Origin of the sequence: Rhodococcus sp. A14 (assembly GCF_011603105.1) — a bacterium.
GTDB lineage: Bacteria > Actinomycetota > Actinomycetes > Mycobacteriales > Mycobacteriaceae > Rhodococcus_F > Rhodococcus_F opacus.
In genome coordinates this window covers 1-57,671 of the sequence record NZ_JAAOQS010000048.1, presented here as the reverse complement: position 1 = coordinate 57,671, position 57,671 = coordinate 1, and the positions used below count along the sequence as shown (strand labels likewise).

Genomic DNA, 57,671 nt, shown 5'->3' with positions numbered 1-57,671 from the left:
CCCTTCGGCCGACGACAGGTCACTGGCGACGGGGGTGCAGCGTCCTGCCGTTCCCGCAGCGTCTGCCTCGGCATTGATGGCTTCGGCCGTCGCGCGGCACTGTTCTTCCTTTCGGCTGGTGATGACAACGTGGGCACCACCCAGTACCAGGCCGCGGGCGATCGTGGCGCCGATCCCTCGTGAGCCACCGGTTACGACGGCGGTCCTCCCGGCGACAGAGAAGAGGGTGTCGGGCGCCGGTCGCACTTCTGAGGTGGTTGCACTTTTCATGCCATCTACGCTAGGTCCGCATTGGCGTTATCTCTTGGGGGGCAGCGCACTTCGCTTGCATCGCGCGCAGCAGACACTCGCAGACCCGGTCGTCGAGCGGGCCCGCGGGCCGCTGATTCAGTCGTTTGCGGATGCCGCAGAACGTGTGTCGGACGGGCGCTCACCGAAGGCCCGCCGGTACGCATTACTGAAGGTGCTGAGGTCGCCGAATCCTGAGGAGTATGCCACCTGAGTCACGCTCTGGTGGCTCCAGCCACGGTCCTGCAGACGCAACCGCGCCAACGCCAGACGCTCCTCTCGGATGAGATCCGACGGTGTTGTCCCAATCCGCTGCAACTGGGCCTGAACGTGCCGGAGCGACCAGCCGAGGCGCGCCGCTGCCACGGCTCCTGTGAGGTTCGGGTCGTGCGCATTCTCTCGAACAAAGCGCCGGATGGCGGTGACCAACCCTTCCTGGACATCGACGGAGGGGGTGGCCGTGTCTGCGTTGTAGGCGAGCGCCACGAGATCGACGATTCGGTCGGCTATCGCATCGAACTGACTCCCGGTGAGCTCGTGCCGTTCCCTGCGCAGACTACTGACCACGTCGACAACGATGCGTCCCAGTCCAGATGTCGCATCGAGGACGGTGCCAGCGTGCGGCAATGTCGGCACCCGCGCCTCGATCCGGTCACGTGGAATCACGAATGCAACAGAGGAGAAGCCATCACCGTGGCGCAGAACAGTCGCGGTGTCCAGCGATGTGAGAGCCATGACCGCCGGTGTGATCGTGGCTTCACGACGATCCTGCTCGAGGATCACTTCGCCCCGGACCGGTAGGAGCAGTTCGTAGGCGCCATGTGGATGTCGACGGATGTCCGCTGCCGTGCGGGAGAGGACCTCCGCTTCTCCCCACCAGCGAACTAGCTGGTACGTGTCCGAATGTTGATGCTGAAGGGTTCCCTGGTAGCTGTCCGCAAGGGAGAAGGCCATCGGACAGTGGATCGACGAGACCTGATCGCGCCACCAATCACCGCGCTCGCGCTGGTCGTGCTCGTTGCTGCGCAACGTATCGACGGAATACAACGTCAGAGCACCTTCTCACACCGGTATGCCGAAACTGCGACTCGTGCCACAGTCGACGCTAGCGCGCGCCGGCGCCCACGCCAACGGCTTGATCATCGCAGAGCCCGCTTGAGGAGCTTTCCTGTCGCGTTCATCGGCAAGGTATCCCTGAATTCCACCAGGCGCGGGTACTTGTAAGCCGCCAACCGTTCCCGTGACCAGCCGATCAGGTCTTCCTCCTTCAACTCCGATCCGGGCTCGCGGATGACGAAGGCTTTCACTTCCTCACCGATTCGCTCATCGGGGATTCCGACGACGGCCACGAGGCTGACCTCTGGATGGCCGATGATCACCTCCTCGAGCTCGCGCGGATAGACGTTGAAGCCTCCCCGCACGATCAAGTCCTTGGCGCGATCGACGATGGAGTAGTAGCCGTCCTCGTCTCGCGTTGCGATATCGCCCGTGCGGAACCAGCCGTCGCGGATCACTTCCTTTGTCGCCTCGGGCCGCCCCAGGTATCCCTTCATCACGTTGTATCCACGTACGGCGAGTTCTCCTGGTTCACCGGCGGGGACCTCGTTCCAGTGATCGTCGATGAGCTTCACCTCTACTCCCCAGATCGGTTTGCCGATCGATCCCGACCGGTTTGGTTGGTCGAGCGGGTTGAACGTGACGGTGGGACTGGTTTCGGAGAGTCCGTAGCCTTCCCGGATCCCGACACCGAAGACGTCCCGGAACCGCTTCAGCACATCGACGGGCATGGCAGCTGCGCCGGAAAGCGCGATTCGCAGGAGACCGGCGAGGTCAACGTCTATTCCGTCAGCGGCCTTGTTGAGCAGAGCCCAGTACATCGTCGGGACACCGGCGAAGACTGTCACCCGGTGCTGCGTGATCAACGCCAGGGCCTCGGCTGCGTCGAATCGTGGCAGCAGGACCAGGGTGGCTCCCATTGCGAAGCCGGCGTTCAGCTGTACGGTCTGTGCGAATGAGTGGAAGAGCGGAAGAGTGACCAGGTGTACGTCGTCGGCGCGGGCGTCGAGCAGCTGGTTATGCCCGATGGCGTTGAGGACCATGTTGGCGTGGGTGAGCTCCGCCCCCTTCGGCTTGCCGGTCGTCCCGCTCGTGTACAGGACCACCGCTGTGTCCGTTGCCTCGGTCACCTGCAGGACCTCTTCCGCGGGGTGTTCGGCCAATGCGTCAGCCAAGGTAGTTCCCACGCCTGGCTCATCGAGCACTGCGGAGCCAACGGTGACCAGATGCTCACAGGACTCGACGTCCTGGAATCCGCGCCACGCCTCGTCGTCGAGCCCCAGCACGGTACAGAAGTACGCCGTCGCGCCCGAGTCACGGAGGTGGTAGGCAACCTCCTCCCGCTTGAGCATCGTGTTGAGCGGCACGACGGCTCCACCGGCCTTGAGGATGCCGAAGTAGACAATCGGAAACTCGACAACATTCGCGATCGTCAGGGCAACGCGGTCGCCTGGGCGCAACCCCCGTGAGAGAAGAAAACGGGCAACGCTGTTCGCAGCCGCATCGATCTCACCGAAGGTGAGGGTTCGGTCACCTTCGATGACAGCGGTTCTGCCGGGAGTGCGTCGAGCAGTGTCGGCAAGCATGGTGGCCAGGTTGAGCATGATCCTGCTTTCAGATAATGACGGTGTGACGTTGTGAATGTGGATTGCCGACTCAGGACCAATCCCAGTCGTACTCAGCTCCCACCCGCTTCGCCAACGGCTTGAACATGCGCTCTTCGTAAGTCGCCATCGTGTCGAGGCCAGGAATAGGCGCGAGGTTCAGGATCTCGGCAAGCCGCTCGACGTCGAGTTCAGGTTTCGGCAAGCCCGCAGCAAGCGCGAACCTCTGAAGCTGGTTGGTGAAGCTCTCATTACACGGCGGCTTCCCGAAGTTCACCGGATGCTTCATCGCCTCATCGAGGGCTACGAACTCCACGCCACGCTCGAGGAATGCCTCGAGGATCGGAGCGAGGGTGTCACGAGAGATCGTGGTGCCGTGTACGAGCCAGATGAGAGGCGCGTCGGCACCGAACAGGGTATGCGCGGTGTCCGCGTGCTGGTAGAGCATGTCAACAGCGGTCGACACGTGCAGGTCGCGTACCTGCTTCTGCACGTCCTTGTCGCCTAGGGTCATCGCGCGGAAGTACGGCATGATGAACGCGAAATCACTGAACCAACTGGTGATCGGGGCAGTGCGGTAGCCGAGATCAGCGAGGTAGTTCTCGACTTCCCCTCGACGTCGTTCGGATCCTGACGACATGTCCATGGGGTACCGGAAGTACTTCGACGGTGCGGCGTCGATCAGATGACCGATGTACTTCTCGGCCGTCTCAAAATCGCGTCGGAATGCCGCGTCGGGCATCCAGCGCAGTGGAGCGTGCTGGTGAGTGTGGTTACCCAGGTGATGGCCTGCTTCGGCCCACGCCTCGAAGGCCTCGATTTGCTCTGGCTCGTTCTCGAGCCGGTATGTGTGAGAGAAGCCGTAGGTGCCCTTGAGTCCGTAGTCGTTCAGCGTTTTCGCCACGGAACGCGTGATGTCGGTGGGAGTCGTGTCGTCCGGCATGGGAACGCCGTCCCACAGGACGAAGTCATCGATCGTGACCGCAATCTCGAGAGGTCGGTCGGCGCGTGTGTCATTCATTGCGTTGACTCCAGATCTACCAGGAGGGCTCTTCGGCACGAAGCCCATTTGTCACCGACCCTATGAAGTGATGGACATCACGTCTTGGCTGTTTGCGCGCACCTGCTTTCCTCAGGCGCATCGCATTCGGCATCGAGATGCGCGCTGTGCGCGCTCTTCGAATCCCGTGCGCATAGGGCCAAGTTTCGCCTTGTCATGACTTCTACCGTCGTTGGTGACGAAGGAGTAGCACACCGTGAATTCATCACAACAGATCGTCCTGGCGCAGCGCCCCCACGGGCACGTGAGCTTGGAGGACTTCCGCGTGGAGGACGTCGCCCTGCCCGAACTCGAGGCTGGCGACGTCGCACTCGAGACCCTCTTCATCTCGATCGATCCGGCCATCAGGGGCTGGCTCGACGACCGACCGAGTTATCTTCCGCCAGTCGCAATCGGAGAGCCAGTTCGCGCTTTCGGACTGGCCCGCGTGACCGCCTCACGCAACAGCAACTTCACCGCGGGCGACATCGTTCGTGGCTTTGTCGGCTGGCAACGGCACCAGATCGTCAGCTCGCCCGGCACTGACTGGGACCGGATCGCATCACGCGAGGTCGTTCCCTTGGAGCACTACCTTGGCGTCCTCGGGATGACGGGCCTGACCGCGTGGGCCGGAGTGTGCGACATCTTGCGGCCGGAACCAGGGCACACCGTTCTGATCTCCGGCGCCTCTGGCGCAGTCGGAAGCGTGGCGGTCCAGCTCGCGAAGCAGGCGGGCGCACAGGTTGTCGGCGTCGCAGGAGGCGCCGAGAAGTGCTCGATGGTGGCCCGGCTGGGCGCCGACGCCGTCGTCGACCGCAAGGCCCCTGATTGGAAGGACCAGCTCGAGGCGGCAACACCGAACGGCATCGACCGCCTCTTCGAAAACTCGGGGGGCCCGATGTTCGAGGCATCGATCGCCCGGCTGAACAACCACGCACACATCGCGTTGTGTGGCCTGATCGACGGCTACAACTTGACCGAACGCCCTTCCGGCCCAAAAAATTTCGGACAGCTTCTCACCAAGCGTATCCTCACACAGGGATTCGTCGTGCTCGACTACATGGACCGTGCGGCAGAGGTTGAAGCCACGCTCGCCGAACTCATCAGTTCCGGACAGTTGGAGGCCGTGCAATCGGTATTGCCCGGATTCGAGCAGCTGCCGGCCGCCTTCGTGGACTCGTTCTCCAACGGCCAACCAGGCAAGCTCATCATCGATCTGACTGCGTAGCCAGCCTCTGAAGCAACCTCAGCCGGAGGTTCGTATCCCGTCACCGCGCAGCCGGGATGCAGCCTCCGACGCATGCAAGGGGTATCCGGCCGATTTTTGCCTGGGAGCTGGTGGAGTCCCTGGGAGCTGTACGCATTAAGGGCAGTCGAGTGCGCCAGACCTTGTGTTTGAACGCGCTGCGGAGCGGCGACGGCACCCGAAGTGGCGTTCAGCGATTGTGCATGTCCAACAAGTTGTGCGTCAAAGAGCCAAATCAGGACATCGCGGCTAGCGCGGGTCGCGATGTGGTGTTGTGCAGGCAGGCCACCCCGGGAGCCAGCGGGACCGAATCGTCGACCAGGTCCCGATCCGGGTCCGCCACCCGCAACAACCACCGAAATGAGTACCGCGGCCGCACGCTGCCCAGCGGCTGGCCGTACACCGGACAAGGCGCCCGCGCCCCCGCCGCCACGATACCGATGCCGTCCCGGGCGCGCGCTCCGCACCAGGACTAACGGCCGAGCGGCGTCTTCGTGTTCGGGAACCGCCGCTCGACACCGATCGCTCACTGCGCCACAGCACGCCACTCGTCTGTGCGCTCAGGCGTTGCCTGCGCCAGTGCCTTCAACGTCGCCTCCCGATCAAAATTCTTGCCGTAGACCGGGGTTCCCGGCTGCTGACGCCAGGAATCTTCGACTGTGCCCGCGTCGACAGGGTCGAAGCCGAGCTGATTGATCAGATCGAATACCACCTGCTTCTTCAGTGCGTCGTCGCCGGCGACGGGGATCGCGATCCGTCCGCTCGACCCTTCCGGTAGGCCCTTCTCGAGAAGGTGCTTCCACCAGATTCCATTGAATGCCTTGAACACCGGCACTCCGAGATGTTCTTGCACCCATTCACTTTCTACCTGACCGTCTTCGATGGCGGCGATCAATCCGTCTCGCTGCTGCGGGTAGTAGTTGTTGGTCTCGATCACCGGAGCACCATCGGCAGCGCCGGCGAGGATCCCGGCGGGAAGGTCCACGACGTTCTTCTGCGGGATGCTCACGATCACCAGGTCTGCACCCTCGGCGGCTTCGGTGTTCAGTACCGCCTTTGCGCCGGTCTCCGCCTCGAGGTCTGCGAGGGTGTCGGGTGTCCGAGAGTTCGAGACGCGCACATCGTGACCGAGCGCAGTCAGCCTGCGTGTCAGCGTGCCACCAATCTGACCAGCTCCGATGATTCCGATGCGCATGTTCTTGTGCCCCTTCGTTGAGTGCCGCGGTACCTCGCAAGTGCTGCATGCGTCAACAACGGACACCGTCGGATAGTTCCGCGTGGGCGCATTCAGATCGAACTGATTCAAATACTGGACAGTTCGACTCAGACGTTCGATGTCCCGCTTTCTCGGTCCTTCGTGGGTGAGTGGACTACCCCGATTGCGGCACGGATCGCGCTGTGCATCGTGAGCTGCTCTTGGAACTCGCGTTTTGGCGGTGTGAGCCCTACTCGCCGCGCCACGTGCGTGAGCATCGCGGACCCCGGCGCCGGACGCCGTGTGCCGCGTGCCCAACCGGTTCGCCCACGTGCGTCGCAGCCTCAGGTGATGGTGTAGCCGAGCTGATAGGCCGCGCTGTCGATCGGCCCGGACAACCCGGGATGCGACAACGGCAGCGACAACGCCGGCAGCGCAGGAAACGCGTCGGCGGCGCGTTCGGTGATCGCGATGCAGACACCGCCGGCGAACCGGCCGCGGTAGACGATCCCATCGAGATCGTCATGGGCCCGGTGAATGGTGCGGGCCCAGTGCTGGGTTCGGCCGTGCGCGGCGGAGTCGAGGGCGTGGTTGCCGCCGACCCGGGTCACCCAAGCCCCCTCCCCGATGCCGGACACATCGAGCAGTCTCAGCGGGCGGGTGAATCGCAGCCCGGTCAGATACGGGTCGCCGCGGTGCCGGTCGATCACCCGGGCGCTCTGAAACGCCTCGGCCAACCCGCCGCGAGGACTGACGGCGCCGTACCAGATGCCGTAACCGGGACGCGCCACCGACCGTGGAGATCCGACTACGAGCCGTCCCCGAGGTGCGTGACGGCGCACGCATCGTCGACGTACCCGAACGGTTCGAGGTCTCCTGACAAACTGTCACGACAGGCGCAAACAGTACGAAGCCGGAGGTCTGGACGGACTGTCCAAGATCGCGCGCCGTCCCCATTCGTTCCCAAGACGCCCCTGTACCGCTCACCCCTGTTCGGGCTCCCGTCTCAACCGCAGCCTGCACGCCCACATCAAACTTGATTGAGCTCGAACGATCAGAGTTCTTCGCGTCGGGTCTGGTCAACGAACCAGGCCGCGATCTGTGCTCGTGAGGTGAATCCGAGCTTGGTCAGGATGTGTTCTACGTGGCCTTGGGCGGTACGGTCCGAGATGACGAGACTGGCGGCGATCGCCCTGTTGGTCAATCCCTTGGCTACAAGGTCGGCGACCTGCCATTCACGTTTGGTCAGGTTCGTCGCGGTACCAGCGGGCGGCGTCGTGCCCCTGGGCGGCTCGCTCAGGGCATAAACAATGGCACCTTGAATTCCGAGCGTCCGCCCTTCCCGGTGGGCGGCCTGAAAGGCGCGCTCACCGAGCGCATGGCGAATCCGGCGCTTGTTCTCTTCATGGTGGACGAGGAGGTGAGGGAACATCACCGTCGAGCTGCCCACGGTGTGCCCCAATTCCTCGGCGGCACCCATAAGGACCGCAGCACGCTTTGCACGGCGCTCGTCACAGAGCCACGCGAGGGATTCCAGACACACGGTGACGGTAATTTGATCGTCCGCCAGTCGGCCGAGCCGCAAACTCTGTTCAAACAAGCGGGCGGCACGATTTGAATCTCCCTGCTGCCACACCCCAACGCCCATGGACCACAACGAATACGAGCGATATATCGACTCGCCCAGGTTTTCCGTCATCGCGATTACCTTCTCATGACATGCCATCGCCCGCGGAATGTCCTCACGCAGTCCGTATGCCAAACCCAGCAGGTACAGAACTGCAACCTTCCGATGGTCATCGTTCAGTGTCGCGTAAATATTGCGGGCTTCTTCCAGAAGTCCGCTCGCGCGCTGAAGGTCGCTGTTATTGATCGCAAGTAGTCCTTCGGCTTGGGCGACGAGTGCATGCGTCATCGGATCGTCGATTTGCTCAGCCAAGGATCGCCCCTCCTCGACCAGGGCGGTCGCCGCGGGGATGTCGCCCTGCAGTTCGGACAGCACACTGCTGTAGTACAGGGCTTTTACGCGTGTAGCGGTGGACTTCCGGGGATGGCAGGCTAGGGCGCGGTCGAGCCAGTACCGTCCCTCGGTTAGCTTGCCGCGGGTAAGCCAGAAGGGATAGAGCGCGGCTGCGATCCGCAGCCCGGCCTCGGTGTCGGTATCGCCAGCCTCGGACAGGCACAGCGTCATCGCCTCACGGAGATTCGACTGCTCGCGCCCGAGACGTGCGATCCATTTCAACTGCTGGGAACTGACCCACTCCGCCTCCGCTGTCAGTGCCAGCTTCTCGTACCAATCCCGGTGCCGCCAGCGCAACGCCTGGTAGTCGCCGGACTGCTCTGCTTTGTGTCGGCCGTAGTCACGCACCGTCTCGAGAAGGCGGAAACGGACCACTCCGCCCGGAGCGTCCCTGATCAGGATCGACTTGTCGACTAACGCCGTCAGCATGTCGAGCAGATCCTCAGGAGCCACCTCTCCCTCGCAAATGCCCTCCGCCGCATCCAATTCGAAGGTTCCGGCGAATACCGACAAGCGTTCCCACAGCCGCTGTTCCGGGGAACTGCACAGGTCGTAACTCCAGTCCATTGACAACCGCAGCGTCTGTTGGCGCCTCGGCGCTCCACGACTTCCCAGGGTCAGCAGTTTGTACCGGTCATTCAGTCGTTCGGCGATTTGATCGGCGGACATCGCCCGCAACCGCGCGGCCGCCAACTCGATCGGCAGGGGTAGGCCTTCAAGTGCACGGCAGATGTGCGCTACCGTAATCCGGTTGTCCTCGGTCAACTCGAACCCGGACACCGCGGCGGCGGCACGTTCCATGAACAGCGTCACGGCGTCGTACTGGGGAAGCCCGCGCAGGGACGACTCATCGTCCGTGTCGGGAATCGTCAGCGGCGGTACGCGCAGCACAGCTTCCCCTTCGATACCGAGGGCCTCCCGGCTCGTGGCCAAAATCCGAAGCTCGGGACAGGTCCGAAGCAGTTTCCCGGCGAGCGTGGCGACTGCATCCACCAAACGCTCACAGTTGTCGAGAACGAGCAGAAGGTTGCGTGTGGCGAGGTACTCCGCAATTACGCGTTCAAGTGGTCGTGCCGACCGATCACGTATGCCGACCGCCGCAGCGACCGCATCCACGAGCAGTGACCGCTCGTTCAGTTCACCAAGCTCGACCAGTCTCACACCGCCGGTGAACCCGCGCCGCGCCTCCGTCGCAACGCGTAGCGCGAGGCGCGTTTTGCCGACCCCGCCGATCCCAGTCAACGTGACCAGACGGTAAGTAGACAATTTCGCCTTTGCGTCGGTCAGCTCGCGACGGCGGCCTACGAAGCTAGTGAGGTCCAAGGGAAGATCTCCCGCCGCTCCCCGTGTTGACGGCGGGATCGCATTGTGGAGCAGGCCGGCAGTGGAGCGGCGACGGGCTCTTGGTAGGTCTTGTTCGGAGCGCTTCGCGCCTGGTTCGGCGAGCAGGTCCATCTCTTCGACCGGAAAATCGTGAGCGAGCTGACTCTGGCGTAATTCGTCACCGAACTGCGCCGCGCTGAGGGGACGCTCCCGAGGATCTTCTGACATCGCGTGTTCGATGGCCGCGCTGACATCATCCGGAATTCCCTGCTCACGGAGATCTGGTACAGGTTGGGTGGTGATGCGGAGGAACTGTGCGACTACTTGCTCGCCGCTGTGACGTTCAAAAGCTGCGTGCCCTGTCACGGCCGAGAACAAGGTCGCGCCGAGACTGTAGATGTCGGAGGCCGCGCTGGGCGGCTCCTCTCCCTTGAGGACCTCGGGGGCTGTGAAAGCCGGGGATCCGGTGAGAATGCCCGTCGAGGTCTCGAATCCCCCAGCAAAATGCGCGATGCCGAAGTCAGTCAGGGCCGGCTCGTCGTAGTCGGTGATCAGGATATTCCCCGGCTTTACGTCTCGATGGAGGATGCCGAGACGGTGGGCGGTCTCGAGCGCGCCGGCCAACTTCACTCCGAATCGCAGAGCCTCGTCTAATTCAAGTCGGCCCTGCCGGCGGATTCGGGTGTCCAACGATCCGTGCGAGTGGTATTGCATCACGATGTAGGGCCGACCACTGGTTGTGGTTCCAATGTGGAGCACGTTAGCGATGTTCGGGTGACCCGTAAGGCGGCCCATCGCCCGCTGTTCTCGAAAGAACCGTGCCCGGTTGTCTTCGTCCAGGTTGGCGGTGAGGACCTTCACCGCGACAGTGCGGTCCAGCGAGGGCTGCCCGCAACGGTAGACAAGACCGAAGCCGCCATGTCCGATTGCATGGACCTCCGCAAACCCTGCCGTGGTCAACTCCGCGACGACGGCGGACGCCACGTCACGCTGAGTCTCGAGCGGATCACCATTTGCCATGCGCAGCTGGCGATTCACTCGATCCGACGGTCTCCCGAAGACACAGCATTTCCTTGTCCCTCAATGATGTGCACTCAGGGTAGCTCCACCTGGCATCGAGTCGGGCACTTATGTTGATCAAATCATCGATACCGACCGTCTGGTTCCGTTGCAGTCGCCAGGGGAAGCCCTGTCACCACGATGCCCGAAACGGCCAGACTGGACTGGGAGTAGACCCCGGCCAGCGATGCGCGAGAGATGGCCTTGACACCAATGGGTGCGCTCGCGCTCAGGCCACTCTGACCTCTCGATCGCCGGTTCTTCTCGCGTGATCACTGTCGGGGCAGATCTCGACGATCGCCCCCCGATGAGATTGTCGGCGCACACGGTCCGCATTTCCGATCCAGCCGGGTAGGCCAAACGATCGATCGGTCGGTCGACTGATGCGCAAGGCCCTGCACGAGCCTGTGCACGCAGTCAACCTGGGCTTTAACTCGCGGTAGGTGCGCACTCTGTTGATCAGGACGTTTGATTCGAAGACCGCTTACCGCGAGACTCACCGTCTCCGTCTCCACTGAGGTTCCTGTGTGTAGACCATGCAATCGCGGCGGATAAACCCTGTACAACAATTTATTTCGAGATGCAGACCGATATGCCTCCCTGGCGTGAGCGACGCATCCGATACTTGGCTATCTGGCCGCAAAGCTTCGCCGCCTCCACCGGGAGCGAGACGGGATGAGAAGATTATGCTGTGCAGTTCCGGCAGCTCGAGTACCTCGTCGTTCTCTCGCGCGAGAAGCACTTCACTCGCGCAGCGGATGCATGTGCTGTCTCTCAACCGGCCTTGTCGGAGGCGATCCGCAAACTGGAGATCGAACTCGATCTGCCGCTGATCGTTCGAGGCCACAAGTTCGAAGGCCTCACAGTGGAGGGCGAGCAGATCGTACGTTGGGCTCAAAGAATTCTTGCCAACCAGGAATCACTCCTGCACGAGGCCGCCAGCCTACGGTCGGGCGTCACCGGCACCCTCCGAATAGGGGTCATTCCCACCGCATCCGCGACAGTCGCCGACCTGTCGAGCCCATTGTGTGTGAGGCACCCCCTCATCACGGTGCGTCTCACCGAAGACCTGTCTTCGAGCGAAATCACAGCTCGGCTCGATCGCTTCGAGCTCGACGGCGGCATCACCTACCTCGACGACGACATCGCCCTGCGCTACCACGCTTTCCCGCTCTATCGCGAGCGATACGCACTATTGACCGCCGACGATCCGACCCGCCCGCGCCGCGCCGACATCTCCTGGCGCGAAGCGTCGACGTTGCCGATGTGCACTTTGCCGTCGATCATGCGCGGCAGGCGCATCCTCGACGACTATTTCGCCGACGACGGAGCAGTCCACACCGCACAAGTCGAAACCGATTCCATCGCTTCCCTCTATGCCCACGTCAAGACCGGGCAGTGGGCCGCAGTGGTCCCTCAGGTGTGGTTCAAAGTATTCGGTGAACCACCTGGCCTCCGGTCCACTCCACTCATCGAAGGTCGCACAGCTCCAGTGGTCGGGTTGATCACCCGCGCAGAAGACCCGTCGTCCCTCCTCATTCAGGCTCTTGAAGCGACGGCTTCGGTCCTCGACCAGACATCATCGGCGACGCCTATCGACCAGTAGGACGGGCATCTTGGACACCACCCATATCCGTGGTGCACCCTCGACCGACTGTCTGTAAACCTGGGGAAGGCTGCACCTGCTGATGGCTCGTCGAGACGACTACGAATACGACGAGCACAGCATCGTCGTGACGAAGAACAAGCAGTACGCCGCAGGCGTACCGGCGGTGCTCGTATCACTTCAACGCGGCATGTCACAGATGGGTGCGACGCGCACCGCTGCCTCTCTCGCCAAACTCAATCAGCGCAAAGGTTTCGACTGTCCCGGCTGCGCCTGGCCGGAAACACCCGGCCACCGCAAGCACGCCGAATTCTGCGAGAACGGCGCCAAGGCCGTCGCCGAAGAAGCCACCAAGCGGACCGTCGGCCCAGACTTCTTCGCCACGCACTCCGTTGACGATCTCCTCGGCCGCACCGAGTACTGGCTCGGACAGCAGGGACGCCTCACCCACCCAATGGTGCTACGCCCAGGCACCACACACTACGAACCAATCGAATGGGATGACGCGAACCGCATCATCGCAGACGAACTGAACGCGCTGGGTAGCCCACATGAGGCGATCTTCTACACCTCCGGCCGAACGTCTAATGAAGCAGCGTTCCTCTACCAGTTACTGATTCGCTCGTTCGGCACCAACAACATGCCCGACTGTTCGAACATGTGTCACGAATCGTCCGGCAGCGCACTGACCGCCTCGATCGGCATCGGCAAAGGATCGGTATCCGTTCCGGATATCGAGAACGCCGACCTCATTCTCATCGCCGGCCAGAACCCGGGCACCAACCATCCACGCATGCTCTCCACACTCGAAAAAGCCAAATCCAACGGCGCCCGGGTTATCGCCATCAACCCGCTCCCCGAAGCCGGACTACTGCGGTTCAAAGACCCACAGAAGGTTCATGGTGTCATCGGCGACGGAGCCGCGATCTCCGACGACTTCCTGCAGATCCGCATCGGCGGCGACATGGCCCTCTTCCAGGGGTTGGCCAAACTGCTCGTCGCCGCCGAGGACGCCGCACCAGGAACCGTCCTCGACCGACCCTTCATCGACCGCCACACCGCGGGGTTCGACGCATGGCTCGATCACATCCGCAGAGTCGATCTCGACACGGTCGTCGACGCCACCGGCCTGACAATCGAACAACTCCACGACACAGCCCAGGCTCTGATCGAGTCGAACGCCACCATCATCTGCTGGGCGATGGGGCTGACCCAGCAAACACACGGTGTTGCCACGATCGAAGAAGCAGTGAACCTGCTGCTGATGCGCGGCATGATCGGCAAACCCGGAGCCGGGGTATGCCCCGTCCGCGGGCACTCCAACGTCCAAGGCGACCGCACCATGGGCATCTGGGAGAAGATGCCAGAATCGTTCCTCGCCGCCCTCGACACCGAATTTGACATCACCTCACCACGAGAACACGGCCTCGACGCCGTCGACTCCATCCGCGCCATGCGACAACGGCGAGCCTCGGTGTTCATAGCAATGGGTGGCAATTTCGTGTCCGCCACGCCCGACACCGACGTCACAGAGGCCGCCCTCCGGAACTGTTCGCTGACCGTCCAGGTGTCCACAAAACTCAACCGGAGCCATCTCGTTCACGGCCGCACCGCACTCATTCTGCCGTCGCTCGGCCGCACCGACAAAGACGTCCAGGCGACTGGCAAGCAGTTCGTGACCGTCGAGGATTCGATGTCGATGGTCCACCGTTCCCGCGGAAGTCTCACCCCGTCGAGTATCCACATGCGCTCCGAAGTCGCCATCGTCTGCGGCATCGCCGAGACGCTGTTCGGCCCCGGCCATCCCGTGCCGTGGACATCGTTCACCTCCGACTACGACCTCATCCGGGACTCGATCTCACGCGTCGTGCCCGGCTTCGAGGGCTTCAACACCAAGGTCCGACAGAAAGAAGGGTTCGGACTCCCCCACCCGCCGCGAGACTCACGCACGTTCCAGACGAAGACTGGGAAAGCGAACTTTGCCGTCAACGACCTCGTGTGGCTACCTGTTCCGCCTGGCCGACTCATGTTGCAGACCATGCGAAGTCACGACCAGTACAACACCACCATCTACGGTCTCGACGACCGCTACCGCGGCGTCAAAGGCGGCCGGCGAGTTCTGTTCGTCAACACCCGCGACATCGAGAAACTCGGATACCGAGACGGCGACCACGTCGACTTGATTTCCGAATGGAAGAACCGGAGCGGGTCCATCGAAGAACGACGAGCCGACAACTTCCGACTCGTCGCCTACCCCACGCCTGTCGGCAACGCCGCCGCCTACTACCCCGAAACCAACCCCCTCATTCCCCTCGACCACGTCGCAGACAAATCCAACACACCCGTCAGCAAAGCCGTCCTGATTCGGCTCGAGCACCGACCCTGATGGGACGCATCACCACCCGCCGCCCCATCGTGCGCGTGCGTGGACCGAACTCCACATCTCGGCCCGACACACTCGTTGTCGAGGAACCACTCGAAATCCGCGTCGGAGCCTCCCCGCTCGCGGTCACGATGCGCACCCCGGGCCACGATGTCGAACTCGCGCACGGCTTCCTCCTCACTGAAGGAGTCATAACCAGCGGTGACGACGTCGCTTCTGCCCGCTACTGCGACGGAGTGGACGACAACGGCCTCAACACCTACAACGTCCTCGACATCACCCTCACCGAGGGCATCCCCCCACCTCAACCCGGTGTCGAACGCAACTTCTACACAACCTCCTCATGCGGAGTATGTGGGAAAGCATCGCTCGACGCCGTTCGCCTCGCGACGGTCCATTCCCCAGCCGAGGACACCACCACGGTGCATGTCGATGTTCTGGCGACGCTGCCCGACCGGCTACGCCAGTCGCAGAAAGTATTCGACAGCACCGGTGGCTTACATGCAGCCGCACTTTTCGATCAGTACGGGCAGTTACTCGCCCTCCGCGAAGATATCGGCCGACACAATGCCGTCGACAAGGTCGTCGGCTGGGCAATCGCTCAACACCGCATCCCCTGCAGGGGCAGCATCCTCATGGTCAGCGGTCGCGCCTCGTTCGAACTCGCCCAAAAAGCCGCAATGGCAGGCATACCCATACTTGCCGCTGTCTCCGCGCCGTCGTCACTCGCTGTCGACCTCGCAGACGACACAGGACTAACACTCGTGGGGTTTCTTCGCGGCCAGAACATGAACCTCTACACCCACACCCATCGGGTAATGCAGGGCTGACCACGTGAAATGCACGGGCCCGCGGGCTTCCGCCGCGAGTTCTGCGCGGAGAGGCGCGGCAAGGTCAACTGCGCCGATGTTGGACAGGTGTCGTGGGCCCCAGGAGACGAACCGGTCAAACGTGTACTCGACCCAGGGGCCGTGCCGTCATACACAACTGGCTTCGACGAGCTCCGCGAGTATCCTGTGGACGCATGTCGACATGCGAACGCGTCGAGGGTCGGCACTCTTGGGCATTCCGATCACTTCGGCGACGCTGACACCCGTCCACGCCTTCCACCAGCGTTTCGAGTACCGACAATCCTCTCGTGTTGCTCCCTCGCGTTTTCAGACATAAGCCGTATGGGCAAACAGCGCAGCCTCCGAAGGAGACGCGGAGTCTGTTCACCTTTGTTGCATAGCTACTCTGCGAATTGGCCGGTGCGCGCACAGCGAAGTACTGCAGATGACCTCGGTCCGTAGCGCCGGTGTGGCGGCGAAATCTTATCGGGTTAGCGGACTGTAGAACACCAAGCCGTTGCCGTTATTGTCGTAGCCCACTGCACGGCGTTCATGTCCGTCGTCATACGGGCCTCCCACAATGCCACCACCGCTGGCTTTTATGGCCTTCGCCGCAGTGTCGACATCGGCTGTCCTAATGCCGACGACAATCTGCCCGGGTATCGGATGGTCCACCGCAGTCGCCAACGCGACAGTGACAGTCCCTCCATCGAGGGCCGCGAAGTGGTCCCCGTCGCGGAACTTCAATGGCATTCCCAGGGTCTCGCAGTAAAACCGGATCGATTCGTCCATGTTGTCGGTCGACAGGACGATCATTCGCACTTCATGCTCGCTCAACGGTACCTCCCATGTAATTCTCGGTCATTCCGGGCCTTGTGACGGAGTCAGGCGGGGTCGGGCCGGCACGCACCCCGCCGTTACTGAGACAGATGGTCATCACCGTGTGCCCGGCTTCAGCGATAGGTGGTCAGAATCCTGGCGCCGCAGCCGGTGCGACAAATCCTGCGCATGAGCGACGATTATTGCTCACCAACACCGAGTTCGACACCCTTCCTTCATCTTCCGAACCCGATGCCGTATCGGTGCCTTCCTAGCGTCGTCTCACCCCGGACAGCATGTGGTCCACAAGCGTTCCCGCAGCCTGGGCGGCCCGAGTATGGTCGCCGGCGGCGATGTGCTCGATCAATGCAGTGTGGACGACTTCGTGCCCCGGGATGTCTGCGGTGGCCTCGACACTGGCCGCGACGGCTTCAATTAAGCCCTGGTATAACTCAATCAAGATCGTGTTATGCGAGCAGCGCACCACGGCCAAGTGAAACTCGGCGTCGGCGGCGGCAGCCTCATCGAGGGGTCCGCCTGCAACGTGATGGCTCTTCGCCAACAGTGCGCGCAGTTCGGCTAGTTCTTCGTCGGTGCGATTACTCGCGGCGAGCCTGGCGCCTTCGACCTCCAGTCCACGCCGAACCTGCAGAATCTCTTCCAGCTCGGTGCCGCACAGCCGCCCCAGCGCCCCGGACACCTCGCTGGTGGCGCGGACGTAGGTCCCGTCGCCCTGCCGAACCTCGAGGATTCCTGCATGAGCTAGACCGCGGACCGCCTCACGCACCGTATTGCGGCCGACACCAAGAGTCTGAACGAGTTCAGTTTCATTCGGGATGCGTTGCCCGACTGGCCAGTCCCCCTTCGTGATTCCCACTCTGATCTGCGCGATGACTTGGTCGACTAGACCGGCTCGTCGAACGGTGCTCAACGCCACACAAACAACCTTTCATCCAATGATGGGATGTATGCAACGATACCAAAAATGAGGCCGATGCAGCGAATAAAGCGACAAAATGACTACGCCGACAACGTGGCGCTGGAGATCGACGGTGCGATCGAGATGCGGGCGAGCCCCGTGCCCGCGCTGGCTGGCGGCACCTTGCTTGCCATAGCCGTCATCCTCACGGCGTTAAACCTGCGGTCCGCGGTGACGAGCGTGGCCCCACTACTGGGCGACATGCAACAGGACTTAGCCGTTTCGGCGGCCTGGGCAGGCGTGCTCACCACTTTGCCTGTCTTATGCTTCGCTGCCGCAGGCTTGGCAGCCCCGAGGCTGGCTACCCATCTCGGGTTGGGTCGCGCGATCTCGTGCTCTCTTGCCATGATTACAGTCGGTCTCGCCGTGAGGGCCCTCGACGGGCCGGCCTTGGTTCTTGGAGCGAGCCTCGTGGCCTGCGCCGGCATTGCGTTGGTGAATGTGCTGATCCCAGTCGTTATCAAGGGTTCGTTTCCGGCCAAGATCGGCCTGATGACAGGGATCTACACCGCAGCCCTTCAAGGCGGCGCAGCAATAGGCTCGGCGCTGACCCCGGGTCTGGAACAACCGCTGGGCGGATGGCGGCCTGCCCTGGCGATTTGGGCCGCACTTGCAGTCACCGCCCTAGTGGTGTGGGTACTGGCGGCGCGGCGACACGGTGCTACGTGGGTACAAGCTCAAGTGTCTGAGACGCGCCGATCGCTACTTCGCAACCGGCTAGCTTGGACCGTCACGCTGTTCTTCGGCAGTCAATCATTCATGGCATACATCGTAATGGGTTGGTTGCCACAGGTTTTTATTGATGCAGGCGTGCCAAAACTGCAGGCTGGGATAATCGTGGGGATGTCGGCATTGATCGGCGTTCCAATTGCATTAGTGATCGCCCCTCTAGCCGCGCGCAAACGCAGCCAGAGTGCGTGGATCGTCGGCCTCAGCACGGTCGGCGTGATTGGAGCGGTGGGGGCCATGGTCGCCCCGGCCTCCCATCCAGTGATCTGGAGCATTGCCATCGGTGTCGGACAGAGCGTCTTTGCACTGGCTCTCACTGTCATCGCCCTCCGGACGAAGACTACGGGAGAAACGGTTCAGCTATCAGGAATGGCTCAAGGATTCGGGTACTTGATCGCCAGCGCGGGCCCCCTGTTCTTCGGGCTTCTCCACGAGCTGACACATCGATGGACCGCTTCTTGGATCCTGTTTCTTGCGGTGTGCACCGTTCAAATCGTCACCGGCGCCTTGGCCGGACGTAACCGGTACGTCTGACCCGTGCCGCCCGCGGCCGCTTGCCGTGTCGGATCTCGCTCAGGACTGCGTCGGGCGGTCAACGAGGGCGAGTTCGTAAAGCAAGCCGTCGCGGGCGGTCGTCAGTAGGTCCGCATGCACGTAGCCGTGCGCCCCGCCCGGAATAGCTTCATCGAACGCTGGATAAGGCCCGGGCTCGATGCGCATTGGATTAAGCCAGAGTTGAATGGCGCCGGCGCGAACGCCAGGGGCGCCTCTCGCAGCGTGCGGGACACCGCAGTAAATCTCCGGTTTCGGCATGGGCATTCTCGGCGCAGGATGGTGTCCGGGGGGCCGGTGATCGTCTCCGCGGCGACGTACGCGCGTGGAGCCGGACTGGCGCTCACTCACCAAGACTGACCATGGCAGCGGACCACCCATACCGGGTCCGCCCCTAGGCGGTCGCACCGTCCTCGTCGTCGTCGTCCAGGGCCGAAGGTGTAATAGTTTGCCCTGAAGACGACGTCGCCTTCTGGCGCCGCACCACCACGTTTACCGGTCCGGCCAGACACTTCCGCACGGAAGGGCGCGAATCCCGTCATTGCGCGACACCCGGGCGGGCCCTATGAAGTCGTTCCGTTGCAAATGCCGCATTGAGGATCAACCAGCTGCCTAGACTGATTGTGCAACAGCATATTTGAAACTTCGAGGTCGAGGCTGAAGCGGCCGACACAGGCGGAAGCCGCCTTCGCCCGATCGACGACGATCAAACGCCAAACCCCGTTCAATCAGGATATCTAATTGAACGGGGATCGACTCGCAGCCCAGTACCCGCTGCTATCGCGACGTTTCGTAGGCACCTTATCAATCCGGGCGGGTCCGACCTCACTCGGCTCGAGGCGAGATCAATGCCTGAACCGCCGCAGTCGACATTGTCTTGACGATCGACTCCTGGTCAAGCCCTTTGTTGAGGGTGGGTACGGTATTCAACATCGAGAACACCGCCTGCGTGAGCAGGCGCACCTCCGGATCCGACAGCTCGGGCCGCAGCGACGAGACTGTCGAAATCCACTCCTCGGCGTACATATTCATCGCTCGTCGGATGCGCCGACGATCCGTTTCGGGAAACGCGTGCTCGTTCTTGAGGAAAATTAGCGTTGTCGGAGCCGCAGACAGCACCGACCTGATGTGGAAGTCGACCATGGCGTCCAGCGCAGCACGCGGATCGGGCTCCGATTCCACCGTCGCCCGCGCGGACTGATGGAGAAACTCCAACGGATTTTCCACCACTGCGATGAGGAGGGCCTGCTTGTTCTGGAAGTGACGATAGAGCCCGGGAGCGGAGATTCCCGCCTTCGCGCAGATCATCTCGACCGTGACCGAGTCGTAGGGCTTGTGCAGGAACAGATCGGCGGCGACCCTTAGCAGTAGCTCCCGGCGTGACGGGCGAACCGTTGGCGCCGTTGCCGGCATCTGGTCAGTCTTCATGGTTCACACCAGCAACTGGAGAGCCCAAAAAATCAGGGACCGGCGCATGAAGAGTCGCACACCACCCGCAGGCGGCGCGCCCAACCATCTTGATCAGTTCCATGCAACCAATGGTAACACTCATTAACACAATCGGACAGCAGACGGACACCTGCCGTCGTTAGCTGCGGGCCGACACTCCCCCGAGGGACCCCACGATTTCACGTCTGGTCAGGCATGTTGCTAGCCGGGCCCAATGAAGGCGCTGGATTGCCCGCCAAGTGTTGACAAGCTCACACTCTCGTTCTACGTTAATGCTCATTCACGTTAATGCGCATTCACACACGAAGGGTTGTGGCTATGCGATTCATCTTCATGAGCGAGGGCGAAACGCCCCCAGGGCATACCCATGAGCACCGTTACCGGGAGCTCGTCGACGAGGTCCTCCTCGCCGAAGAGGTGGGATTCGATGCGTTCGGCACTTCTGAGCAGCACGTGGCGATCGGCACAGCGACGACATCCGCCCCGGAGGTCCTCTATCCGTACTTGATGGCCCTCACCACACGCATTCGGTTCGTGCACCTGGTCACCCTGCTGCCCACACGCATCAACCACGCGCTTCGGGTCGCCGAGAGGCTGGCCACCGAAGACATTCTGTCCAACGGCCGCGTGGAACTCGGTGTCGGCCGAGGCAACACCACACTCGCACTGCGCGCCTTTGAGGTTTCGCCGACGGAAAACAAGGCGCAGCAGATTGAAGGGCTCGAAGTCATTCGCCGCGCACTGCACAACGATGTCTTCTCGTTCGTGGGCGAGCACTACAAGATCCCACCACGAAGTCTGGTACCCAAAGGAATTCAATCTCCGTATCCACCGATCCACATGGCCACCGGAAGTCCCGAATCTGTTCGAACTGCCGCCGAACTCGGCGTCGGCGCGATTGTCGGAGGCTTCTACCTCGGCTTCGAATTCCTCGAGAACATGCTCCGCATCTACGACGACGCTCTCGCCGGCGCGACGCACACATATCCACTACAGGCACAAAAGCTCGTCGCTGTCGGCGGCGGTATGCATTGCGCCGAAACCCGGGACGAAGCCCTCAAGTGGGCACGGGGCCTCACTGAATCAGTCGCACTATCGACGGACGCATACCAGCGCCTGTCGAAACTCTCCGATGACTACCAGTACATGGGAGCCGTCAAGCATCTCGACTTCAACGACGAACGTTACATGTTCGAAGAGTCGTCCGGCTTCATCGTGGGCGATCCCGAGGACTGCGTCGCCCAGGTCCAGCGATTCGCCGACTTGGGCGCCGACTCCCTCGTCATGCGCATCGACGGGCTCCCCCACAAGGAACTGATGAAGTCGATCGAACTGTTCGGCAAATACGTAATCCCCAAGTTCAAGAACCCCAAGGCTGTCGTGCGCACCCCTGAGGCGATTCTGGACGACATTCGCACCGCACGACCGGCCCACTACGCCGAGCTCGAAGCGTTCGAAAGTGCACAGAAGGAAACAACCGGCAACACCGTCGAGGTAGGAGAAGCACGATGAGCACATTGGCCGCGGATGACATCTTTAGCCGCTACCCGAAGGAGATCTTGATCGAGCGCAAGCCGAACGGGGTCCTCCTCATCACCATCAACCGTCCCGAGCGACTGAACTCCCTGACGATGCCGATGTTCAAGCACCTGTCCGAAATCTGGGAGGACGTCGCCCGAGACCCCCAGACGCGAGTCGCCGTCATCACCGGCGCCGGCCGCGGCTTCTGCACGGGCATGGACGTGCGCCAACCGGACCCCACTCTGGATGACGCGATCGAACTCATGGAGGACGAACGGCGACGGATCATGAGCCTCCTGAACATGGACAAGCCACTCATCTCGGCGATCAACGGACCGGCGGTGGGCTGGGGTTTGTCGATGGCACTGCTCGCGGATATCAGCGTAGCCGCTGAGGACGCCTTGCTCCTGGACGGCCACACCCGCATCGGGGTGGTCGCCGGCGACCATTCTTCCCTGATCTGGCCGCTGCTGGCCGGCATGGCCAAAACGAAGTACTACCAACTCACTTCAGCAAGTCTGACTGGCGCGGAGGCTGAGCGCATCGGCCTGGTAAGCCTCACCGAACCGAAGGACGCCGTGCTCGGGCGTGCCCTGGCGATCGCCGATGATCTTGCGCAGGGCTCGCAGCAGGCAATCCGCTGGACGAAGCGATCGCTGAACTCAGGTTGGCTGACCAACGCCCTCCCTCAGCAGGAATTGTCTGCGGCGTTGGAGACCCTCAATTTCGCCGGCGCGGACTACACAGAGGCCCGACAAGCCTTCCGCGAGGGCCGGCCGGCCCAATTCCCCTCCGCCCGCCGCGATAACCACTCCGTCTTTGATTCCCCGGCGACGCAAGAAGTTGCTAGGTGAAGCATGTCAGGACTTGAGACCCGACAGGCCGCTGGGTTCACCACTGTAGACCGCGCGGGCGTCCTGGTCGTCACCGTGGACCGGCCGCCGGCAAACGCACTGAACCGATCAGCCATTCACAATCTCGCGGCGCTGTTTGCCGAACTCGGCGAGATGCGTGAAGCGCCGCCGGTCGTCCTCACAGGTCAGGGAGAACGATTCTTCTGTGCCGGAGGCGACATAAGAGAACTCGAGGGAGCCGCCCAAGAAGAGCTGGACGCCCGGATGCGGGAGTTTCATGCGCTACTCGTGGCCATGGACCGATACCCGCGACCGGTGATCGGCGCGATCAATGGTCACTGTGTGGGCGGTGGCATGGAGATTGCCCTGTTCGCCGACACCGTGTTGGCCGTCCAAGGTGCGCGATTCGGTTTCCCAGAGATCAATCATGGCCTCCTACCGGCCGATAAGGGCATTCAGCGCGCCACCCGACTACTCGGAGCACGCGCAGCGAGGAAACTGCTCTTGTCGGGGGACTTATTTGATGTCGAGCGCGCACTGGAGATCGGCCTCGTCGATGTTCTCGCGGACCCCGCAGAGCTTGTCGATGCGGCAGTCGCATCCGCGAGACTCGCCGGGGCAAAGGCACCAGTGCTCTACGGCGCTTTGAAACGCAGCCTGAACGATCCAGACGACGCCCGCGACGAAACCTCTCTGCAGCGCACACTTGCGTCTGCCGCCGAATACTTCGACGACCCCGTTGCCCGAGCATTGCGAGATAGCTGGAACGGCAGCCGATCTCGAGGAGGAAAGGGATGAAGGTGGAATCGTGTTAGCCGTCGTTGTTGCAGGCTTTGTCAGCGGCGCGGTTCTGCTGCTCGCGACAGTGGGCTTTGAACTCGTGCGCCGGGTGGAGGGCTTCCTCAATATCGCGCTTCCCCAGCTCATTGTGCTCAGCGGGTTCAGTGCGTACGGATTCAACGTGCTGCTTGGGCTGCACTGGATAGTCTCCTGTCTCGCGGCGCTCGCAGTCACGTCGGTGGCGGGCGTCGTATCGGCTCGGCTGATCTTTTGGCCGATGCGCGGACGTCCGCACTATATCCCGATGATCGCGTCCGTCGGTCTCGCATTCTTCATTCACGCAATGATCGAGGTATTCACGGGGTACGGCGTAAAGACGCTCAACGTCCCTCTGCAAGAGACCTTCCGCATCGGTGGGATTGCAGTGGCCGGAATTGATCAGGTCGCGGTAGTCATCATTGCCGCCCTGGTGGTTGTGGCATTGCATTTTTGGCTGTCGAAGTCCTACAGCGGACGGGCGTTGCGCGCGATGGCCAACAATCAGGCGCTGGCTCAAATTCGCGGCGTCAACACCTCCTATCTGCAATACCTCACCTGGGCGGTGGCGAGTGCGCTGGCTGCGCTGGCGGGAACGCTCATCGCCTTCACCGCACGCATTTACCCCGAGCTTGGCTGGGATCAGGTGCTGATCATTTCCGCCGCCGCAATCATCGGCGGACTCGGCAGTATCTACGGCGTGATGCTCGCGGCCGTCCTCGTTGGTCTCACGTCAAGTCTCGCGACCCTCGTCATCCCGTCCGAATACACCCAGATGGTTGTGTTCGCGGTCATCGCCTTGGTCGTGTTCATCCGGCCTGAGGGCCTCTTCAGCGGTCCGAAGGAGCGTGTCGCATGAGCACTCTGCTGATTCTTGGCGGACTGATCACCCTTATGGGGATCTACGCCGTCGCAGCCCTAGCGCTGAACCTTCAGTTCGGTGTCGGCGGGATGGTGAACTTCGGTGTGGCGGCGTTCTTCGGTGTCGGCGCCTACGCCTACGCACTCACTGTCATGCCGGCTCCATCCGGCTCCTACACATATACTCTCGGGCTTGGCTTGCCGTGGTGGGCGGGCGCAATCATCGGTGGTCTTGTATCAGCTCTACTCGCGTTCGTTGTCGGAAGCGGCCTACTGAGGGTCGGTGGTGAGTACCTCGCTGTTGTCTCGCTCGCGCTTGCCGAGATGATCCGCCAGCTGTTCATCAACCAACCGGCGATCGCTAATGGGGCGCGCGGACTGCTGAACGCGCCGGTGCCCAGTCTCGACATCATCCCGGGCCGAGCGCAGGCGTTGTTCGTCGCCGCGGCCGTTGTGGTTGTTCTCGGAATCAGCTACCTGCTCTTCCGGCGTGTGACGCGATCGGCATTCGGTCGAAGCCTGCGCGCCATAAACCAGAACGAAGCAGTCGCTCGCTCGCTCGGTGTGAACGTCTACGCGGTCAAGCTCAAGGCTTTCGTCTTTGCCGCGTTCTTCATGGGTCTGGCCGGGGTCATGTACGTGTGGTATCTGTCGATCCTTACTCCGACATTCTTCAACGTGAATATCACCTTCACGGTCTTCATCGCTCTGATTATCGGCGGGACAGGCAGCAATGCCGGCGCGGTGCTTGGTGCGGTCGTCCTGTTGGGTCTGCGCGAAGGACTCACATACATCCAGGTGGACTTCATCACGCCGGAGCTGTTGGCCAGCCTTCAGGACGCACTGCAGGGTTTGGTCCTCATCGTGATACTCCTGTTCTGGCCGGGTGGTCTCTTCCGGCCGCGGCTGGCCGTCTACCCGCCACCCCGCTCCGCCTCCGTGGCGCCTGCTGTGCTGGCCACTTCTGCGGCAGGTGGTCGCTGATGACTACACCGAATCCCTTGCTCGAAGTGAAGGGCGTTGTGAAGAGCTTTGGTCAGCTCCGGGCGCTCGACGGTGTCGACATGGTAGTGGGCCGAGGCAAGGTTACTGGTCTCATCGGGCCAAACGGCTCCGGCAAAACGACGCTGTTCAACGCGGTGTCCGGCTTCCTCGAGCCTGATGCGGGGACGGTCCTGTTCGACGGTCGCGTCGTGACAGGGGCTCCGACGCATCAACTTGCCCGGATGGGTCTCAAGCGCACATTTCAGAACACCGCCGACTTCACCGACATGTCGGTCGTGCAGAATCTGCTCACCTCTGTGCGCACAGTGCCAGGCGAGCGCCTGTCACGGCTCTTCACGTCTCCGCGGCAGATTTCGGTGAGTGAGCACAGCTTGCTCGACCGTGCATGGATATTGCTTGATCGCTTGGGATTGACGGAACTGGCGAATGCCCGCGCGGGAGATCTGTCGATCGGCCAGGGGCGCCTACTCCAGATTGCCAGACTGCTCATGGAGCCGCCGTCGCTGTTGATGCTCGATGAGCCTTCCTCGGGGCTCAACCCCGACGATCAGCACCGCCTATCGACGACAGTGCGTCAGCTGCGCGACATCGAGGGTGTAACGGTGCTCGTCATCGAGCACAACATGTCGTTCATGAACGCGATTTCCGATGCACTGTACGTAATGCACGACGGCCATGTCATCGCAAGCGGCCCACCGGCGGAAGTCATCCGCGACCCCCTAGTTATCGAAACCTATTTGGGAGTACGCCGTGCCACTGCTTGATGTCGAGAACCTAACCAGCGGGTACGGTCGAAATAACATCATCCGTGGCATTACTTTTGCTGCTGATGAAGGATCGATCACAGCCATCATTGGTCCTAATGGCGCCGGCAAGACAACCCTCGTGCAGACCATCGCCGGGGTCGTCGATGCGCGCGGCGGGAGCGTCAAGCTTGGTGGAGAGCCACTCGATGGGATGCCCGCCCGCGAGCGAGCTCGCCGCGGCCTCGGATATACGCCTCAGCTGCGCAACGTCTTTGGCGCACTATCCGTCGAGGACAATCTGGAAGTTGTCACGCGCGCGATGCGGCTGCCTCATGACCGCGTGGATGAGGTTTTCGAGCTGTTCCCGATCCTCGCCGAGCGCCGGAAGCAGCGATCTGGGACTCTTTCAGGCGGGCAACGCCAGCAGCTCGCCATCGCCTCCTCGTTGCTCATGCGGCCGAGGCTGTTGATTCTCGACGAACCCACCACCGGGCTAGCGCCCCAGATTGTCGATTCACTCATCGAGCAGATCTGCGTTATCGAGCGCAGCGGGACCGGCGTCTTATGGGTGATCGAAGAGCATCCCAGCCAAATCCTGCCGCTGTGCGGACGCGTATTTCTCATGGAATCCGGCCAGATTCATCACGCGGCGAACGGGCCGCAACTGCTCGCGGATCCGGGCTTCGCCGAGATGTTTTTGGGTGCCCGAATCCCACAGGCGTGAGCGCCACGCATGGTTTTACGCGATCGCAGATAGAGAATACCGGTTTGACTCTCCTCGCTTCTACCCAAAAGTGTCTACCACCACCCCAAAGCAATAGTCCCACAGGAGATTTTGAGGATGAAAGTACTAAGAGCAACAGCAGGTAAGGTGTCAGTCGCGTGCGTCGTCATGGCGACCGGGGCAGTGCTCACAAGTTGTGGCGACGGTGGAGGGGCGTCCGGCGGAACCACGGTGATCGGTGTGGCCGCGCCGCTATCGGGTGAAGCCGCCATTTTCGGCGGGCCCGTCGATTCGATCACCCGAGCAGTAGTGAACCATGTCAACAAACGCGGCGGCATCAACGGGACTACACTCGAGGTCGTGAGCGAGGACGAGAAGTTCAACGCCGAGGATGGAGTCCGCGCCGTCACCAAGCTCATCAATAAAGATGACGCGCAATTCATCTTGGGTCCGACGTCATCGACATTCATGGCGACGCTCGGCCAGGCAGAACGCAGCGAGGTTGCCATCGCATCTCCGTATGCCGGCATCGTCGAGTACGACGACCAGGCCAACCCCTACACCTTCCGTACCATTGGCCCGGACACTTTCGATGGCCTGGCGGTTGCAAAAAACATCTGGGACAACGGTTTCAAGACTCTATCGATACTCTACGAAAACTCTGACTCAGCACGAAGCACATCGAGCTGGTTGGAGGACTACTACACACGGCTTGGCGGCAAGGTCGTGGCGAAAGTCGCATTCAACGGCGGACAGAGCTCCTATCTGCCGGAGGTTCGCAGTGCCTTTGAACCCCAACCCGATATGGTGTTTCTCGCCGGCTCCGTCGAGCCTGCTGTACCGATCGTGCGCGAGTGGGCGCGGTCAGGGATTCCCGGCAAATGGTCCTTTATCGCCGAGCTGACCTTCCCCGTGCTACTCGACGAGGTCGGTGCCCAATACCTCGAAGGCGCGTACGGGCAGTCCGCGTTCGCAGCAGACTCGCCGTCCGTCTCGGGGATGCGCGATGTGCTGATCGAGGAGTACGGCCAGGAGCAAGGCATGGCCATCGCTCAGCAGCCGACGGCGGCCATGGCATACGATGCGATCGTTTCGGGACTCTTGGCGATGGCGGCCGGTGGCGAGGCTACAGGCACGGCGATTGCCGAGAATCTTCACAACGTGACTGATTCCGGCGGCGCGCCGGTGTTCTCCCTGGATGAGGGCCTGGATCTCCTGGCCAGAGATGAGAAGATCGACTATCACGGTGCCAGCGGCCCCGTCGACTTCAACTCGACGAACACGGCCGCACCCGACTACGGCGTATATCAGGTGGTCGATGGGAAGTGGCAGGTAGTCAAGCGCTACACGGGCACCGAGATCAATGATCTGGCTGAGGAATTGCAGTGACAGTGGGACGGAGATGGAGAACATGGTTTCAATGAGCTCGCCTGAAGGCGGCAGGAACGGGGTACCCGTGCTGCGCAGCGTGTCGGGATTCGAAGCCGTGGATCGCACCTTCGCTCAGATGCTGTGCGACCGCGCCGAGCGCGAACCGGATACGGTCGCATTCTGCAGTTGGGTGGACGGCGATGCCCGCCCGACCAGCTGGAGCGAGTACCTGGAGGAAGTGCGGGAGACCACCCTGGGCCTCCATGATCTCGGGGTGGCGTCGGGCGACCGGGTGGCCATCATGTCTTCTACCCGCCGGGAGTGGGTCGTGGCGGCACTCGCCATCCTGAGTGTCGGCGGCGTTCCCGTCGGCGTGTATCCAACCAGCTCGGTCCCCGAGGTTGAGTACGCGCTCGAAAGCAGCGGCGCAACTGCTATTTTCGCCGAGGGCACATCTGACATCGCCAAGGTCCGCGCGGTCGCTGCCGGATTGCCACATTTGCGTGCAACTATCGGGTTCGATGCCGAGCCGGCGGACCTGCCGGAAACGGTCAAAACCGTACATTGGGACTACTTACGCGCCGTCGGAAGCGCACGGGCTGTGGCTGAGCCGGAACTGTTCACGCTTCTTGTCGAAGCGGGCGACATAGACCAGCTGGCCGCGCTGTTTTACACGTCTGGATCCACCGGCGCGCCAAAGGGCGTGAGACACACGCACCGCACTCTCCAGTACTCCGTACTTGGTTTCGCAATGTCCTACCCCGAGATCGGGACGACCCGGCACGATCTCGTTGGATTCCTCGGACTATCACACGTCGCGCCGGCTCTAGTCGGCGTCTTCGCGCCGATAATGACGCGACTCGTCATCACGTACTGCACAATGGATCAGCGAGTCGAAGCGCTCATCGGGGTGCGGCCAACTGCCGTCCTATGGCCGCCGAGGATGCACGAGAAGCTCGCCAGCGAAATGCTGCAGACACTTGCCGAGTCCGGCAGAGCCTTCCGCCTCGGATACTCGATTGCCATGAAGGTCGCCCGCAAGGTCAGCGATCTACGCTGGCGTGAGCGTCAGGTGCCAAGGTACCTCGAAGCGCTCTACGAATTGTGCATGAAATGCGTCTTCCTACCACTGCGGGCGAAGGTCGGCATGGACCGCATCGAGGTCAGCTGGACAGCCTCCGGAAGCATGACCCCCGACGTCGCAGCGCTTTGGCATATGTGGGGTCTCGATCTTCGCGAGCTCTTCGGTACAACAGAAACGTGTGGCTCCGTGATCGCGCAATGGGACCGGGCCTTTCCGGCGCCAGGAACCATCGGAAAGGCCATGCCCGATCCCCGGTGGGTTGTCCGTGTATCCCACGAAGGCGAGCTGCAGGTGCGCAGCCCATGTCTCTTCGACGGCTACTGGCACAATCCGGAAGCCACAGCCTCGGCTCTGGAGGACGGGTGGTATCGCACAGGCGATCTTGTCGAGCTGAGCTCCGATGGCGAGGTGACGATCATCGGGCGAATGAAGGATGTCCTCAAGACCAGCGGCGGCAAGAGCGTCAGCCCGCAGCCGATAGAGGTACGGCTCAAAGCGAGTCCGCTCATCGACGAGGCGATCGTCGTAGGCGAAGGCCGGAAATACCTCACGGTACTGCTCAGCGTCAGCGACGAGACGCAGGCAATGACTCCACACGAACGCAATGCTGCTCTGACCCGATGGATCGACGAGGTCAACTCCGAACTCGCCCGTCCACTGCAATTGAAGAAGTTCCGGATTCTGCCGCGGGCGCTGTCAGCAGCAGCGGGCGAGCTGACGGCCAAAGCCACCATCCGGCGCTCCAACATCCTCGCCTCCTTCACCGATCTCGTCGACGACATGTACGACGTCGGCGAGCAGGACGAGATTGCCCGCCAGGCTCGATTTGCCAGGACGGATCGCAAGTAGGTGCCACTATGAACGAACTTCGGATCGAATACATGACGAGTGCCGAAATCGGTGACGCAATCGCAGACGGGGCACGCACAGCGATCCTGCCCCTCGGTGCAGTCGAACAACACGGCCAGCATCTACCTCTATCAATGGACGCCGACCACGCCGACGAGCTTGCCGTGCGGGTCGCGAACGACCTCGGCGGTGCGCTCGTCCTGCCGACCGTTCGTGTCGGATACTCGCCGCATCATCTCGGATTCCCCGGCACACTGTCCCTCCGGGCGTCGACTCTCGAGGCGATCTGCGAAGACTACAGCGCCCACCTGGCCGCGTCCGGTTTCGAGCGGATTGTCCTGTTCTCGGGCCACATCGGCAACTACCCGGTCATGCGCGACTTCGAATTGCGTCTGGCGGACAAATTGGCACCACTGTCGGTCATCGTCTTCACCGACAGTGAAGCGATTCTGGACGCCTGGCGCTGGGCCGCCGAGGACATGGCCTCCCTGGGCGGCAACGTCGGTGGGCACGCCGACGTCGCGGAAACCTCTGTGATGCTCGCACTTCACCCGGACAAGGTTCGCGTCGAGCGCTTTGCCCGCGGATACTCGGGCATGGTTGACAAGGGACTCCTCGATCGCGCCTTCCGTGAGGGCATCAGTTCGATATCGCCAAACGGTGTCCTGGGAGACCCGGCGGGCGCGTCGCCATCCATCGGGGCGGCATGCCTCGATGCCGTCACCTCCCTCATCGTCCAGCATGCGCGTGCCCGGGGTGCCTGACATGCACGAAACGGGAGCAACCCTTACGCGATCGTCCGACGCCGATAAGTCCGCTCGATACAATCGTCCCCACACAACGAAGGGGACATTCAACCCGACTTCGTACCGGTCGTCGCCGGATCGCCTCCACCACTCGGAGGGCGACCTCCGTGAGCGATGCAGTGTGTTCAATGAGCAGATCAATTCACCACTCAGCCAAGGCGGTACGCCATGATGACTTTCGATCCAGTAAAGACAGGTGACTCGGAACGGGATACCACCAGGCTCCGCCGACTGTACGGGCAGTACCCGACTGGCGTCGCGGCAGTGTGCGCGCTCCAGGAGGGACGACCGGTGGGAATCGTAGCTACCTCGTTCACACCAGTGTCCATGGACCCGGCGTTGGTGTCGATCTGCGTGCAGCACACTTCGACGACGTGGCCGACTCTGTCGAAGGACGGCCATCTCGGTATCTCGGTCCTGGCATCGACGCACGAAGCAGCGAGTCGCCAGATCGCGGCCAAGAACACCGATCGGTTCGCCGGGATCTCCTGGTTTGCAGGCGAATCCACTGCAGTGTTCCTAGCCGACGCCGCAGCATGGTTCGATTGCAGGATCTCAACGTCGATCCCCGCCGGGGACCACGATGTTGTACTTCTGGAGGTCAACAGCACCGCGGTAAATGAGACAGCGAAACCCCTTGTCTTTCATGACAGCCGTTTTCGCACACTCGTGATCGGTGAGGAATCGTGATGACCGACGTCTGTGATCTGAAAAAAAGAATCCAATCCGCGACAAACGCGTTGACCACCGGAGCGCCGGTACTGATCGTCAGCGGAGCTGACGATCAGGAAGTCGCCGATGTGCTGATTCCCGCCGCCCTCGCCAGCCCACGGTGGACCGCATGGGCAGTTCGATACACCTCCGGACTGTTGTGTGCGGCGATGCGCTCGACCCGGGCAGACGAGCTGGAACTGCCCGCAATGGTGCGGGGCAACGGCTTCAGCGCAACAACTCCGGCCTTCGGTATAGGTGTGGACGCCACTGCCGGCGTCGGAACCGGTATCAGTGCGACAGACCGGTCGCGGACCGCTCGGGTGCTCGCCAGCCCGCAGACCCGCCCAGTGGATCTGACGCGGCCGGGACACATCCTGCCGTTGAGAACAGCTCCACGCGGAGTGATCGAGCACCGAAACAGTGCGGAATCGGCGGTCGACCTGTGCGAAATCGCCGGACTTCCGCCAGTAGCGCTGACGGCCACGTTGCTGAGTGACGATGGAACCCTGCTGCAGGGCACCGAACTCGCGGCATTCGCCCGGGTTCAGCGCGTTCCAGTGGTGCAGCTCCAGGATGTGGTGCACTACCGCCTACATCACGGCGACGGCCACGTTGGGCGGGTTCGCCATACTGCTACACGGATTGTGGACGTTCCAGACAGGTCCATGCGCGTAGTCGACTTCGACGACGAACTGACCGGCGCCCACCACACGGCCTTCATCGGTTCGACAACGCCTGCGGCAGCTCCGACGGTGTACATCGTCTTCGAATGTTCGCACCGCGATCCGCTCGTATCCGACTGCGGGTGCCGACATGAGTTCGAGACCCGTCGAGCCCAAATCGCCACAGAAGGCGGGATCATCGTCTACTTGCGGTCGAACCCGCGGCCCGCCAACCAGTACACGGTTCAGGGACACGAACTGGCACAGGGATCCATCACTTCCATCCTCACTCACCTTGGATTCACCACGGTCATGGTGTGCGGATGGCCGGGTGGTCAGGACCCGACATCGGCCTGCGCGCTCGACCTGACGCCGACTGTCCGCAATCCGGCCTACAAGACCGCCGCGTCGCTCTGACTGCCTCGAACCGCGGCTGGGGGACGAAAACAGTGGGCGCGAATTTAACGCCGGCGCAGGAACTCCACTTCCCTCGAGGCATCGACGTAGTCGCCGCCGCAAACTCGCAACAAGCACCCGACCCGCCCAGCGCTTCGTATGAAGCGCTGCTTCACCTGGAGGATCCGTGACCGGTCTCGACATTCCATTGACACCCATTCGCTTCCTCGAACGTGCAGTCGAGGTCATGCCCGACAAAATCGCAATCCTCGACGGCGAGCGCCGATGGACCTACCGTGAATTCGGCGCCGCAGTACAGGCCCTCGCAAAAGCACTTCGATCTTCCGGTATCACGGATGGCGAACGGGTCGCATATCTGGCCACCAACTCCGCCGAGCTGCTCATCGCCCATTACGCCGTCCCCCTCGCACGCGGTGTACTCGTCGCGATCAACACACGCTTGTCAGCGGCCGAGATCGAATACATCTGCGGGCATGCTGGTGTGCACCTGCTCTTCGGTGAAATCGAGCTACTGAAGCCGGTGCTCGACGCCGGACTAGATTTCGCCACCGTCAACGAGTGGATCGAACTACCCACGGTGGAAGGCCTTTTCACCGCACCTAACGAACTTCACAGCTATGACTCGCTGCTCACTCGCGGCCAGGACGACGATCTACGCTGGGAGATAGACGACGAGAACCGCACGATAGCAATCAACTACACCTCCGGCACCACGGGCCGTCCCAAAGGAGTCATGTACTCCCATCGCGGCGCCTACCTCAACTCGCTCGGCGGAATCCTACATTCAGGATTTGGTAAGACCACCAAGTATCTGTGGACCCTGCCGATGTTCCATTGCAACGGATGGTGCACGACCTGGGCGGTCACTGCCGCGCTCGGTACACACGTCTGCTACCGGGCGGTGCGCGCCGACAGCATGTGGTCGCTGATCGACGAGCACCAGATTTCACACCTCAACGGAGCACCGACAGTTCTGACCCTCCTGGCCCACGCTGAGCAGGCCCATCTCCTCACAACACCGTTGACCATCAGCAATGGAGGTGCGCCACCCAGCCCCACCATCATCGCCAGGATCCGCGCTCTGGGCGCATCGATAGTGCACATCTACGGCCTCACTGAAACCTACGGACCCTACTCCGTCTGTGAACCCAAGCCCGAGTGGGACGAGCTGGATGTCGAGGTCCACGCGAAACTCACGGCGCGCCAGGGTGTCGGCACGATCACTGCCGAGCGGCTGCGGGTTGTGCGTCCCGGGCTTTCACCGGCGGGCGAGTTGACCGACGTGGCCGCAGACGGCACAGAGATGGGCGAGATCGTCATGCGCGGCAATACTGTGATGAAAGGCTATTACGACGACGAGGAGGGCACGCGGAAGGCAACCGAGGGTGGCTGGTTCCACTCAGGTGACCTGGGCGTCATGCATCCCGACGGATACGTGCAACTTCTCGACCGTGCGAAGGACGTGGTGATCTCCGGGGGAGAGAATATTTCGACGATCGAGGTAGAGCAAGCTATTCTGTCACATCCGGCGATACTCGAAGCCGCCGTCGTGGGGGCACCTGACGACAAGTGGGGCGAACGGCCAAAAGCGTTCGTGATGACTGCCAGTGGAGCGCACATCGACGAGGCCGAGGTCATCGCACACGTGAAATCACGTATCGCGTCATACAAGGCACCACGATCGGTCGAGTTCGTCGACGATCTTCCCAGAACTTCAACCGGAAAGATCCGCAAGAACGAACTGCGTGAGGCGGAGTGGAGTTCACTGCAAAACATGATCAACGGCTGAGATCTTCCGCGCTGTTGCACGGTCGGTGGCGCCCGGCACCGCGTGGGACATAGTTTGCGCGCGGCATCTGCCTTGATCACGCCGCCACCGTGGAGAACAGGTCTCTCGGCTTCGCCGATCATGGTGGCTGCGGCACGGATCTGTTTGGGCGACGGCACGTTAGGTGGTCGATAGCCGGGCAGGTGCTTCTCTGGTGGCCACGAGAGCGTGGTTGCAGCCTGCAGAACGTCTTTCACGATGTCGACGAGTGCCGCCCCGGGCGTCCGCTGGAGGCGATGTGGACGGCATCGGCGAGGGTGCGTGGGAAGTCGGCCGGGTCGGTGATCAGGAAGTTGTGCTTGGTGATTGGCATGGTGATGCCGCGGATGTCAGCGTCTTACAAGGCATCGGTGCCGATGAGGTCGCGGGAGACTTGGCCGGTGATCGCGACGCGGGGAACAGAGTGCATCTGTGCGTCGAGCCGGGGTCACGAGATTGGTGGCGCCGGGGCCGGAGGTGGCCATGTGGACGCCGCCGTTACCAGCGTCCTGCACATATCCTGTGGCGGCATGGCCGTCGGCTTGCTCCTGCCGGACAAGAACATGTCGGATGCGGGTCGATTCGAGCAGCGGGCCGTATACCGGCAAAATGGCTCCCCAGGGATGCCGAACACGCAGTCGACACCGAGTTCTTCGAGCCAGCGCACCACTGACTGAGCTCCGCTGCCACTTTCCGGGGAGCGTTGGGTGAGGCGGTGTGTCATGTATTGGGCTGGCAGACGGGCCAGGACGCTTACGGGAATCCACTGTGGCAATCGAAAGCGCTGGGAGCGACTCGGCGAGGCGGTAATCCGGAGTGCGACGTCGCTGCCTGTCGCGCATCCTAGAGATCTGAGGATGGTCGACTACGGGTCGGGAAACGCGAACGAGCATTCAGCATCAACCAAGGCGGATCCCCAATCGCTCCGTGACTACTTCAGCAGACTGCCTGCGACAGAGACTTTTCCGAGACCGTCGGTGAGCACTTTGAGCCGCCGCCGCGGTCACGGCCGTCGACGAGCTATGCCAGCGGAGAGTTCAGCCGGTAAGCGAGCTGGCGCATCGGACTTCTACCGCATTGCGGGCCGGATCCTCGACTCGATGGGGCGAGCAGGCCACCACGTGGATGAGAATGTCTGTGACACCGCTGCGTCCCGTGCACCTCGACCACCTCAGGATGCCGTCCAGCGACTCCGCGATGGGCGTCGGCTTCCGCTGCGTGACACCGGTCAGGATGAACGCGGTCAGCGGGTATCCGAGGGCGACCAGGTCCGATTCGGCGTTCGAACGGGTGAAGCACACCCTGTTTTTCGAGCTCGCCGAGCGGGCCTGCACGGTGTTTCGGGGGGACAGGCTGGCCATGTCGGCCAACGCGATGACGGTGGCCCGCGAATCCTCGGTCAGTGCCTTGAGGATCTAGGCGTCGATGGAGTCGACAGTGCTCCCGGTGGGCATATTGCCAACCCCCAACTGCACTTGTGTGGGCGATGATTCGCAGAATGCGCAAGTTCTGCGAGCGGTATTGCCGAAAGCACATGCGGATGGTGGACTGTCTCTAGTTCCGCATCCGGAACGCACCTCGCGATGGGTAGCTCGAAACGCTGTCATCGACAGGACCGGCCTCATCCAAGTCCGGCTCCCTTTGCCACACGATTTGCCTCGCTCACACCCTGAGCATGCTGATCAACGTTAGCGCCAGGATCTCACAGCAAGGACGGACATGATGAACGGCACTCGCACGATTGATCTCCACGCCCCTTCTGAACAATCACCGACCCCTGAGGTGCTCCGCGAGATCGAACGCCGGGTGCTCTGGTTGTCGACCGCGATGATCCACCACGCCAACCGGGTTCGCCCGAACCCGACGGGGTTGAAGGTGGGTGGCCATCAGGCGTCGTGTGCGTCGATGGTCTCGATCATGACGTCGTTGTGGTTCGAGCAGCTCCGGCCGGGTGACCGGGTGTCGGTGAAACCCCACGCGTCGCCGGTGCTGCACGGCATCAACTACCTGCTCGGGGAGCTGGACGAGAAGTATCTGACGACGCTGCGGGAATTCGGTGGCCTGCAGTCCTACCCGAGCCGGTCGAAAGATCCTGATCCGGTGGACTATTCGACCGGTTCGGTCGGCATCGGGGCGACGGCCCCGATCTGGGGTGCCATCGCCCGCCGCTACGTCGACACCACCATCGGCGGCGCCGGCACGGGCCGCCAGTACTCGCTCGTCGGTGACGCCGAACTGGACGAGGGCGCGGTGTGGGAGGCGATCCTCGACACCTCCGTGTCCGAACTCGGCGAGATCGTGTGGATCGTCGACCTGAACCGGCAGTCCCTGGACCGGGTGGTGCCCAACATCGCCGCCGGTCGGCTCGAGGCCATGTTCTCCGCCGCCGGGTGGCAGGTGATCACCGTGAAATTCGGGACCCTGCTCGAGTCGCTGTTTACCCAGGCCGGTGGTACGGCGCTGCGGACCCGGATCCTGGACATGCCCAACCCCGAATACCAGCGGCTGCTGCGCTGCGACGCCGAGCAGGTGCGGGTGCGGCTGCCCGGGGACGGCCCCGACGCCGCCGCGATCGCGTCGCTGATCGCCGGCCTCGACGACGACACCCTCCTCAACGCGATCCGCAACCTCGGCGGCCACGACCTCGACGCCCTCCGCGCCGCCTACGCGCAAATCGACGACACCCGCCCCACGGTGATCATCGCCTACACGATCAAGGGTCGCGGCCTGCCGACGCAGGGGCATCCGCAGAATCACTCGTCGCTGCTGACCGTGGAACAGTACGAACAGCTCGCCGCGGAACTGGGCATGGACCCGAACAACCCCTGGGCCCGGTTCGACGCCGACAGCACCGCCGGGCGCGTCTGCGCCGCCTCCGCCGAATGGCTCACCCGTGACCCCGTCGACCTGGCCACCCCGCCCGCGGTCCCGGCCGACATCGGCCGCACCCCGACAGGGACGTCCACCACCCAGGCCGCACTGGGGCGGGTGCTGCTGGACCTGTCCCGCCAGGCCCCGGACGCGGCGAAACGGGTGGTCACCGTCAGCCCCGACGTCAGCTCCACCACCAACCTGGCGGGGTGGCTGAACAAGGTGGGGGTGTGGTCACCCAACGAGCGCCGCAACTGGTTCGACGACGACGCCGAGACGATCATGCACTGGCGGGAAAAGCCCACCGGGCAGCACATGGAACTCGGCATCGCCGAAACCAACCTGGTCGGACTGATCGGTGAGCTCGGTGCCACCTGGAGCCGGTGGGGACAACCGCTCTTCCCGATCGGGGTGATGTACGACCCGTTCGTCGAACGCGCCCTCGAGCCGTGGTCGTACGGCATCTATGCGGGCGGCCAGTCGATCCTGGTCGGCACCCCGTCCGGGGTCACCCTCGCCGCGGAGGGTGGGGCGCATCAGTCGATCAAGACCCCCTCGATCGGCCTCGAGCAGCCCGGGTGTGTGAGTTACGAGCCGGCGTTCGCGATCGACGTCGAGTGGACGCTGCTCGACAGCATCTCCCGCCTGGGCCGCCCGGACGGCTCCTCGTCGTATCTGCGGCTCTCGACCCGCCCGGTCGACCAGACCCTCGCCGCCGTCCCCACCGATCCCGCCGCCCGGGAGCGTCGCCGCCGTCAGGTGGTCGCCGGCGCGTACACCCTCCGGCACCGCGAAAATCCGGCGGTCACCCTGGTCGGCATGGGTGCGATGATCACCGAAACCCTCACCGCCGCGGACCGGTTGGCCGAGCAGGGCATCGCCGCGGACGTCGTGTGCGTGACCAGCCCCGGACTGTTGTTCGAGGCGGTGCAGGCCCGCCGCGGCCTCGCCGACGGCCCGTCCTGGATCCTCGACCAGGTGTTCCCCGGCGGCCGGGCGGCGCCGATGGTCACCGTCCTCGACGGCCACCCGCACACCCTCGCGTTCCTGACCGGGATCAACCACGTCCCCGGCGCCGCGCTCGGTGTCAGCAAATTCGGGCAGGTCGGTTCCCTCGACGACGTCTACCGCTACCACGGCATCGACACCGACAGCATCGTCCGCACCGCGCTCGACCTCGTCGACTAACCCAGGAAGACCCAGAATGACCACGACACAGACAGGCACCACAGTGGTGCTGCCGTCGCTCGGTGAGAACGTCACCGAAGCCACGATCACCCGCTGGCTCAAAACCCCAGGCGACCACATCGAGCAGGATGAACCATTGCTCGAGGTGGCCACCGACAAAGTCGACACCGAGGTCCCCTCCCCTGCCGCAGGCACCCTCCTCGAGATCATCGCCACGGAAGACGCTGTCGTCGAGGTCGGCGCGGCACTTGCCGTCCTCAGCGCACAAGGCCGTGATACCCAGGACACGCCGGCACCCGCTGCCGAGGCAACTCCCGCGCCTGCACCGACAGCCGCCACTTCTGCTCCGGCACGTGCACCTGTATCGAACCCGACTACCCCGGAGGCTGCTGCACTGTCAGCCGCGGGCGACCGGGTGGAAAAGCTGCCCCGGATTCGGCGAACCATCGCACAGCGGATGCTCGAATCTCTGCAGACATCAGCACAATTGACCACCGTCCTCGAGGTCGACGTCACCGAGATCTCCCGGCTGCGCAACCGGGAGAAGGAAGACTTCCACCGCCGGACCGGGGTGAAGCTGTCGTTCCTGCCGTTCTTCGTCGCCGCCGCGGTCGACGCGCTCGCCGAGCATCCGGTGATCAACTCCTCGCTCGACGCTGACTGCACCGAGGTGACCTACCACGGGGCAGTGCACCTCGGGATGGCCGTCGACAGCGACAAGGGGCTGATGGTGCCCGTCATCCGCGACGCCGATACGTTGCCTATCCCGGAACTTGCCCGGGCTGTCGCCGACTCCGCCGCCAGTGTGCGGACCGGAACGATCCGCCCCGACGACCTCTCCGGTGGCACGTTCACCATCACCAACACCGGCAGCCGCGGGGCACTCTTCGACACCCCGATCATCAACCAACCCCAATCCGCCATCCTGGGAATCGGAACCGTCGTCGAACGCCTCGTCCCCACCCGCGGCGACGGCGGCGCACTCCAGATCAACGTGAAGTCGATGGCGTACCTGTCACTGTCCTACGACCACCGCATCGTCGACGGCGCCGACGCCGCCCGCTACCTCGCCACCGTCCGGCAGCGGCTGGAAGACGGATTCGACCCCTCGGACCTACAGTGAACGGGCCAGCACACACCCCAGGCTCTGTGCCCGGACACGGCACCCGAGACGATCACCGACTCGTCGAATTCGCCCTACGGTGGGCCCCAACAGTTGCAGTAAACGACTACACCCTCCCCGACTTCGACGAGTACATCTTGCCGGAGTTCGGACTGCAGCCAACGATGTACTACCGCAGACTCCTCACACTCCTACTGACACCACCGTGCCCACGCTTGGACCCACCGGACCGGCAACGCATCATCACACTCTGCCAGCACAAGTTGGACGCCTCAAGACCAGCAATCCCCGATTAAGCAGAGCGAGCATCAATTCTCGCTGCCGACAACCCCAATGGGACACACCGCGGAAAACAAGAGTTGGCACGCGATCGACTAGGACCCTCAGCGTGCATCTCTGCTCGGCACGATTCTCATCACCAAGCAGGCCGAGATGCGGGCGAAAAGGAAACGATCATGTCCGAACAACCGAAATCGACTAGCCGTTCGGAAAATCCCGAACGCAGCACTCCCACCGGAAACCACACACCCTTGTCCGCAGATTCCATCACCGACCAGCTGAAAGCCTACCGCCGCCAGCGCCGCGCACGAATATCCGACGAACTACGCCGAGCGCGATACTGTCAGCTACCAAGCGAAAGCATTGATCTCATACGTTTCGCACAGGCATGGGCGCCCTACGGAAAGATGCCCACGGAAGATATTTTCGTCCGATACGGCATGACAGCGGCCCGATACTTCGAAGTTCTGGCCGACGTCATCTCGATGCCTGACTGCGACCCCCAGATTGCCACCACCCTCCGATCCATCTACTTCTCACAACGCCGCCCATAACGGGCCGATGGGAGGACTGCCCCTAGCTCCGCTGTCAAGCAGCGACGATGGTTACTGACAGTGATTGGTCGGCGAACATGGCACGAAAGACGACGTCTGAGAGCCTGCGTTGAGAAAGCGGAGCGTCTCCAGTCCGCCGTCACTACTGGCATTGCGGCGGGCCAAGAGTAGGCGTGCATCATCTTGCAGCGGGCCTGAGTGAGCGCGATCCGGTGGATGGCTGCATTGCGCTGCCGGTTCCCGCTGCGCGAGAGACGATGTCGAGCACAGATCGACGACCACACCGGTAACGGCACGGTACCACTGTGTCGAGCGAACGCCTCCTTCGAGTGGAAGCGGTCCACGTCGGCGTTCTCACCGATGATCTTGGCCGCCGACCGTGATCGAGCATGGGCAGCGTCCCATGGCGCGTGTCCTATCCGAGGAGTGTCCCAACACTTCGCATACGCGCACGCATCCGCCGGGATCCGCCTCGTCTTCGGCGAGGCGATCGAGGGCGACAACTCCCGCGTCTGTGCCGCAATCGGCCGGAGCGGCGAACGCTACCCTTCCGACATAGTCGTGATCGGAATCGGGGTCGATCCGAACACCGAACTCGCCACAGCGGCCGACTTTCAAACCTCAACGGGATTGCGGTCGATCCCTACCTACGCACCAGCGACGCGCACAGTTGGGCCATAGGCGACTGCGCCCACTTCTCCTGCACCCACGCCGGTGCCCCGACACGGCTCGAATCAGTCCACAACGCAGTCGACCACGCCCGAGCACTGGCCCGCACACTGAGCGGCACACCCACCGAATATCACCAGGTCCCCTGGTTCTGGATTCAACAGGGGCCCATAAACACCAGATCGTCGGCATCCCCGGCAAACAAGATGGCTCCGTTGTCCATGGCAACCCCCCGAACGGAAAGTTCTCCGTTCTCCGCTTCCGCGATGGCGCATTAACGTGCGTCGAATCGCTCAACAGCCCCGCCGTGCACATAGAGTCCCGCAAGATCGTCGCGTTACCCGCGCGACCCACCCGCGAAGACATCGCGATCGAGAACTTCGACCTACGCCGCCTCGAGCTGATCATCGAAGGCCGACAGGAAACGCCCCTCGATACGGCGCTGAATCGCCAGCTTGAACGGCGCAAGCCGGCGTACGCTCCTGAATCGCAGTTTCTCAGTGAGGAACACCGTCGCGTACAAGTCCATCACCACGAATCTCCGCCACACTGTCCATATCTATGGTCTACCAGAACCTTTGACGAGAACCTTGGGTCGCAACACTTGGATGAAACCCGATCGAACCTCGATTACCGCCCGCCCACGCCGGGGTTCGGAAGGACTGGCAGATCATCTGCCCGGCGCTTCGCAGCGGCACGCGCAGCCTTCAACTGGAGATAGAAGGAGTTACGCGAGTTGCCGTCCAGGTTGAGCGGAACGTCCAAGCTCGCAATCAACCGATCCTCAAGGTCCCACGGTTCCTCATGCGCGATCCACGAGACGAGGGCGTTCTCGGCCATCCACTTCGACAGCAGCGTCTCCCCGATGTGGAAGGTATACCGCTTACCGGATCCGACACGGCGCAACTCGATCCCGACCTCGTCCGCGACCAGGCAACCGAGCGTGAGGCGGAGTGTCGACCCGGCAGCGTTACCGGTGTGGTGGGTCTTGATTCGCTTCCGGATGTTCTGCGTACTAGGAGCCTTGCCGTTGGTCGGCGGCTTTCTCGGACTGATGCCGGTGTAGAGCAGCGTGAGCCCGTCCCGCGTCGCGCACCCCGAGGTGTCGATCGCGGCCGGCAATTTGCGGAACCACCAGCCGTAGACACCAGCAGTCGCTGGAACGGGGCACGGCCTGGCGAGTACCTGCTCGCGGGTGTGCGGTGAGGCAGCGAGGTAGAGCGCAGATTCATCCTGCGGGTCAACGATCGGACTCATGCGGAGGATGTTGTCATAGGGCGGCGACAGCGATCTACGGAACCGTCCACACCCCGGCACCCGGCAGCAACGTGAAGCTCGGAGTCCCGGGAATCCCGACTGAGGCGACGAGCACTCCCGGACCTGTCCGTACATACCCCCGATTCAGCATGCTTCGAGGTGCCACCTGCGTTATGCCGGTCTTCCCCGTCGATAGGTTTCGCCACTGGATACTGCAGAAGCAATAGTTGGCGTCATCGCTTACAAATCGCGTCATCCCCGGTTTTTCAAGGTCGGTCTGCGCGATGACCCATCCACCGACGGCCGACGACAACATGTAGGGCGGAGCAGCCGTAACACCATATGTCGGAAGAAAGAACTGCACGTCGGTTGGCGCAGCGTGCGCAGTTGACGTCACGGACAACGCGATACCGAAGGACGCGAGGACTGCGCTGGAAGCGGCGGCGATGCCGCGCACGACACGCGATGTACGCACTGCCAGGGCCATGGTTGCCCCCTTCACGTCACCCCGCCACGGTAGAGACGGACGATCCCTGTAGTAAGTGTCGCAAAGACGCAGCGTTCGGAAATGTCATTCGGGTGGACGACATCAGCGACGTGCGACGGACGCAGCGGCTTCCGTGTGGGAGGCGGACTCGCGGCGGACGCCGCCGTAGGTTGCAGTTCGGATGCTGAGTAGCGTCAGCAACCCGATGAGGCACGATCCTGCGAGAAAGTATGCCGGCGACAAGGCGCTCCCGGTCCGGTCGATCAGCCAGGTGGCGATGTACGCCGCCGTTCCGCCGGTCGCGATCGTCGCCAGGTTGAAGCCCAGAGCGACGCCGGTGAGCCTGACGCGAGAGTTGAACAGCGACGGGAACAGTGGTGCCGTGGCGACCTGGATGAGCGGGGTGCCGAGCGCAAAGACGAAGAAGGCCACGCCCGCGACGACCAGCCCGTGACCGCCCATCAGGGACATGGCAGGGTAAGCAAGGATGCCGGATCCGATCAGTCCGGCTGCCGCGACCGGGACGCTGCCGAATCTGTCGACGAGTAGACCGGCGACCGGCATCAACAGCGCGATCAGCACGATGATGAGCGCGGTCGTCCAGGTGACCGCGGTCCGATCGAATCCGCCTTGGCGGACCAGGTGAATGCCGATGTAGGTGAGCACCATGTAGCCGGTGGCGTTCTGTGCCACGCCGAGCCCGAACACCTGCAGAACCTGCTTGGGGTGTGTGCGGATGAGTTCGGCGAACGGTGACTTCGCCAGGTCGTCCGTAGCCGCGGCATTCTCGAACTGTGCGGTGTCGTCGATGCGGGTCCGGGTCCACAGGCAGAAGAGCAGGAGGGGGACGCCCAGCAGGAACGGGATCCGCCAGCCCCAGCTGGTCATCTGCGGTTCAGTGGTGAGCGCTGACACGGTCCCGACCGCAATCGCGGCGAGCGCGAAACCACCGTTGCTGCCGAGTGCGACGAACGAGGCGCCGAGGCCCTTACGTTTTTCCCCGACGGTCTCATAGACGTACGTCAATGCTCCGCCGAGTTCACCGCCTGCTGAGAAGCCCTGCACCAGACGCGCGAGGACCAGCAGGATCGGCGCGGCGATGCCCGCGGACGCGTACGTCGGCAGGCATGCCATGAGGAGGCTGCCGACCCCCATCAGCAGTACGGACACCAGCAGGGCGCGCTTGCGTCCGTGCCGGTCACCGAGGCGGCCGAAGAAGATGCCGCCGATGGGGCGCATGAGGTAGGCCGACGCGAATACGGCGAGGCTGGCGAGCAATGCGGCGGTGGGATCGTTGCCGGGGAAGAACAGTGGGCTGACGACCACGGCCAGGTAGGCGTAGACGGTGAGGTCGTAGTACTCGACGATGGTGCCGACGGCGGCGGCGAGAACGCCGCGGCGCCTAGTTTGCTCGAGGGTAGGGGTGCGCGAGGTGGAATTCGTGTGGGTCGCCACGAACGTCTCATTTCTGTGCGGAGAGTGTGGACCGAAGGTGCGCTCACCGTAGGCGGGGGGTGAGTCATATCCTGCGAGCGCTTTTCACACCATAACCGCGCGGCCGCTAAATCTGTACATGTTTTCGAAAACTTGGGGATGCAGCCGCTAGAGCTGCCAGTGCACGGGCTCGGAGATGATGTGTGCAAGGCGCTTACGGTAGTACTTCGCGGTGTCGTGGACGAAGGCCTCCATCGCCTCTCCTGCGGCGGAGGCATTTCGGGAGCGCATGGCATTGAGCACCAGCTGCTGCGCTTCGACGGCGGCGGTGCGGGTGATCTCAGGGTGCCGTGTGGGTTCCGCATCGCGTACCAGCAGTAGCAGCGTTTCCATGAGGATGCGCAGCACCGGGTTTCCGGACGCGGTGTAGATGGTGGTGTGGAACAGCGCGTTCTTCTCGATAAAGTTGTCGTAGTCGTCGGGCTGTGTCCGCATGCTGTCGAGCGCTGCCTGCAATTCGTCCAGTTGGCCGTCTGTAATTCGAGGCGTGGCCTGTTGCGCGACCACCGGTTCCAGGGTGAGCCGGGTGTCGATGACGTCGCTGAGATTTGCACCTTCGAGCTGCAGGAACAGTTTCATGGTGTTGCCCAGTGATTCGAATTGCGGCCGGCACGCGACTGGGCCGCCGCCGACACCGGCCCGAATGGTGACCAGGCCCCGGCTCTCGAGTAGGCGGAGGGCTTCGCGCACAGTCGTGCGCGCCACGCCGTACTCGGCGACCATTTCCTTCTCGGTCGACAGTCGGTCACCGGCCTCGATGCCGCCCCCGAGGATCTTGTCCGCTATCTGGTTCGCGATGCGCTCGGACATTTTCGGGACCCTGCCCGTTGCGCGATGGGCATCGTCCTTCGTCATTGCGTCCCCGGTGTACTCGTCGACAGTTCGGTGCATAGCCGCCATGCGTACAAACCCTACCCAGGCCGGAGCGCGAATCGACAAACTCTGTACATATTTAGGGAAAGTGGCTAGCGTGACACCAGTCAACCCGTGGCACCCACTCAACATCCGAACGCAATAATCTCCCGGAGGTAAAGATGTGGCCGACGCGCCCACCGACGCCCGACCTTGTCCATTCCTACCGAGAGTCAGGGCACTGGCGTGATCAGCCGATCGGGCACTACTTGACACGCGCCGCGTCGCTGTTCCCCGATGCAGTGGCCGTGATCGACGGCGACACACGCCTGACCTTCGCCGACGTCGACCGCGACGCGACCACGCTCGCTGCGGCGCTGCATTCGGTCGGGATCGGTGCCGACGACGTGGTTTCGTTCCAGCTCCCCAATCGGGCCGAAGCGGTCATCATCTACCAGGCGATCATGAAGCTCGGCGCCGTCGCCAACCCCATAGTCCCGATCTACCGAGGGCGCGAGCTGCGGTTCATCCTCGGGCAGGCGCAGGCGTCGGCCGTCTTCATTCCCGCGACCTACCGAGGATTCGACTACGCCGCCATGTATGACCAGCTACTCGACGACTTGCCGCACGTGAAGAAGGTCGTCGTCCTCGGCGACCGTGACGAGCGCAGCACCGACGAGCGGATGACCACATGGAAGGAGCTGCTAGGCGATGCCCCGGCTGAAGCCGCGAAGGTGGTTGCCGCACTGCAAGAGCCGGATCCGGATCAGGTCTGCCTGCTGCTGTACACCTCTGGGACGACCGCGGATCCGAAGGGCGCGCTGCACAGCCACAACACGCTCGTGTTCGAGAACCTCTCGATGATCGAGTTGTTCGGCCTCAACGAGAACGACGTCATCTTCAACCCGTCGCCGGTCACGCACGTGACCGGGGTGAACTGCGCCTTGACACTGCCGTTCCTGCTCGGGGCGCCGGTCGTGCTGCACGATCAGTGGGATCCAGCCGCCGCGCTCGACAAGATTGCCCGCGACGACGCCAGCTTCATGATCTTCTCCACACCGTTTCTGCAAGGGTTGCTCGACGCGGCGGTCTCGGCGGGTCGCCCGACTCCGTCGATCAGGTACATCGTGTGCGGCGGCGCTGACATGCCGGACGAACTGACCCGCCGGGCCACCGATCGGCTCGGCACCGTCGTCCGCATGTACGGCGCCACCGAAGGGCCGTCCGTCACAGCAGGCAATCGTTGGGACACACCGCAATTACGCACCCGAACCGACGGTCGAGTCTTGGCGCCCACCGAGGTGATCATCGTCGACCCCGCCGAGCGCCCTGTCGCGCCCGGCTCCGTCGGCGAAGTCCTGTGGCGCGGCCCCGACACCTTCCTCGGGTACCTCGACTCCTCACTCAACGCCGCGGCGTTCACCGACGACGGCTTCTTCCGATCCGGTGACCTCGCGCGGTTCGACGAAACCGGCGCAATCCACATCGAGGGTCGAATCAAGGACATCATCAACCGCTCCGGCGAGAAGATCAGCACTCACGAGGTGGAAAACCTGCTCAGCGAGCACCCCGCCGTCAGCGAGGTCGCCGTCGTCGCCGGGCCGGACGCGACGACCGGTGAACGGGGCTGCGCCTTCGTCGTCACCCACCACGCGCAGGACCTCACCCTCGAAGACGTCCACGAGTTCCTGACCGGTCGCGAGGTCGCCAAACAGAAAATCCCCGAGAGCGTCTTCGTGGTGGACGTTCTACCCAAGACCGCGAGCGGCAAGATCCAGAAGTTCGCGCTCCGAGACTGGACCCGCAACCGCACCAACCTCACGCCGCAGATGGTCGGCGTCAGCCTTCATGCGGCGCATGAGAAGTGAGGACGACATGACCGAGCACATTCTCATCTCCCAACCCGAACCAGGGATCGCCCTGGTCGAACTCGCCCGCGGCAAGGTCAATGCACTCGACCACCAAATGTACGGCGAACTCGCCGAGGCCTTCGACCGGCTGTCGGACGATCCGACAGTCAACGTCGCCGTGCTCACAGGACGCGGTCACGTGTTCTGCGCGGGCAACGACCTCAACGACTTCCGCACCATGGACACGACGAGCGGTGAACTACAGATGCGCAACGTCCGCCGCGCGATGTTCAACCTCATCGACTGCTCGATCCCCGTCATCGCCGCCGTCAACGGGCCGGCACTAGGCAGCGGACTTGGCCTGACCGCATCGTGCGACCTCGTGGTGGCCTCGGAAAAGGCGACGTTCGGGCTGCCGGAAATGAACGTCGGGGTCCTGGGCGGCGGCCGCTTCACCGCCCGCATGCTGCCGCAGCAAGCAATGCGCCGACTGTTCTTCACCGCAGAAGCCGTCGACGCACACACCCTCGAGCGGTGGGGCGCGCCGATCGAGGTAGTCCCCCACAACGCGCTCATGAACACCGCATTCACCCGCGCACGGTCCATTGCCTCGAAGAGCCGCTACGCACTGACCCTGGCGAAGCAATCGTTGAACGGCTGCGAGGGTATGGACCTCAAGCGCGGCTACGAACTCGAACAGACCTTCACCGTCCGGCTGTCCGAGCATCCGGACTCCAAGACTGCGGTCGAGGCACGAATGACCGCACTGACGAACGGCAAGAACCCATGAGTACCGCAACGCGCGAACTGGCAACACCGGAAGACCTGGACGCGTTCGGCGAGCGCGCCACCGCGTGGCTATCGCAACGGTTGGACCGGCATCTGCCGGCCACCGACACCGACCTGCCAGGAAACGACGCGGAGCAGTCTTACGCCATCTTCCACAACCGCACAGAGGCCGAAGAGCGCGAACTGCTCGTCCGCGGCAAGGCCTGGCAATCCGCACGCGTCGATGCCGGGTTCGGCGCGATCACCTGGGGCCCCGAATGGGGCGGACCGGGCCTGACCGCGTCCCACGAACGGATCTACGTCGAGCTCGAACGTCAGTTCCGCGCCCCGGAGCGGCACGAAACCATCCTCGTGACTGTGGAACTGATCGCACCGACCATCCACCTGCTCGGCACCGAGGAACACAAACAACGATTCGTGCAACCGTTCCTGCGTGCCGACGAACTGTGCTGCCAGCTGTTCTCCGAACCCGGCGCCGGCTCCGACCTGGCCGCGCTCGCGACCCGCGCAGTTCGCACCGACACCGGCTGGAAGATCACCGGTCAAAAGGTGTGGAGTTCGGGCGCACAATTCGCCGAGTGGGGACTACTCATCGCGCGCAGCGACCCCGCCGCACCCAAGCACCGCGGAATGACGGCGTTCCTGGTACCGATGGACGCCCCAGGCATCGAAACCCGGCCCATCCGCCAGATGTCCGGCGGTTCCACGTTCAACGAGGTGTTCCTCAATGACGTCGAATTGCCTGACTCGCTGCGTCTCGGCGACGTCGGCGACGGTTGGAACGTCGCATTGACCACCCTCGGTTTCGAACGCAGCTCCAGCGGCGGAATCGTCTCCGCCGGCGGCAGCGCAGCCGACCTGATCCGGCTCGCCAGGCAACTTTGCATCACCGACGACCCCCACGTGCGTCAGACACTCGCCCAAGTCGTCGTCTACGAACGCGCCACCGCAATATTCAACGCCCGGCATGCCGAGCGGGAACTCGCCGGACATGTCCCCGGAGTCGAAGGCTCGATCGCCAAGCTCGTGTGGACGCAAAATCTCAAACGCATCGGTGACGCCGCGGCCCGATTCCTCGGACCCCGCATCCTCGCCGACACGGGCACCCCGAACACCTATGCCTGGACCGAGCATCTCCTGGGCGCCCCGGGCTACCGAATCGCCGGCGGGTCCGACGAGATCCAGCGAAACATCATCGGCGAACGCGGCCTCGGGCTGCCCAGAGAACCGCGCTAGGAGCAAACATGGCCCTCGAATTGACCCAGGAACAAGAACAACTTCGCGACAGCGTCCGCGCTTACCTCACGAAGAACGCTGATACGAGACAAGCACCGTGGGAAGGGCTCACCGGCCTCGGCTTGACCGAGATCCCCTTCCCCGAGCGCTTCAGTGGAGCCGGTTGCACCCTCAAAGACACCTCGGTCGTGATGCACGAACTCGGCCGTACCATCTCCGACGCCCCCTACTTCTCGTCCGTGTGTCTTGCCGGCCTCACCCTCTCGGAATGCGCCTCGGACGCGGGCCGCGCCGCACATCTACCCGCCATCGCAACAGGAAAATGCACCGCCACCCTAGTCGCCGGGTACCCGTACTCGGACACCCCGATTACCGCCACCCCATCCGGTGACAGCCGGCTGATTCTTCGGGGCACACAAGAATTCGTGGTCAATGGCGACAGCGCACATCTCCTCGTCGTTGTCGCACGCGGAGAGAATGGCCTCGAGCTAGCTGTCATCGACGGCGCTGCTCCCGGCGTCGTGCGTACCCCGCTCGAGTCCCTGGACACCACCCGCCCACTGACCCGGATCGAGTTTGCCGACGCCCATGCACAGGGGGTCGGCGGCGCGAACCTGCATGCGACGCTGCTCCGCGCGCAGGCGTCAGCCCTCGTGGCGCTGGCCTCCGAACAGGTGGGCGCCGCCGAGGCGTGCCTGGAGATGTCGGTCGAGTACGCCAAGGCCCGGGAACAGTTCGGCCGACCGATAGGCTCCTTCCAATCGATCAAGCACCGACTCACCGACATGCTGGTGGCACTCGAACTGGCGCACGCCGCAGTACTGGACGCGGCGAACGCCGACGAAAGGCCAACAGACGAACTAGCCACTGCAGCGAGCATTGCGCACGTGCTGGCGTCCGAGGCCTTCACCTACGCCGCCGAAGAATCCATCCAAATCCACGGCGGCATCGGATTCACCTGGGAACACCCCCTAAACAGGTACTTTCGGCGGGCCAAGAGCGACACACTGCTATTCGGCAGCACCGAGACGCACCACGAAGTCATTGCCGCTTCGGTGATATAGGTGTTCGGGGTCGTCGGGATCTTCTTCCCGACCGCACCGCCCTAATTCGGCTCGTCGGAGCCGTTCTGGCCGAGCAGCACGACGAATGGATCGAAGTCCGCCGCTACCTCGGACTCGACGTCCCCGCCCGCGCTCGCGGTGGCCAGACGCCCGACACCACTGCCGAACCAACTCAGGAGGTGACACCCGCGGCTCTGACCGCATGGCCATCACGCGAGGAATCACGCGACGACGTCGTACACCACCTCACGGGACTTGACCTGGTTCGATCAACGCGACGATCGGGCGAGGTGAGAACGGTAGTGTCGGTCCAGCAGGTCGTGGATGACCAGTTCCTGGGCGCGGTGGACGGAGCGCAGCATCCTGTTTGCGTGCATGTGGGCCAGGCTCGCGGCCCATGCTTCCAGCGGTACGCCGAGGCGACCCGCGTGGTCGAGATCGTGCAGTTCGGTGCCGATCCTCCGCAACGACTCCGACCTGATATCGAAATACCGCAGGCAAGCGGCGAGCGGGTGTTGAGTGCCGGCAGCCAGCAGTTGCTCGATGGCGGCTCGTTCCGCGCGGTATCGCCGTCCCAGCTCCCGGGCCTGTGTTGGCCCGCCGGGGAACTCGGTGGCGAACCCGTCGCGTTGCCGCCGCACGAGTGCGGCACGAGAAGGCAGGTCGAAGCCGAGGTCGTCGAGGAGGCGGTCTGTGCCGGCCAAGGTCAGTCGCCAGCGAGCGTCGAGACTGGTGTCGCCGGAGAGCATTTCGACGATACCGAGCGCGGCGGCGCTGTCCGCGTGGAATGCCTGCTCGGCGAGCAGTATGCCCTCGTTGCCGCCGTAGCGTTCGATTTCGCGTTGGTAGGTGTCGAGCTGGACCCGCCACACCATCCCGTTGTCGATCAGCGGTACGAGCGCTTCCGACAGTGCGGGCTGGATCTGCTCACGGAGCGCCTCGGGGTTTCCGGTGAGTCGGAGACGGATGTGCCAATCGGGGTCGGCGTAGCGGACGAAGAACCATCGGGTGGCCGAACCAGCGTCGACTGCGTCCCGGATCGGTGGGCCGAGCGTACGCAGAACAGCATCGGCGCCGGTGGTGCCGGTATAGATCTTGAGGTAGAGCCAGTCCGACCCCGGCGGAATGTTCCGCGGTACCGAACCGACCCGCCGAGACAACGGCGGCGTTTTCGACGGCACCGGTGCGGGAGGCCGGAGAAACGGCACCACCAGCTCGTGGGTGAATCTGCCGTCGGGGCCGGCAGCGGTGGGTTCGTGGAAGCCGAGAGTTTCGATGAGCGTGGCCGATTGGCCGCGGTTCAAGGCGCGCAACATGGTGTGTACCCAGGGTGGGCTGTCCAGGTCGACGACCAGCTCGTTGTCGAACTCGGCGAGGGTGCACACGCGCGGGAGCTTGCGCGCGGCGCGCAGCCGGGCCACGTCGTCGTGATCGCGCAGCCCGTCGACCTCGGTTGCGGTCAGGCGCCAGCGGGCCCGGGCCAGCACCAGCCGTCCGGCTGTGACCCGCGGCAGAAATGTCGCATCGGCGAGCGGGCCCCAGTCCCACGCCATCCAGGAGACGACGCCTTGATTCTGAAGGTCGGCGAGGAATCGGTACATGCCGAGGCTGTTGTGGGTGGTGTTGTGTGCGGTGGTCAGCCGCGGGACGATTTCGCGGTCGAGTCGGCGCGAGCGCAGCACCACCCGGTCGCCGTCGAGCCGGACGGTGAGATCGTCCACCGTCAACTGCCGCTCCGCCGGGGCGTCGGAGCGGCCCAGGTAGGTCAGCTCGTACTCGCGGAGCACCGGCCGGCGCAAAATGTTGCCGATCCGACCCTCCGGCAGGTGCACGACCTCGGCGAACACCGTGTCGGGGCGGTGGGCCTGCTCCGTTGCCAGATGCGCTCGGACCGCCGCGGTCAGCTCGTCGTCGCCGTGGCAAAAGCGACCGAGCAGTGCTGCGCCGGACGGTCCGGCGACGCCGCGCACCAGCAGCTGCCCGGTCTGGGGGTCACCCAGCACGATCGCCATGATCGACAGGGCGTCGGGCAGCGGGAGCGGATCGGGCTCAGCCAGCTGCTGGATGTCGGCGTCGGCGAGATCGATGCATTCCGCGCCTCGTGAGAGCGCATCGGTCAGCAACTCCAGCAGTACCCCGTCACGACGACTCCACGTGCGGGCGGGTTCCGACCCGAGCCCGAGATCGATGCCGGCCAACAGCGGGGATTCCTCGGCGTCGGGGTGCGCCGAGCCGTGGTAGCCGATGCCGGTCTCCTCGTCGAGCACCTGCGCCAGCCCGACCTCGGCGCCGCCGTACCGTGTGTCGAACGCGGTCCGGAACTCTTGCATGGGGTCCGGGCGCCAGGCCGTGATGCGGTGCAACAGGGCGACAGCCCGGGCGAGCTCGTCGACAACCCGATGGCTGAGAGTCATTCCGGTGCTTGGTTTTACGAGATCGACCTGCACCAGCCGAGCCGGGTCGAGGTCGGGGACCAGCTCGCGCATATCCCTCACGATTGTGGTGTACCGACTCACCGGTTGCCCGAGACCATCTCGATCCAGCGCCGCCAGATGCGCGCGGACGGTATCGAAGCGCTCGGCCACGGGCGCGGTGGCCGGTGAGCGGTGCAGCGCGGCGCAGAGTGCCGCCGCAGGATCACCGGTTCCAGTGACCGCAGGTTGGGCGTCGGAGACCAGCATCCGGGCGTCCACCAATTCGTGGACGTAGTGCCGGGCGTCCTCGACGGTGATGTCGTCGTCAACCAGTTCGGCGGCCAGGTCCTCAAGGCGGGCCCCGCCCACCGCTCGCCGCAGGGTCGCGGTAAGTGCGTCGTCCTCATCGACCGCAACCAGGTGATGCGACCGAACGGTGCCGGTCATCCGGGCCTCGACGAACCGCACGCGGCCCGCGGCCCGGTACAGACTTGTGTTCGGCGAGAACAGCAGGCCATCAGTTGAGCCGGCATCGCATTCTACCCGGTCCGCCTCCGCGGCCAGCACTCCCATGTCCAGTCGGCTCCGGCGCTGGAGCGAACTCAGCGGCGGCACGTGCAGCGCCGTGTCCCGCCCGGTCAGCCGCCCGACCCCGACGCCGGCGAACAGTCCGAATGGGGTGGGGCGGGTTGCTGCGCGGATCAGATACGCCGCGACCGCCCGCTCGACACGGTCCAACGGGCCCTCGGTGGTCGTGTTTTCCTGCCATCGTGCCGTCAGTTCCGGGGAGGCCAACCACAGCGCTTCGGCGACCTCCGGCCGTGCGGCGAGACTGCGCAGCCGCTCGCGCGGGTCTGCCCCGTCGGTACCCCAACCGGCCAGCACGTCCACCGGCAGCAACGGGGTGCGCATGACGAAGAAGCCCGACGGCACGAGCGCTTTTTCAGCGGCCAACGTGATCACTCCCGTCGTCGGGGTTTCGACCGGTGTGATCGTCAACCAGCCGGGCGTATGCGCCGCCGCGGGCCAACAGTTCGTCGTGGCCGCCGGATTCGACGATCGTGCCCTCATCCAGGACGATGATCCGGTCGGCGCCACGGATCGTGGACATCCGATGCGCGATCACGATTCTGGTGCACCCCAGGGTGTTCAGGTTGTCGTGCACCGCTGCCTCGGTGATGGTGTCCAAGTGGCTGGTGGCTTCATCGAGCAGCAGAATCTTGGGCTGGTGCAGCAGGGCCCTGGCCAGTGCGAGGCGTTGCTTCTGTCCGCCGGACAGGGATGCGCCGCCGTCGACGAGCATCGTGTCGTACCCCATCGGCATCGCCGTGATGTCGTCGTGGATACACGCCAGCCGCGCAGCCTGTTCCACCTCGTGCAACTCGGCGGCGGGGTGGGCGAAGGCGATGTTCTGGCGGACGGACACGCCGAACAGGAACGGGTCTTGGACAACTACGCCGAGCTGAGCGCGCACACTGCGGCAGTCCAGTGCTGCCAGGTCGATCCCGTCGAACAGGATTCGCCCACTGTCCGGCGGGTACAGTCCCAACAGCAGGTGCGCCAGGGTGGTCTTCCCGGAGCCCGAGCGTCCGACGATGGCCACCGTCTGGCCCGGTTGGATGTCGAGCCCGATATCGCGGATCACCGGTTCGTCGAGGGGGGCGTAGCCGAAGACGAGACGCTCGGCGACGATGCCGCCGAGCAGGGTCGGCGCGCGGCGCACCGCGTGGCCGTCTTGTTCGCGCGGGGTGTCCAATACGTCGTCGATACGGTCCAGATAGCTGCCCAACAGTTGCAACTGAGACACCGTGGCGACCAGAGCGGCCAGCGGTTCCAGAAACCCGGCGGCCAGCGCCGCCAGCGCGAGCAGTTCGCCCAGGCTCAGCTGCCCGTTCAGCACCAAGAGTGCTCCGACACTCAGGACAGCAAGCGGAGAACCCATCCGCAGAGCAGCCAGGGCCGCCTCGACACCGGCGGCGAGCCGACCCCGGCGCACCGTGACGTTGAGTTCGTCGACGAACAGGTTCGACCAGGCTTCGATGGCGCGGTCCTCGGCGCCGGAAGTCTTCAGAGTCTGCACGCCGGAGAAGATCTGGTAGGCGTAGGCCTGGGTCTTGGCCTCCGCTTGCAGCCCCTCGGCGGTCAGTCGCTGGTTGCGGCCGCGGCTGGCGAGGAGCACAGCCACCTGGGCGGCACCCAATCCTGCCACCAACACGCCCAGCTGCGGCGAGAAGATCACCAGCAACACCAGGTAGCCCGTGACCAACGCACCGTCGAGCATCGCCGACAACGCGCCGGTGGTGAGGATCTCGCGGACCACGGTGTTGGAGCGCAGCCGCATCATCAGATCCCCGGCGGAGCGGCGCAGGTGGAAACTGTAGGGCAAGGCCAGTAAGTGATCGAGGAACCCGACGGTGGTACGCAGGTCCACGACCGTGCGCAGAGCGAGCAGCAACCGTCCCCGCAGCCACGTCGTGGCGAGCGTCGTGGCAGTCATGATCGCCATCACCGCCGCGGCCACAGCGAGCAGTGAGCGGTCGTTTCCGGGGATCACCCTGTCCACCACGATGCCGGTCAGGACGGGCAGCGCCAGTGCCAGAACCCGCAGCACGATCGATGCGGCCAGGACCTTGACCAGCCGGCCCCGTTGGGTCAGCAGTGCGCCCGCATGGCGGCGCAGCCGCCCTCGCTGCGCTGGGCGCCGTCGGGTCGCGAATTCCTCGCCGGGTTCGAGTTCCAACGCTACCCCGGTATACCCGCGGCCGAACCGGGCCCAACCGAGGCGGACCCGCCCCACGGCCGGGTCCACCAAGTCCACCCCGCGGCGCCGCACCGCCCCGAGCACCACGAAATGGTTGAGTTCCCAGAACAGGATCGACCCCGTCGGCAGCAGACCGAGCTCATCGACCTCGGCCTGAACGCCGCGAGCGCGTAACCCAAAGTGGCGGGCAGCGGAAACCAGCGCCTCCGCCGTGGCCCCGTCCCGGCCGTTGCCGACCACTTCTCGTACTTCCCGCAACGGCACCCACTTGCCGTATGCGGCCAGCGACATCGCCAATGCGGCGGGTCCGCAATCGGACATCTCGGCCTGCGGCACGAACGGCACCCGACGGCGCCCCGGCGATGCGACCCGACGAAACCCTCCATGATTGTCCCCCGGGCGCAGAGGCTCGCCCGGCCGACCACCTCGGGCGTGGTACTCCAACGCCTCCTTGCGGAACAACCCCCGCCCGTTCACGGTCCACTGCCGACCGAGGCGAGCCAGGCGCTTCGGCGCACAGCGGTGGCGGTCGCCTCGCGCCGTGAGCCGCACAGCCTCGACCGGCCGGGATCGGTGGTTACCGAGTCGGTCGTGCCAGCAGCCTCTGCGGTGGTGGTCATGACATGGTCCACTCTCGCATGATTGGAAGATCAGCGGTGACCAGTTTTCACTAGCAGATATGCGAGTGGATCAGCCTGCAGCCGTCCACCCCGACCCAGATCCACCGGCCAGTACCGGTACAGCACGCGGAAAGCGAGCCTCGATCCGGTAACGGGTCGAGGCGCTTTGCGCGCGTCACGCTATTCACCGCCGATGTCGACTCCTCGGCGCTCATCGTCGCGGCGAGCCAAGAGCACACGCTCACCTCGATCTAGCCATCCCCGAGTGAAACCGAATGCCGACACCCGAACCTGACGACCAGCAGAACCTAATCCCGAACGCACTGCGTCAGAGGAGAACCGACGACCTGCTGCCGGGAGACATATCGCTGATGGCGCTGCTGTACCGCCACCGGGACCGGATCTCAGTCGACCTGCTGCGCCGCCGCGATACCTTCCGATGACTCCGGAATCTAGGAAAAGGAAGCCGACAGCTCAGTAGATCGGCGATCTCAGCGGACCCGCAATGACCGCGCCTTGGTCGACCCGTCCGTCAGCGGCCACCGACCGCTCATCGCGCACGGTTGCGGTACCAATGGCTAGCGTGACGTGGCGGTCGTTCTCAGTGAGCGCCTGTCGTTGGCGTCAGAGAGTTACTCACGCCCGCGCCTCTACCGGCCGCGATCTGGCGCAGATCGTCGGTGGTCAGTTCGCGCAGCGATTCGCGGCGCAGCGCCGGCAGTCGGAGGGTGGGGTGAACTTACAGGCGCGACGGGTGTCGCGTTGGTTTTCATGGTGGGCCTATACGATGCCGGTTTTGCTGGTGGTGCCAGACGTACACGCTGCGGAAACCCGTCCGCCAGCGATGTGGCGCAGGTCGTCGGTGGTCAGTTCGCGCAGCGATTCGCGTCGTAGCGCAAGCCGTCGCGGGGCGACGGGTGTGTCAGCGGGCGCGCCGGGTGCGGGGGTTGTGTTCATTGCCAGTCTCCGTTGTGCTCGTGGTCCAGGATGAAACTCCCGGATTCCCTGGACTTGAAGCGTGACCCATCACCGAGAGTCTCGACAGAAACCCCAGGGCTGGGAATCACCCACCCCACCACCGTGCGCCGACGTCGATCACCATCCAACCGGCGATACGGTCCTTGGTCTCGGCGCATCCGCCACCGGCAGCCCGCCGACCGTGGCACTCGCACACCCCCGAGCCTCCCGGCGCGAGGCGAACAATCCCGCTCCCCCGTTCGGGCATCGAGTACTCCCGGCCACGGTTCTCCGAATTGAATAATGCACTGTCCCAATCGGTTCACCACGGGAGAAGATCGGACACGCTCAAGCCGTTGTCGTCCTGTTTCAACGCCAGATCGCCTCGTAAGTCGGGCGGCGTAAGCCGTAGGCGGCTCCCAGGCCGGGCCCTTTCGTGGGTCCACGACACGGGAAAGTCGCCCTTTTCACGTGCCTGCCCGAGCGCTTCGCCACCGGTCCACGTCGGAAGCCCAGCTGCCGTGCGGTCGGCTGACCAGGGTTGGGCTTGGAGATCAGGAGGCAGACCGCGGGCACCCACACGACAGATGCCTTGAGCTACGTCCACTCCACGGTCCCGCGGAGCGATCACTTGGCCGCCGTCCGTACTGCCTCTGCCGACGAGGTGTTGAGCGTCGCTCGGGGTGCCGAGCAGCGGGTAGGTGTTCGTCAGTGACGTTGCCGATCTGGGTGGCGGCGTGAGTGTGGGGTTGATCTTGGTGGTCTGCACCGTCAGTGTGACGAGGAACTGAT

Annotated in this window: 43 protein-coding genes and 2 pseudogenes (1 of these 45 running past the window's edge); 27 read left to right on the top strand and 18 right to left on the bottom strand. The window is 63.5% G+C overall.

Features of this window, described 5'->3' with window-relative positions; genetic code table 11:
• From G9373_RS23790 to G9373_RS23775, 4 genes are all read right to left on the bottom strand, one after another.
• Window positions 1-270, bottom strand: partial view of an SDR family oxidoreductase gene (locus G9373_RS23790; protein ID WP_133987619.1) — the beginning only. Its footprint begins 567 nt before the window's first position; 270 of the gene's 837 nt are visible here — the first part of the coding sequence; it begins with the start codon at window positions 268-270; the stop codon falls past the left edge of the window.
• 117 nt (window positions 271-387) lie between these two features.
• Entirely contained in the window at window positions 388-1,335 is a 948-nt protein-coding gene (locus G9373_RS23785; RefSeq protein ID WP_043792319.1) for an AraC family transcriptional regulator, read from the bottom strand.
• A 92-nt stretch (window positions 1,336-1,427) separates the two neighbouring features.
• A complete protein-coding gene (locus tag G9373_RS23780; protein WP_133987620.1) occupies window positions 1,428-2,948 on the bottom strand; it encodes a long-chain fatty acid--CoA ligase in 1,521 nt (506 codons plus the stop codon).
• Between the two features lie 52 nt (window positions 2,949-3,000).
• Window positions 3,001-3,969, bottom strand: a complete 969-nt coding sequence (locus G9373_RS23775) for a polysaccharide deacetylase family protein (protein WP_133987621.1) — start codon at window positions 3,967-3,969, stop codon at window positions 3,001-3,003.
• 235 nt (window positions 3,970-4,204) lie between these two features.
• On the opposite strand from G9373_RS23775, the gene G9373_RS23770 reads away from it, so the two are divergent.
• A complete protein-coding gene (locus G9373_RS23770; protein ID WP_133987622.1) occupies window positions 4,205-5,215 on the top strand; it encodes an NADP-dependent oxidoreductase in 1,011 nt (336 codons plus the stop codon).
• Between the two features lie 544 nt (window positions 5,216-5,759).
• Here G9373_RS23770 and G9373_RS23765 read toward each other — a convergent pair.
• The 3 genes from G9373_RS23765 to G9373_RS23755 all read right to left on the bottom strand — a co-directional run bounded on the left by G9373_RS23765 (window position 5,760) and on the right by G9373_RS23755 (window position 10,791).
• Window positions 5,760-6,494 (bottom strand): NAD(P)-binding domain-containing protein, encoded by a 735-nt coding sequence (locus G9373_RS23765; protein WP_269591513.1) that lies wholly within the window; start codon window positions 6,492-6,494, stop codon window positions 5,760-5,762.
• Between the two features lie 278 nt (window positions 6,495-6,772).
• On the bottom strand, window positions 6,773-7,219 hold the full coding sequence (locus tag G9373_RS23760; protein WP_133987624.1) for an RES family NAD+ phosphorylase: 447 nt from the start codon (window positions 7,217-7,219) through the stop codon (window positions 6,773-6,775).
• Between the two features lie 263 nt (window positions 7,220-7,482).
• Entirely contained in the window at window positions 7,483-10,791 is a 3,309-nt protein-coding gene (locus tag G9373_RS23755; RefSeq protein ID WP_133987625.1) for a protein kinase, read from the bottom strand.
• 730 nt (window positions 10,792-11,521) lie between these two features.
• Between G9373_RS23755 and G9373_RS23750 the strand changes: the two genes are divergently transcribed.
• The 3 genes from G9373_RS23750 (at window position 11,522) to fdhD (ending at window position 15,649) form a co-directional block, all read left to right on the top strand.
• Window positions 11,522-12,436 (top strand): LysR family transcriptional regulator, encoded by a 915-nt coding sequence (locus G9373_RS23750; RefSeq protein ID WP_133987626.1) that lies wholly within the window; start codon window positions 11,522-11,524, stop codon window positions 12,434-12,436.
• Window positions 12,437-12,518: 82 nt separating this feature from the next.
• Window positions 12,519-14,822: an FdhF/YdeP family oxidoreductase gene (locus G9373_RS23745; RefSeq protein ID WP_133987627.1), complete on the top strand. Its 2,304-nt coding sequence runs from the start codon at window positions 12,519-12,521 to the stop codon at window positions 14,820-14,822.
• On the top strand, window positions 14,822-15,649 hold the full coding sequence (gene fdhD / locus G9373_RS23740) for a formate dehydrogenase accessory sulfurtransferase FdhD (protein WP_133987628.1): 828 nt from the start codon (window positions 14,822-14,824) through the stop codon (window positions 15,647-15,649). Before G9373_RS23745 ends, fdhD begins: the two co-directional genes overlap by 1 nt.
• A 483-nt stretch (window positions 15,650-16,132) precedes the next feature.
• Here fdhD and G9373_RS23735 read toward each other — a convergent pair whose 3' ends face one another.
• Together G9373_RS23735 and G9373_RS23730 are read right to left on the bottom strand one after the other, a co-directional pair.
• Window positions 16,133-16,486, bottom strand: coding sequence for a VOC family protein (locus G9373_RS23735; RefSeq protein WP_133987629.1), 354 nt, complete (start codon window positions 16,484-16,486; stop codon window positions 16,133-16,135).
• 253 nt (window positions 16,487-16,739) lie between these two features.
• A complete protein-coding gene (locus G9373_RS23730) occupies window positions 16,740-17,405 on the bottom strand; it encodes an FCD domain-containing protein (RefSeq protein WP_133987630.1) in 666 nt (221 codons plus the stop codon).
• 126 nt (window positions 17,406-17,531) lie between these two features.
• Here G9373_RS23730 and G9373_RS23725 point away from each other — a divergent pair, with 126 nt between their 5' ends.
• Window positions 17,532-18,710, top strand: a complete 1,179-nt coding sequence (locus tag G9373_RS23725; protein WP_240960700.1) for an MFS transporter — start codon at window positions 17,532-17,534, stop codon at window positions 18,708-18,710.
• An 843-nt stretch (window positions 18,711-19,553) separates the two neighbouring features.
• Here the strand turns inward: G9373_RS23725 and G9373_RS23720 are convergent.
• Window positions 19,554-20,156: a TetR/AcrR family transcriptional regulator gene (locus G9373_RS23720; RefSeq protein WP_065491471.1), complete on the bottom strand. Its 603-nt coding sequence runs from the start codon at window positions 20,154-20,156 to the stop codon at window positions 19,554-19,556.
• Between the two features lie 339 nt (window positions 20,157-20,495).
• Here G9373_RS23720 and G9373_RS23715 point away from each other — a divergent pair, with 339 nt between their 5' ends.
• From G9373_RS23715 to G9373_RS23655, 13 genes are all read left to right on the top strand, one after another.
• On the top strand, window positions 20,496-21,689 hold the full coding sequence (locus G9373_RS23715) for an LLM class flavin-dependent oxidoreductase (protein ID WP_133987631.1): 1,194 nt from the start codon (window positions 20,496-20,498) through the stop codon (window positions 21,687-21,689).
• Complete coding sequence (locus G9373_RS23710) at window positions 21,686-22,552, top strand: enoyl-CoA hydratase/isomerase family protein (RefSeq protein WP_167117054.1); 867 nt, start codon at window positions 21,686-21,688, stop codon at window positions 22,550-22,552. The genes G9373_RS23715 and G9373_RS23710 overlap by 4 nt, the downstream gene beginning before the upstream one ends.
• A 3-nt stretch (window positions 22,553-22,555) precedes the next feature.
• Complete coding sequence (locus G9373_RS23705) at window positions 22,556-23,350, top strand: enoyl-CoA hydratase/isomerase family protein (protein WP_133987633.1); 795 nt, start codon at window positions 22,556-22,558, stop codon at window positions 23,348-23,350.
• A 10-nt stretch (window positions 23,351-23,360) separates the two neighbouring features.
• Window positions 23,361-24,227 carry a branched-chain amino acid ABC transporter permease gene (locus G9373_RS23700; protein ID WP_166680776.1) on the top strand — a complete coding sequence of 289 codons (867 nt, stop codon included), beginning with the start codon at window positions 23,361-23,363 and terminating at the stop codon, window positions 24,225-24,227.
• Window positions 24,224-25,213 (top strand): branched-chain amino acid ABC transporter permease, encoded by a 990-nt coding sequence (locus G9373_RS23695; protein ID WP_133987635.1) that lies wholly within the window; start codon window positions 24,224-24,226, stop codon window positions 25,211-25,213. The genes G9373_RS23700 and G9373_RS23695 overlap by 4 nt, the downstream gene beginning before the upstream one ends.
• Window positions 25,213-25,998 (top strand): ABC transporter ATP-binding protein, encoded by a 786-nt coding sequence (locus G9373_RS23690; protein WP_133987636.1) that lies wholly within the window; start codon window positions 25,213-25,215, stop codon window positions 25,996-25,998. Before G9373_RS23695 ends, G9373_RS23690 begins: the two co-directional genes overlap by 1 nt.
• Window positions 25,985-26,704 (top strand): ABC transporter ATP-binding protein, encoded by a 720-nt coding sequence (locus tag G9373_RS23685; RefSeq protein WP_157951352.1) that lies wholly within the window; start codon window positions 25,985-25,987, stop codon window positions 26,702-26,704. The genes G9373_RS23690 and G9373_RS23685 overlap by 14 nt, the downstream gene beginning before the upstream one ends.
• A gap of 168 nt (window positions 26,705-26,872) precedes the next feature.
• Window positions 26,873-28,093, top strand: a complete 1,221-nt coding sequence (locus tag G9373_RS23680) for an ABC transporter substrate-binding protein (RefSeq protein WP_166680777.1) — start codon at window positions 26,873-26,875, stop codon at window positions 28,091-28,093.
• A 31-nt stretch (window positions 28,094-28,124) separates the two neighbouring features.
• Window positions 28,125-30,008, top strand: coding sequence for an AMP-binding protein (locus G9373_RS23675; RefSeq protein WP_240960693.1), 1,884 nt, complete (start codon window positions 28,125-28,127; stop codon window positions 30,006-30,008).
• Window positions 30,009-30,016: 8 nt separating this feature from the next.
• Entirely contained in the window at window positions 30,017-30,772 is a 756-nt protein-coding gene (locus G9373_RS23670) for a creatininase family protein (RefSeq protein WP_133987639.1), read from the top strand.
• Between the two features lie 210 nt (window positions 30,773-30,982).
• Window positions 30,983-31,504, top strand: a complete 522-nt coding sequence (locus G9373_RS23665) for a flavin reductase family protein (RefSeq protein ID WP_095869587.1) — start codon at window positions 30,983-30,985, stop codon at window positions 31,502-31,504.
• Window positions 31,504-32,607: a 3,4-dihydroxy-2-butanone-4-phosphate synthase gene (locus tag G9373_RS23660; protein WP_167117048.1), complete on the top strand. Its 1,104-nt coding sequence runs from the start codon at window positions 31,504-31,506 to the stop codon at window positions 32,605-32,607. Before G9373_RS23665 ends, G9373_RS23660 begins: the two co-directional genes overlap by 1 nt.
• Before the next feature lie 166 nt (window positions 32,608-32,773).
• Window positions 32,774-34,396 (top strand): AMP-binding protein, encoded by a 1,623-nt coding sequence (locus G9373_RS23655; RefSeq protein WP_133987641.1) that lies wholly within the window; start codon window positions 32,774-32,776, stop codon window positions 34,394-34,396.
• A 50-nt stretch (window positions 34,397-34,446) separates the two neighbouring features.
• Here G9373_RS23655 and G9373_RS23650 read toward each other — a convergent pair.
• Window positions 34,447-35,138 (bottom strand): annotated as a pseudogene (locus G9373_RS23650) (thiamine pyrophosphate-binding protein); the annotation flags it as partial.
• Window positions 35,139-35,545: 407 nt separating this feature from the next.
• Here G9373_RS23650 and G9373_RS23645 point away from each other — a divergent pair.
• The 4 genes from G9373_RS23645 (at window position 35,546) to G9373_RS23630 (ending at window position 40,429) form a co-directional block, all read left to right on the top strand.
• Complete coding sequence (locus G9373_RS23645) at window positions 35,546-35,833, top strand: hypothetical protein (RefSeq protein ID WP_133987642.1); 288 nt, start codon at window positions 35,546-35,548, stop codon at window positions 35,831-35,833.
• A gap of 303 nt (window positions 35,834-36,136) precedes the next feature.
• Window positions 36,137-38,473 (top strand): transketolase C-terminal domain-containing protein, encoded by a 2,337-nt coding sequence (locus G9373_RS23640; protein WP_133988072.1) that lies wholly within the window; start codon window positions 36,137-36,139, stop codon window positions 38,471-38,473.
• A 16-nt stretch (window positions 38,474-38,489) separates the two neighbouring features.
• Window positions 38,490-39,596: a 2-oxo acid dehydrogenase subunit E2 gene (locus G9373_RS23635; RefSeq protein WP_167117045.1), complete on the top strand. Its 1,107-nt coding sequence runs from the start codon at window positions 38,490-38,492 to the stop codon at window positions 39,594-39,596.
• A gap of 455 nt (window positions 39,597-40,051) precedes the next feature.
• Entirely contained in the window at window positions 40,052-40,429 is a 378-nt protein-coding gene (locus G9373_RS23630) for a hypothetical protein (protein ID WP_133987644.1), read from the top strand.
• A gap of 188 nt (window positions 40,430-40,617) precedes the next feature.
• Here G9373_RS23630 and G9373_RS46645 read toward each other — a convergent pair.
• The 5 genes and pseudogenes from G9373_RS46645 to G9373_RS23600 all read right to left on the bottom strand — a co-directional run.
• Window positions 40,618-40,806, bottom strand: a pseudogene (locus tag G9373_RS46645) (transposase); the annotation flags it as partial.
• 677 nt (window positions 40,807-41,483) lie between these two features.
• The gene (locus G9373_RS23615) at window positions 41,484-41,627 is read right to left on the bottom strand and encodes a hypothetical protein (protein WP_166680717.1); all 144 of its coding nucleotides are present in this window, start codon (window positions 41,625-41,627) and stop codon (window positions 41,484-41,486) included.
• 101 nt (window positions 41,628-41,728) lie between these two features.
• Window positions 41,729-42,355, bottom strand: coding sequence for a GIY-YIG nuclease family protein (locus tag G9373_RS23610; protein ID WP_166680779.1), 627 nt, complete (start codon window positions 42,353-42,355; stop codon window positions 41,729-41,731).
• Between the two features lie 589 nt (window positions 42,356-42,944).
• On the bottom strand, window positions 42,945-44,297 hold the full coding sequence (locus G9373_RS23605) for an MFS transporter (protein WP_133987647.1): 1,353 nt from the start codon (window positions 44,295-44,297) through the stop codon (window positions 42,945-42,947).
• Window positions 44,298-44,444: 147 nt separating this feature from the next.
• Window positions 44,445-45,146 carry an FCD domain-containing protein gene (locus tag G9373_RS23600; protein ID WP_240960692.1) on the bottom strand — a complete coding sequence of 234 codons (702 nt, stop codon included), beginning with the start codon at window positions 45,144-45,146 and terminating at the stop codon, window positions 44,445-44,447.
• A gap of 311 nt (window positions 45,147-45,457) precedes the next feature.
• Here G9373_RS23600 and G9373_RS23595 point away from each other — a divergent pair, with 311 nt between their 5' ends.
• From G9373_RS23595 to G9373_RS23580, 4 genes are read left to right on the top strand one after another with little or no spacing between them, the layout of a single operon-like run.
• Complete coding sequence (locus G9373_RS23595) at window positions 45,458-47,056, top strand: AMP-binding protein (RefSeq protein ID WP_133987649.1); 1,599 nt, start codon at window positions 45,458-45,460, stop codon at window positions 47,054-47,056.
• Window positions 47,057-47,063: 7 nt separating this feature from the next.
• Window positions 47,064-47,828, top strand: coding sequence for an enoyl-CoA hydratase-related protein (locus G9373_RS23590; RefSeq protein WP_133987650.1), 765 nt, complete (start codon window positions 47,064-47,066; stop codon window positions 47,826-47,828).
• Window positions 47,825-49,063 (top strand): acyl-CoA dehydrogenase family protein, encoded by a 1,239-nt coding sequence (locus G9373_RS23585; RefSeq protein WP_133987651.1) that lies wholly within the window; start codon window positions 47,825-47,827, stop codon window positions 49,061-49,063. The genes G9373_RS23590 and G9373_RS23585 overlap by 4 nt, the downstream gene beginning before the upstream one ends.
• 8 nt (window positions 49,064-49,071) lie before the next feature.
• Window positions 49,072-50,127: an acyl-CoA dehydrogenase gene (locus tag G9373_RS23580; protein WP_167117036.1), complete on the top strand. Its 1,056-nt coding sequence runs from the start codon at window positions 49,072-49,074 to the stop codon at window positions 50,125-50,127.
• 269 nt (window positions 50,128-50,396) lie between these two features.
• On the opposite strand, the gene G9373_RS23575 is transcribed toward G9373_RS23580, so the two are convergent.
• Together G9373_RS23575 and G9373_RS23570 are read right to left on the bottom strand one after the other, a co-directional pair.
• Window positions 50,397-53,540, bottom strand: a complete 3,144-nt coding sequence (locus G9373_RS23575) for a lantibiotic dehydratase (protein WP_167117033.1) — start codon at window positions 53,538-53,540, stop codon at window positions 50,397-50,399.
• A complete protein-coding gene (locus tag G9373_RS23570) occupies window positions 53,485-55,638 on the bottom strand; it encodes a peptidase domain-containing ABC transporter (RefSeq protein ID WP_283335947.1) in 2,154 nt (717 codons plus the stop codon). Before G9373_RS23570 ends, G9373_RS23575 begins: the two co-directional genes overlap by 56 nt.
• Before the next feature lie 559 nt (window positions 55,639-56,197).
• Between G9373_RS23570 and G9373_RS23565 the strand changes: the two genes are divergently transcribed.
• The gene (locus G9373_RS23565) at window positions 56,198-56,365 is read left to right on the top strand and encodes a hypothetical protein (RefSeq protein ID WP_166680782.1); all 168 of its coding nucleotides are present in this window, start codon (window positions 56,198-56,200) and stop codon (window positions 56,363-56,365) included.
• Window positions 56,366-57,671: the final 1,306 nt, after the last annotated feature.

What these genes read in the sequence shown, in the direction of transcription:
- G9373_RS23780 (WP_133987620.1), bottom strand. Translation starts at nt 2,948, where the DNA reads ATGCTCAACCTGGCCACCATGCTTGCCGACACTGCTCGACGCACTCCC.
- G9373_RS23775 (WP_133987621.1), bottom strand. Translation starts at nt 3,969, where the DNA reads ATGAATGACACACGCGCCGACCGACCTCTCGAGATTGCGGTCACGATC.
- G9373_RS23755 (WP_133987625.1), bottom strand. Translation starts at nt 10,791, where the DNA reads ATGGCAAATGGTGATCCGCTCGAGACTCAGCGTGACGTGGCGTCCGCC.
- G9373_RS23745 (WP_133987627.1), top strand. Translation starts at nt 12,519, where the DNA reads ATGGCTCGTCGAGACGACTACGAATACGACGAGCACAGCATCGTCGTG.
- fdhD (WP_133987628.1), top strand. Translation starts at nt 14,822, where the DNA reads ATGGGACGCATCACCACCCGCCGCCCCATCGTGCGCGTGCGTGGACCG.
- G9373_RS23725 (WP_240960700.1), top strand. Translation starts at nt 17,532, where the DNA reads ATGCGGGCGAGCCCCGTGCCCGCGCTGGCTGGCGGCACCTTGCTTGCC.
- G9373_RS23720 (WP_065491471.1), bottom strand. Translation starts at nt 20,156, where the DNA reads ATGAAGACTGACCAGATGCCGGCAACGGCGCCAACGGTTCGCCCGTCA.
- G9373_RS23715 (WP_133987631.1), top strand. Translation starts at nt 20,496, where the DNA reads ATGCGATTCATCTTCATGAGCGAGGGCGAAACGCCCCCAGGGCATACC.
- G9373_RS23710 (WP_167117054.1), top strand. Translation starts at nt 21,686, where the DNA reads ATGAGCACATTGGCCGCGGATGACATCTTTAGCCGCTACCCGAAGGAG.
- G9373_RS23705 (WP_133987633.1), top strand. Translation starts at nt 22,556, where the DNA reads ATGTCAGGACTTGAGACCCGACAGGCCGCTGGGTTCACCACTGTAGAC.
- G9373_RS23695 (WP_133987635.1), top strand. Translation starts at nt 24,224, where the DNA reads ATGAGCACTCTGCTGATTCTTGGCGGACTGATCACCCTTATGGGGATC.
- G9373_RS23690 (WP_133987636.1), top strand. Translation starts at nt 25,213, where the DNA reads ATGACTACACCGAATCCCTTGCTCGAAGTGAAGGGCGTTGTGAAGAGC.
- G9373_RS23680 (WP_166680777.1), top strand. Translation starts at nt 26,873, where the DNA reads ATGGCGACCGGGGCAGTGCTCACAAGTTGTGGCGACGGTGGAGGGGCG.
- G9373_RS23675 (WP_240960693.1), top strand. Translation starts at nt 28,125, where the DNA reads ATGAGCTCGCCTGAAGGCGGCAGGAACGGGGTACCCGTGCTGCGCAGC.
- G9373_RS23670 (WP_133987639.1), top strand. Translation starts at nt 30,017, where the DNA reads ATGAACGAACTTCGGATCGAATACATGACGAGTGCCGAAATCGGTGAC.
- G9373_RS23665 (WP_095869587.1), top strand. Translation starts at nt 30,983, where the DNA reads ATGATGACTTTCGATCCAGTAAAGACAGGTGACTCGGAACGGGATACC.
- G9373_RS23660 (WP_167117048.1), top strand. Translation starts at nt 31,504, where the DNA reads ATGACCGACGTCTGTGATCTGAAAAAAAGAATCCAATCCGCGACAAAC.
- G9373_RS23645 (WP_133987642.1), top strand. Translation starts at nt 35,546, where the DNA reads ATGTCTGTGACACCGCTGCGTCCCGTGCACCTCGACCACCTCAGGATG.
- G9373_RS23640 (WP_133988072.1), top strand. Translation starts at nt 36,137, where the DNA reads ATGAACGGCACTCGCACGATTGATCTCCACGCCCCTTCTGAACAATCA.
- G9373_RS23635 (WP_167117045.1), top strand. Translation starts at nt 38,490, where the DNA reads ATGACCACGACACAGACAGGCACCACAGTGGTGCTGCCGTCGCTCGGT.
- G9373_RS23630 (WP_133987644.1), top strand. Translation starts at nt 40,052, where the DNA reads ATGTCCGAACAACCGAAATCGACTAGCCGTTCGGAAAATCCCGAACGC.
- G9373_RS23615 (WP_166680717.1), bottom strand. Translation starts at nt 41,627, where the DNA reads ATGGACTTGTACGCGACGGTGTTCCTCACTGAGAAACTGCGATTCAGG.
- G9373_RS23610 (WP_166680779.1), bottom strand. Translation starts at nt 42,355, where the DNA reads ATGAGTCCGATCGTTGACCCGCAGGATGAATCTGCGCTCTACCTCGCT.
- G9373_RS23600 (WP_240960692.1), bottom strand. Translation starts at nt 45,146, where the DNA reads ATGTCCGAGCGCATCGCGAACCAGATAGCGGACAAGATCCTCGGGGGC.
- G9373_RS23590 (WP_133987650.1), top strand. Translation starts at nt 47,064, where the DNA reads ATGACCGAGCACATTCTCATCTCCCAACCCGAACCAGGGATCGCCCTG.
- G9373_RS23585 (WP_133987651.1), top strand. Translation starts at nt 47,825, where the DNA reads ATGAGTACCGCAACGCGCGAACTGGCAACACCGGAAGACCTGGACGCG.
- G9373_RS23580 (WP_167117036.1), top strand. Translation starts at nt 49,072, where the DNA reads ATGGCCCTCGAATTGACCCAGGAACAAGAACAACTTCGCGACAGCGTC.
- G9373_RS23565 (WP_166680782.1), top strand. Translation starts at nt 56,198, where the DNA reads ATGCCGACACCCGAACCTGACGACCAGCAGAACCTAATCCCGAACGCA.